General features: G+C 68.8%; 45 protein-coding genes, 1 tRNA gene and 2 pseudogenes (1 of these 48 running past the window's edge). 19 read left to right on the top strand and 29 right to left on the bottom strand.

What is annotated here, in order from left to right; all coding sequences use genetic code 11:
- The 4 genes from atpA to ABB55_RS10085 form a co-directional block, all read right to left on the bottom strand.
- Window positions 1–1,265: the 5' portion of a F0F1 ATP synthase subunit alpha gene (gene atpA, locus ABB55_RS10100; RefSeq protein WP_054358695.1), read on the bottom strand. 265 nt of this gene lie to the left of the window's left edge; the window shows 1,265 of its 1,530 coding nt (coding positions 1–1,265); the start codon lies at window positions 1,263–1,265; the stop codon falls past the left edge of the window.
- On the bottom strand, window positions 1,265–1,825 hold the full coding sequence (locus ABB55_RS10095) for a F0F1 ATP synthase subunit delta (RefSeq protein WP_054358694.1): 561 nt from the start codon (window positions 1,823–1,825) through the stop codon (window positions 1,265–1,267). The genes atpA and ABB55_RS10095 overlap by 1 nt, the downstream gene beginning before the upstream one ends.
- 325 nt (window positions 1,826–2,150) lie before the next feature.
- Complete coding sequence (locus ABB55_RS10090; RefSeq protein ID WP_054358693.1) at window positions 2,151–2,606, bottom strand: hypothetical protein; 456 nt, start codon at window positions 2,604–2,606, stop codon at window positions 2,151–2,153.
- A gap of 81 nt (window positions 2,607–2,687) precedes the next feature.
- Window positions 2,688–4,901, bottom strand: a complete 2,214-nt coding sequence (locus ABB55_RS10085) for a primosomal protein N' (RefSeq protein WP_054358692.1) — start codon at window positions 4,899–4,901, stop codon at window positions 2,688–2,690.
- Window positions 4,902–5,061: 160 nt separating this feature from the next.
- Between ABB55_RS10085 and ABB55_RS10080 the strand changes: the two genes are divergently transcribed.
- The 3 genes from ABB55_RS10080 to ABB55_RS10070 all read left to right on the top strand — a co-directional run bounded on the left by ABB55_RS10080 (window position 5,062) and on the right by ABB55_RS10070 (window position 7,741).
- A complete protein-coding gene (locus ABB55_RS10080) occupies window positions 5,062–6,003 on the top strand; it encodes a tyrosine recombinase XerC (protein ID WP_054358691.1) in 942 nt (313 codons plus the stop codon).
- 107 nt (window positions 6,004–6,110) lie between these two features.
- Window positions 6,111–7,130, top strand: coding sequence for a TraB/GumN family protein (locus tag ABB55_RS10075; protein WP_054358690.1), 1,020 nt, complete (start codon window positions 6,111–6,113; stop codon window positions 7,128–7,130).
- A 137-nt stretch (window positions 7,131–7,267) separates the two neighbouring features.
- A complete protein-coding gene (locus tag ABB55_RS10070; RefSeq protein ID WP_054358689.1) occupies window positions 7,268–7,741 on the top strand; it encodes a hypothetical protein in 474 nt (157 codons plus the stop codon).
- 621 nt (window positions 7,742–8,362) lie between these two features.
- On the opposite strand, the gene lpdA is transcribed toward ABB55_RS10070, so the two are convergent.
- The 9 genes from lpdA to zapE all read right to left on the bottom strand — a co-directional run bounded on the left by lpdA (window position 8,363) and on the right by zapE (window position 20,217).
- Entirely contained in the window at window positions 8,363–9,760 is a 1,398-nt protein-coding gene (gene lpdA / locus ABB55_RS10065; protein WP_054358688.1) for a dihydrolipoyl dehydrogenase, read from the bottom strand.
- A 198-nt stretch (window positions 9,761–9,958) separates the two neighbouring features.
- Window positions 9,959–10,705 carry an SDR family oxidoreductase gene (locus ABB55_RS10060; protein ID WP_054358687.1) on the bottom strand — a complete coding sequence of 249 codons (747 nt, stop codon included), beginning with the start codon at window positions 10,703–10,705 and terminating at the stop codon, window positions 9,959–9,961.
- A complete protein-coding gene (locus ABB55_RS10055) occupies window positions 10,702–10,932 on the bottom strand; it encodes a hypothetical protein (RefSeq protein ID WP_054358686.1) in 231 nt (76 codons plus the stop codon). The genes ABB55_RS10060 and ABB55_RS10055 overlap by 4 nt, the downstream gene beginning before the upstream one ends.
- 201 nt (window positions 10,933–11,133) lie before the next feature.
- Window positions 11,134–12,357: a 2-oxoglutarate dehydrogenase complex dihydrolipoyllysine-residue succinyltransferase gene (odhB, locus tag ABB55_RS10050; RefSeq protein WP_054358685.1), complete on the bottom strand. Its 1,224-nt coding sequence runs from the start codon at window positions 12,355–12,357 to the stop codon at window positions 11,134–11,136.
- A gap of 64 nt (window positions 12,358–12,421) precedes the next feature.
- A complete protein-coding gene (locus ABB55_RS10045) occupies window positions 12,422–15,391 on the bottom strand; it encodes a 2-oxoglutarate dehydrogenase E1 component (protein ID WP_054358684.1) in 2,970 nt (989 codons plus the stop codon).
- Between the two features lie 210 nt (window positions 15,392–15,601).
- Window positions 15,602–16,480 (bottom strand): succinate--CoA ligase subunit alpha, encoded by an 879-nt coding sequence (sucD, locus tag ABB55_RS10040; protein ID WP_054358683.1) that lies wholly within the window; start codon window positions 16,478–16,480, stop codon window positions 15,602–15,604.
- A 120-nt stretch (window positions 16,481–16,600) separates the two neighbouring features.
- Window positions 16,601–17,794: an ADP-forming succinate--CoA ligase subunit beta gene (gene sucC / locus ABB55_RS10035; RefSeq protein ID WP_054358682.1), complete on the bottom strand. Its 1,194-nt coding sequence runs from the start codon at window positions 17,792–17,794 to the stop codon at window positions 16,601–16,603.
- Between the two features lie 136 nt (window positions 17,795–17,930).
- Window positions 17,931–18,893 (bottom strand): malate dehydrogenase, encoded by a 963-nt coding sequence (mdh, locus tag ABB55_RS10030; protein ID WP_054358681.1) that lies wholly within the window; start codon window positions 18,891–18,893, stop codon window positions 17,931–17,933.
- 154 nt (window positions 18,894–19,047) lie between these two features.
- Complete coding sequence (gene zapE / locus ABB55_RS10025; protein WP_083463509.1) at window positions 19,048–20,217, bottom strand: cell division protein ZapE; 1,170 nt, start codon at window positions 20,215–20,217, stop codon at window positions 19,048–19,050.
- Window positions 20,218–20,469: 252 nt separating this feature from the next.
- Between zapE and ABB55_RS10020 the strand changes: the two genes are divergently transcribed.
- The gene (locus ABB55_RS10020) at window positions 20,470–21,417 is read left to right on the top strand and encodes a threonine/serine dehydratase (RefSeq protein WP_054358680.1); all 948 of its coding nucleotides are present in this window, start codon (window positions 20,470–20,472) and stop codon (window positions 21,415–21,417) included.
- 1,260 nt (window positions 21,418–22,677) lie between these two features.
- Here ABB55_RS10020 and ABB55_RS10015 read toward each other — a convergent pair.
- The 3 genes from ABB55_RS10015 to ABB55_RS10005 all read right to left on the bottom strand — a co-directional run bounded on the left by ABB55_RS10015 (window position 22,678) and on the right by ABB55_RS10005 (window position 25,014).
- Window positions 22,678–23,055, bottom strand: coding sequence for a hypothetical protein (locus ABB55_RS10015; RefSeq protein WP_054358679.1), 378 nt, complete (start codon window positions 23,053–23,055; stop codon window positions 22,678–22,680).
- Between the two features lie 69 nt (window positions 23,056–23,124).
- On the bottom strand, window positions 23,125–24,393 hold the full coding sequence (locus tag ABB55_RS10010; protein WP_054358678.1) for a CmpA/NrtA family ABC transporter substrate-binding protein: 1,269 nt from the start codon (window positions 24,391–24,393) through the stop codon (window positions 23,125–23,127).
- Window positions 24,394–24,426: 33 nt separating this feature from the next.
- Entirely contained in the window at window positions 24,427–25,014 is a 588-nt protein-coding gene (locus ABB55_RS10005; RefSeq protein WP_054358677.1) for an ANTAR domain-containing response regulator, read from the bottom strand.
- A gap of 432 nt (window positions 25,015–25,446) precedes the next feature.
- Here ABB55_RS10005 and ABB55_RS10000 point away from each other — a divergent pair, with 432 nt between their 5' ends.
- Window positions 25,447–27,579 carry a methyl-accepting chemotaxis protein gene (locus tag ABB55_RS10000; RefSeq protein ID WP_160321203.1) on the top strand — a complete coding sequence of 711 codons (2,133 nt, stop codon included), beginning with the start codon at window positions 25,447–25,449 and terminating at the stop codon, window positions 27,577–27,579.
- A gap of 148 nt (window positions 27,580–27,727) precedes the next feature.
- Here the strand turns inward: ABB55_RS10000 and ABB55_RS09995 are convergent, their stop codons facing one another.
- Together ABB55_RS09995 and ppk2 are read right to left on the bottom strand one after the other, a co-directional pair.
- A complete protein-coding gene (locus ABB55_RS09995) occupies window positions 27,728–29,035 on the bottom strand; it encodes a glycosyltransferase family 4 protein (RefSeq protein ID WP_054358675.1) in 1,308 nt (435 codons plus the stop codon).
- A complete protein-coding gene (gene ppk2, locus ABB55_RS09990) occupies window positions 29,032–29,955 on the bottom strand; it encodes a polyphosphate kinase 2 (RefSeq protein ID WP_420848247.1) in 924 nt (307 codons plus the stop codon). Before ppk2 ends, ABB55_RS09995 begins: the two co-directional genes overlap by 4 nt.
- A gap of 190 nt (window positions 29,956–30,145) precedes the next feature.
- Between ppk2 and ABB55_RS09985 the strand changes: the two genes are divergently transcribed.
- The 8 genes and pseudogenes from ABB55_RS09985 (at window position 30,146) to phoB (ending at window position 38,683) form a co-directional block, all read left to right on the top strand.
- Window positions 30,146–31,435 (top strand): ATP-binding protein, encoded by a 1,290-nt coding sequence (locus ABB55_RS09985; RefSeq protein ID WP_200912016.1) that lies wholly within the window; start codon window positions 30,146–30,148, stop codon window positions 31,433–31,435.
- Window positions 31,436–31,614: 179 nt separating this feature from the next.
- Window positions 31,615–32,673: a PstS family phosphate ABC transporter substrate-binding protein gene (locus ABB55_RS09980; RefSeq protein ID WP_244472014.1), complete on the top strand. Its 1,059-nt coding sequence runs from the start codon at window positions 31,615–31,617 to the stop codon at window positions 32,671–32,673.
- A 128-nt stretch (window positions 32,674–32,801) separates the two neighbouring features.
- Complete coding sequence (gene pstC, locus ABB55_RS09975; RefSeq protein ID WP_054358673.1) at window positions 32,802–34,178, top strand: phosphate ABC transporter permease subunit PstC; 1,377 nt, start codon at window positions 32,802–32,804, stop codon at window positions 34,176–34,178.
- Window positions 34,171–34,671 (top strand): annotated as a pseudogene (locus ABB55_RS31225) (DUF3333 domain-containing protein); the annotation flags it as partial. The gene pstC and the pseudogene ABB55_RS31225, both read left to right, overlap by 8 nt.
- Window positions 34,672–35,205: 534 nt before the next feature.
- Window positions 35,206–36,021: pseudogene (gene pstA / locus ABB55_RS31220) on the top strand (phosphate ABC transporter permease PstA); the annotation flags it as partial.
- A gap of 51 nt (window positions 36,022–36,072) precedes the next feature.
- Window positions 36,073–36,864, top strand: coding sequence for a phosphate ABC transporter ATP-binding protein PstB (gene pstB / locus ABB55_RS09965; protein ID WP_152982247.1), 792 nt, complete (start codon window positions 36,073–36,075; stop codon window positions 36,862–36,864).
- 22 nt (window positions 36,865–36,886) lie between these two features.
- Window positions 36,887–37,600, top strand: coding sequence for a phosphate signaling complex protein PhoU (gene phoU, locus ABB55_RS09960; protein WP_054358670.1), 714 nt, complete (start codon window positions 36,887–36,889; stop codon window positions 37,598–37,600).
- 384 nt (window positions 37,601–37,984) lie between these two features.
- Complete coding sequence (phoB, locus tag ABB55_RS09955) at window positions 37,985–38,683, top strand: phosphate regulon transcriptional regulator PhoB (RefSeq protein ID WP_054358669.1); 699 nt, start codon at window positions 37,985–37,987, stop codon at window positions 38,681–38,683.
- Window positions 38,684–39,349: 666 nt separating this feature from the next.
- Here the strand turns inward: phoB and ABB55_RS09950 are convergent.
- Window positions 39,350–40,360, bottom strand: coding sequence for an AraC family transcriptional regulator (locus tag ABB55_RS09950; protein ID WP_054358668.1), 1,011 nt, complete (start codon window positions 40,358–40,360; stop codon window positions 39,350–39,352).
- Between the two features lie 139 nt (window positions 40,361–40,499).
- On the opposite strand from ABB55_RS09950, the gene ABB55_RS09945 reads away from it, so the two are divergent.
- Window positions 40,500–41,717 carry a DUF3047 domain-containing protein gene (locus ABB55_RS09945; RefSeq protein ID WP_054358667.1) on the top strand — a complete coding sequence of 406 codons (1,218 nt, stop codon included), beginning with the start codon at window positions 40,500–40,502 and terminating at the stop codon, window positions 41,715–41,717.
- A 445-nt stretch (window positions 41,718–42,162) separates the two neighbouring features.
- On the opposite strand, the gene ABB55_RS09940 is transcribed toward ABB55_RS09945, so the two are convergent.
- Window positions 42,163–42,699, bottom strand: a complete 537-nt coding sequence (locus ABB55_RS09940; protein WP_054361956.1) for a GcrA family cell cycle regulator — start codon at window positions 42,697–42,699, stop codon at window positions 42,163–42,165.
- A gap of 565 nt (window positions 42,700–43,264) precedes the next feature.
- Between ABB55_RS09940 and ABB55_RS09935 the strand changes: the two genes are divergently transcribed.
- The 3 genes from ABB55_RS09935 to ABB55_RS09925 all read left to right on the top strand — a co-directional run bounded on the left by ABB55_RS09935 (window position 43,265) and on the right by ABB55_RS09925 (window position 46,651).
- Window positions 43,265–44,464: an aspartate aminotransferase family protein gene (locus tag ABB55_RS09935; protein WP_054358666.1), complete on the top strand. Its 1,200-nt coding sequence runs from the start codon at window positions 43,265–43,267 to the stop codon at window positions 44,462–44,464.
- Window positions 44,461–45,396, top strand: a complete 936-nt coding sequence (gene argF, locus ABB55_RS09930) for an ornithine carbamoyltransferase (protein WP_054358665.1) — start codon at window positions 44,461–44,463, stop codon at window positions 45,394–45,396. Before ABB55_RS09935 ends, argF begins: the two co-directional genes overlap by 4 nt.
- A 241-nt stretch (window positions 45,397–45,637) precedes the next feature.
- Complete coding sequence (locus ABB55_RS09925) at window positions 45,638–46,651, top strand: Hsp33 family molecular chaperone (protein WP_054358664.1); 1,014 nt, start codon at window positions 45,638–45,640, stop codon at window positions 46,649–46,651.
- 46 nt (window positions 46,652–46,697) lie between these two features.
- On the opposite strand, the gene ABB55_RS09920 is transcribed toward ABB55_RS09925, so the two are convergent.
- The 4 genes from ABB55_RS09920 to ABB55_RS09905 form a co-directional block, all read right to left on the bottom strand.
- Window positions 46,698–47,486 (bottom strand): sulfite exporter TauE/SafE family protein, encoded by a 789-nt coding sequence (locus ABB55_RS09920; RefSeq protein WP_054358663.1) that lies wholly within the window; start codon window positions 47,484–47,486, stop codon window positions 46,698–46,700.
- A 211-nt stretch (window positions 47,487–47,697) separates the two neighbouring features.
- Window positions 47,698–48,309, bottom strand: coding sequence for a CAP domain-containing protein (locus ABB55_RS09915; RefSeq protein WP_054358662.1), 612 nt, complete (start codon window positions 48,307–48,309; stop codon window positions 47,698–47,700).
- The gene (locus ABB55_RS09910; RefSeq protein WP_083464090.1) at window positions 48,306–49,052 is read right to left on the bottom strand and encodes an alpha/beta family hydrolase; all 747 of its coding nucleotides are present in this window, start codon (window positions 49,050–49,052) and stop codon (window positions 48,306–48,308) included. Before ABB55_RS09910 ends, ABB55_RS09915 begins: the two co-directional genes overlap by 4 nt.
- Window positions 49,053–49,183: 131 nt before the next feature.
- Window positions 49,184–50,047, bottom strand: coding sequence for a transporter substrate-binding domain-containing protein (locus ABB55_RS09905; RefSeq protein ID WP_054358661.1), 864 nt, complete (start codon window positions 50,045–50,047; stop codon window positions 49,184–49,186).
- 436 nt (window positions 50,048–50,483) lie between these two features.
- Here ABB55_RS09905 and ABB55_RS28860 point away from each other — a divergent pair, with 436 nt between their 5' ends.
- Both ABB55_RS28860 and ABB55_RS09895 read left to right on the top strand, forming a co-directional pair.
- Complete coding sequence (locus ABB55_RS28860) at window positions 50,484–52,370, top strand: glycosyltransferase family 2 protein (RefSeq protein ID WP_083463504.1); 1,887 nt, start codon at window positions 50,484–50,486, stop codon at window positions 52,368–52,370.
- Window positions 52,350–52,424 (top strand) — tRNA-Gly (locus tag ABB55_RS09895). Before ABB55_RS28860 ends, ABB55_RS09895 begins: the two co-directional genes overlap by 21 nt.
- A gap of 185 nt (window positions 52,425–52,609) precedes the next feature.
- On the opposite strand, the gene ABB55_RS09890 is transcribed toward ABB55_RS09895, so the two are convergent.
- The 5 genes from ABB55_RS09890 to ABB55_RS09870 form a co-directional block, all read right to left on the bottom strand.
- The gene (locus ABB55_RS09890; RefSeq protein ID WP_054358659.1) at window positions 52,610–53,332 is read right to left on the bottom strand and encodes a GntR family transcriptional regulator; all 723 of its coding nucleotides are present in this window, start codon (window positions 53,330–53,332) and stop codon (window positions 52,610–52,612) included.
- A gap of 10 nt (window positions 53,333–53,342) precedes the next feature.
- Window positions 53,343–54,182 (bottom strand): ABC transporter permease, encoded by an 840-nt coding sequence (locus tag ABB55_RS09885; protein ID WP_054358658.1) that lies wholly within the window; start codon window positions 54,180–54,182, stop codon window positions 53,343–53,345.
- Window positions 54,183–54,185: 3 nt separating this feature from the next.
- The gene (locus tag ABB55_RS09880; RefSeq protein WP_054358657.1) at window positions 54,186–55,070 is read right to left on the bottom strand and encodes an ABC transporter permease; all 885 of its coding nucleotides are present in this window, start codon (window positions 55,068–55,070) and stop codon (window positions 54,186–54,188) included.
- Entirely contained in the window at window positions 55,067–56,131 is a 1,065-nt protein-coding gene (locus ABB55_RS09875) for an ABC transporter ATP-binding protein (RefSeq protein ID WP_054358656.1), read from the bottom strand. The genes ABB55_RS09880 and ABB55_RS09875 overlap by 4 nt, the downstream gene beginning before the upstream one ends.
- 162 nt (window positions 56,132–56,293) lie before the next feature.
- A complete protein-coding gene (locus ABB55_RS09870; RefSeq protein WP_054358655.1) occupies window positions 56,294–57,484 on the bottom strand; it encodes an ABC transporter substrate-binding protein in 1,191 nt (396 codons plus the stop codon).
- Between the last annotated feature and the right edge of the window lie 187 nt (window positions 57,485–57,671).

Raw genomic sequence — 57,671 nt, 5'->3', positions numbered from 1 at the left:
GCGCCGCGGTTCAGGAGCTTCTGCGTCACCGCATCGAGGTCCGAACCGAACTGCGCGAAGGCGGCCATCTCGCGATACTGGGCGAGCTCGCCCTTGATCTTGCCGGCGACCTGCTTCATCGCCTTGATCTGGGCCGAGGAGCCGACGCGCGAGACCGAGAGGCCGACGTTCACCGCCGGGCGGACGCCCTGGTAGAACAGGTCGGTCTCAAGGAAGATCTGGCCGTCGGTGATCGAGATGACGTTGGTCGGGATATAGGCCGACACGTCGTTCGCCTGGGTCTCGATGACCGGGAGAGCGGTCAGCGAGCCGAGGCCGTTCTCCTTGTTGAGCTTCGCGGCGCGCTCGAGCAGGCGCGAATGCAGGTAGAACACGTCGCCCGGATAGGCTTCGCGGCCCGGCGGGCGGCGCAGCAGCAGCGACATCTGGCGGTAGGCGACGGCCTGCTTGGACAGGTCGTCATAGATGATGACCGCATGCATGCCGTTGTCGCGGAAATACTCGCCCATCGCGCAGCCCGCGAAGGGGGCGATGAACTGCATCGGCGCCGGGTCCGAGGCGGTCGCAGCGACGACGATCGAATATTCGAGCGCGCCCTGCTCTTCGAGCACCTTGACGAACTGCGCGACGGTGGAGCGCTTCTGGCCCACGGCGACGTAGACGCAGTAGAGCTTGGCGCTCTCGTCCGTGCCCTGGTTGAGCGGCTTCTGGTTCAGGATCGTGTCGAGCGCGATCGCGGTCTTGCCGGTCTGGCGGTCGCCGATGATCAGCTCGCGCTGGCCGCGGCCGATCGGGATCAGCGCGTCGATGGCCTTCAGGCCGGTCGACATCGGCTCGTGCACCGACTTGCGCGGGATGATGCCCGGCGCCTTCACGTCGACGCGGCGGCGCTCGACGGACTCGATCGGGCCCTTGCCGTCGATCGGATTGCCGAGACCGTCGACCACGCGGCCGAGCAGGCCCTTGCCGACCGGAACGTCCACGATCGCGCCGGTGCGCTTGACCGTGTCGCCTTCCTTGATGTCACGGTCCGTGCCGAAGATGACGATGCCGACATTGTCGACTTCGAGGTTCAGCGCCATGCCGCGGACGCCGTTGGCGAACTCGACCATCTCGCCGGCCTGGACCTTGTCGAGGCCATAGACGCGCGCGATGCCGTCGCCGACGGAGAGAACCTGACCGACCTCAGAGACTTCGGCTTCCTGGCCGAAGTTCTTGATCTGCTCCTTCAGGATTGCGGAAATTTCCGCCGCCCGGATATCCATCAGCGGACCTCTTTCAGTGCGACCTTGAGGGAAGTGAGTTTCGTCTTGAGCGAGGTGTCGATCATCCGGCTGCCGACCTTCACGATCAGGCCACCGATGAGCGACGGATCCACAGACGATACGAGCTTGACCTGGCGACCGCCGGTGGCGCCCGCGAGGGCATCCTTCAGCGCGGCGACCTGATCGTCGGAGAGCGGCTCCGCCGACACGACGGAGGCGGTCGCCTCGCCACGATGGGCGGCGACCAGAGCGCGATAGCCGGCAATCATGTCGGGAATGGCGAACAGCCGGCGATTCTGCGCGGCCAGCCGAATCAGGTTGGCGGCGAGACCGCCGATGCCTGCCCGGGCGAGCACGGCCGAGATGGCGCGGATCTGCTCTTCGGCCGCGAAGACCGGGCTCATGACGAGCCGCTTCAGGTCGGCACTTTCCTTGACCAGACCCTCGAAGGCGTCGAGGTCGGCCGCGACCTGATCCACGGCGCCCGCATCGAGCGCCAGGTCGAACAGGGCGCCGGCATAACGCTGCGCGACGCCGGTAACGATCGTTGACTCAGTCAAGGGCGAAGACCCCCACGCCAATTCGGACGGGCAAAGGTTAACCGCCTCCGCACGCCCTTGATTCTGTTCGGCTTTTCGCTCGGGCGTCCTGCGCAGTAAGGATGCGCCACCCGAAGCCGGGGGTGTCCTAGCATATGGGTATGACCCACGCAACATGATGCGTTGCGACATTTCCGAAAGTCTAAGGTCAGTTTCGGTGGCCGGTTTCCGTCACGCACCGCTCCCGCCGGCCTCGATGTAGCGCAGGAAGCCGGCGTCGATCCGGCTGCCCGAGCCGACATAGGCGGCGGCACCCTGCCGCCGCCGCGCCTGCGCCGTCTGCGGATCAATTGAGTTGGCGCACCACGGAGGCCCTGAACGTGACGGTGCAGCCGGTGAGGCCGTCGAAATTGGTGATGGTGCCGGCCATGCTGATGAAGTCGGTTTTGGTCGTCAGCGTCGGAAGGTTGCTGGTCAGCTTGATCGTGCCCGAAGAGGTGCCCGAGTTCCCGCCGATCCAGGTCCCCGTATAATTCTTCGCGACCGACGACAGCGCGCTGTTGGTGACCTTGTGGGAGATCGACTGGATCCGGTCGAACAGGTTGAACGTCGTGTCCGCTCCGTTGTCGCCGATGCCGGCGGGCCGGAAGCGGAGGTCGAACATCATGCCCACGCTCGGATAGCCGCTACACTGAGACGTCACCGTGTCGACCAGGAAAGCGCCGAAATAGCGCGGGACCGCATTGGCAGTCGTCGCCGAGCAGGCCACCAGCCCCAGGGCCAGTCGAATTGCAATTTTCATCGCATTCATCCTTATGAATAAATAGAGGGAAGGATTACAAAAGCAAGAATTAGCGAAATCATTGGTGAAAGACAACAACGTTCAAAGAAAGCTCTGCGGATCGATGTCGATTTGGATCTTGACGCCGCCCTTGCCCCAGCGTCGTCCCAGCAGCCAAGAGGCCAGGTAGCCTTGTAGGTCGGCCTGACGGGATGCGATGACTAGGAATCGGAGCCGATGGCGGCCGCGCATGACGGCGATCGGGGCCTCGGCCGGGCCGAGCACGCGGATCGCGTCGGCGGGCGGGATCGCGCCGGCGAGGTCGCGGGCGGCGGCCAGCGCCGGGTCGCGCTCGTCGGCGGAGACGATCACGGCGGCGAGGCGGCTGAAGGGCGGCATGAAGGCGCGGCGGCGCTCGTCGATTTCGGCGGCATAGAATCGCTCGCGGTCACCGGCGATGATCGCCTTCATGACCGGATGGTCGGGGGCGTGGGTCTGCAGGAAGCCGCGCGCGTCGCCGCCGGCGCGGCCGGCCCGGCCGGTGACCTGCTGCAGGAGCTGGAACGTCTTCTCCGCCGCGCGCGGATCGCCATGGGCGAGGCCGAGATCGGCGTCGACCACGCCGACGACCGTCATCTTCGGGAAATTGTGCCCCTTGGCGACCAGTTGGGTGCCGATCACCAGATCGAACTCGCCCTTGGCGATGGCGCCCAGTTCGTCCTTCAGCCGCTTCGTGCCGCCGGGCATGTCGGAGGACAGCACCAGGCGGCGCGCCTCAGGAAACAGCACCGCCGCCTCCTCGGCGACGCGCTCGACGCCCGGCCCGCAGGCGGTCAGGCTGTCCACGTCGCCGCAGGACGGGCAGGCATCCGGCCGGCGCTCGGTGTGGCCGCAATGATGGCAGGCGAGCACGCCGCGAAACCGGTGCTCGACCAGCCAGGTCGAGCAGTTCGGGCATTCGAAGCGATGGCCGCAGCTGCGGCAGAGGGTCAGCGGCGCGTAGCCCCGCCGGTTGAGGAACAGGAGCGCCTGCTCGCCGCGCCCGATCGCCTCATCGATGGCGGTCTGCAGGCGCGGCGCGATCGCCCGGCCGCGCGGCAGGGTCTTCTGGCGCAGGTCGATGGCGGAAATCTCCGGCAGCCGGGCGCCGCCGACGCGGGCCGGCAGGACGAGCCGGCGGTAGCGGCCCTGGTCGGCATTGACCCGGCTCTCGATCGAGGGGGTCGCCGAGGCGAGCACGACGGGGAAGCCGCCGAGCCGGCCGCGCACCACCGCCATGTCGCGGGCGTGATAGACGACGCCCTCGTCCTGCTTGTAGGCGCCGTCATGCTCTTCGTCGACGACGACCAGGCCGAGGTCGCGGAAGGGCAGGAACAGCGCCGAGCGGGCGCCGATCACGCAGCGCACCTCGCCGGTGGCGACCCCGCGCCAGGTGCGCGCGCGTCCCTTGGCCGACACGTCGGAATGCCATTCCTCCGGCTTGGCGCCGAACCGGGCCGCGAATCGGTCGGTGAACTCCGCCGTCAGGGCGATCTCGGGCAGCAGCACCAGCGCCTGCCGGCCGGCCTTCACGGCCGCCGCGATGGCCTCGAAATAGACCTCCGTCTTGCCCGAGCCGGTGACGCCGTCGATCAGCACCACCTTGAAGCCGCCCGCGGCGACGGTCGCGGTCAGGTCCTCGGCGGCCGCCTGCTGGTCGTCGGTCAGGGCGAGGCGGCCATAGTCCGGTTCTGGGATGTCGGCCGGCCGGCCGGCGCGCAGTTCGACCGTCTCCAGCGTGCCGCAGTCGATCAGCCCGTCGACCACCGAGACCGAGACGCCCGCCTGGGCGGCGAGGCCGAGGCGCGACCAGGCGAGCCCGTCGACCAGCGCCTCCAGCACGCGCCGGCGGGCCGGCGTCAGGCGCTCCGGCGGGGCGCCGACGAGGCGGACGCCGCGGATCGGCGCTTCCGGCTCGAGCGCCTCCGGCGACCGCAGCACCATGCGCAGCACCATGCCGCGCGGCATCATGTAGTAGCGCGCGACCCAGTCGACGAAGCGGCGGATGGTCTCGCCGAGCGGCGGCGCGTCGTGGACGGCGGCGATCGGCTTCAGCCGGTTGTGGCCGACCGTCTCCCCGCCCGGCTCGTCGTCCCAGACCACGCCGGTGACCGCGCGGGTGCCGAGCGGTACCTCGACGATGGTGCCCGGCCGCACCGTGACCCCGCGCGGCACCCGGTACGAATAGGCCTGGTCGAGCGCCACCGGCACGACCACCGGCACAACGTCCCGGGGGGGCGCGGCGGGGCTCTCGAACAGGAGGTCGGTCTGGGCCATGGGGTGTTTCGGCGGGATGGTTCGATGGGACGGTTCGACGGGACGGATTGAACCGGGGGATGGTTCAATTCGGGCGGATGGTTCGATTCGCGCGGGCGGCGGCAGGTCGGGACGATAGTCGCTAATCGGCTGTTCATCACGCCTCGATCAGGATGGCGGCATGACGGCCGAATCGCCCCTTCAGATCGCGGCACCCGATCTTGCCGCCGCCGCCGCCGACTGGCAGCGCCATCTCGGCGCCGAACGGCGTGCCTCGCCGAAGACGCTGGAGGCCTATGATCGCGACCTAAGGCAGTTCCTGTCCTTCCTGACGCTGCATCTCGGCGAGCCGCCGCGCATCGCCTCCCTGTCCGAACTCCGGCCGGCCGACATCCGCGCCTTCCTGGCGCGCCGGCGCGGCGAGGGCATCGAGGCGCGCAGCCTCGGCCGGTCGCTGGCCGGCATCCGCTCGTTCATCCGCTTCCTGGAGCGCCGGGGCGAGGCCAATGCGGCCCCGTTCGCGGCCGTGCGGGCGCCCAAGGCGCGCAAGTCTCTGCCCAAGCCGGTCGAGGCGGGCCAGGCCCTGCGGCTGGTCGATGCCGGCGAGAGCCTCGCCGAGGAGCCTTGGGTGGCGGCGCGCGACGCCGCCGTGATGAGCCTCCTCTACGGCGCCGGCCTGCGCATCTCGGAGGCGCTGGGGCTGACCCGCGCCGAGGCGCCGCTCGCCGCGGACGTGCTGCGCGTCACCGGCAAGGGCGGCAAGACCCGGATCGTGCCGATCCTGCCGGCGATCCGGGCTGGCCTCGCCGCCTATCTCCGGCTCTGTCCCTTCGCGCTGCCGCCGGACGGGCCGCTCTTCGTCGGGGTGCGCGGCGGCCCGCTGTCGCCCCGGATCGTGCAACTGGCCATCGAGCGGCTGCGCGGTGCGCTCGGCCTGCCCGACAGCGCGACCCCGCATGCGCTGCGCCATTCCTTCGCGACCCATCTCCTGTCCGCCGGCGCCGATCTCCGGTCGATCCAGGAACTGCTCGGCCACGCCTCGCTTTCGACCACCCAGGTCTATACCGGTGTCGACGCGTCCCGCCTGATCGAGGTCTACCGCCGCACGCATCCGCGCGCCTGAGCGGTCGTTCGGAGGAGGCCCGGACGGTGCGGCGGCCGCGGGGGTGCCGATCGCATCAGGGGCATCCTCCCGCATCCGCGAGGCTTTCGAAAATTCAGAGGTCCGACATGTCCCGCAATGCCTTTCGCCTGGTCCCTGCCGTTTTCGCCGCTGCGCTGGCCTTTGGCAGCACGGCGGCCCGGGCCGAGACGCCGGTCTGTGCCGGAACCGATCTGCGTGCCGCCATCGTCGCCAAGGAGCCGGAGCGCTGGCGGGCGATCGAGGCCCGGGCGGCCGGGATCGAGAATGGCGATGCGGTCTTCTGGAAGATCGAGGGCAAGGCCGCCAAGACGCCGTCCTGGCTGCTCGGCACGATCCACCTGTCCGATCCGCGCGTGACCGACCTGAAGCCGCCCATCCGCAAGGCGCTGGATGGAGCGCGGACGGTGGCGCTGGAGAATACCTCGGTGCTCGATCCGAAAACCGCCGGCATCGCCTATGCGGAAGGCATCGACGCGATGCTCTTTACCGACGGGCGCAGCCTGCCGGGCGTGCTCGGGCCGGAAACCTGGGCGGCGACCGTCAAGGCCTTCGAAGCGCGCGGCCTGCCAGGCTGGGCGGTGGCGGGGTGGAAGCCCTGGGTGGTCGTCTTCGGGGCTCTGCTCTATCCGCCCTGCGAACTGAAGCGCTGGCAGGCGGGCCAGGACATGCTCGATATCGCCATCGGCAAGGCCGGCCGGGCGCGCAAGGTTCCGGTCGTCGACCTGGAGACCGTCAAGGATCAATTCTCGTCCATCGACCAGATGAGCGAGGCGGAGCAGATCGCCTTGCTGAAGTCGATCCTGTCGATCGATGCGCAGTCGACCGACTATCAGGAGACCTCGGTGCGCTTCTACGCGGCCGGCCGGATCGACCTGCTCTGGGCTTTTTCGATGGATGTCTTCGCCCGAGCCGGCGCCGACAAGACGGCGGCCAGCGTGATGGAAAACGCCTCCTTCCGCCGCAACGTCAAGATGCTGGACGCGGCCCGGCCGCTGATCGACCAGGGCGGCGCCTTCCTGGCGGTCGGCGCGCTACATCTGATCGGCGAGAAGGGTCTCGTCCGCCTCTTGCGCGAGGCCGGCTACACGGTCACGCCCGTCCGCTGACCCTCGCGCACCGGATGAATGCCGGCTGAACGGGCGTTTCCGGCCCGGTTCACCGGCCCCGCTCCAGTCTCGCCGCCATGGTGTCGGAACGGCCCGGACGTTTGTCCGGTTCGGACCGGCGAGAGCGGGAGAGACCGATGACGAGGCCTGCGACGAATGTCGTCGCGCTCTGGACCGCCGCATTCGTGCTGGCCGGTTCCGGCGGCGCGATACCGTCATGGGCGGCCGGGCCGGCCTGCGACGAGTGGGGTTATGCCGGGTCCTGGCTGAACAGCGAGGCCGTGGAGGGCAGCGACGTGATCGCGGCCGAGATCCGCGTCGACTGCCGCCGCCCCGTTCCGCGCGGCGAGGGGCCGAAGGTGCAGATCGCCCTGACGGTGCGCTGCCTGCACTATGAATGCGTCTGGCGCCCGGTGGCCGGCCAATGGGGCGAGGCGGCCGAGGGCGGCACGCCGACGCTCGCCGCCGTGATCGACGAGGAACGCGTCGAACGCCGCATCCTGGTCGAGGCGCCGGAGCGCGGCAGCCTGCGCATGACCGTCACCACCCGCTTCCGCACCGTCCCCCTCGAACCCCGCCAGGTCACCTACCGCCTCAAGCGGCAGAAGTGAGGGCTGCAGTCGCTCAAGGAAGCCATCTCAAGGCGTTCTCTCCGGCCTTCCTCCAGCGGGAGAGGCCGGGGGTATGGGGCGGCAGCGAAAGAAATTGCGGCGATTTCGCAACGGCTTATTCCCTTCTCCCCCCCAAGGGGGGAGAAGGTGGCCGAAGGCCGGATGAGGGGGGCGATGCCGCGGACGAGGGATGAACGCCCGGTCCGCCCCGACCGCCCTCGGACCGCCGCCACGTCGATCGCCGTCCGATCCAGGCCCCCTCATCCGCCCTTCGGGCACCTTCTCCCCCTTGCAGGGGGCGAAGGGGAAGGGGCCGGGGGTATGGGCGGCAGCGAAAGAAATTGCGGCGATTTCGCAACAGCTTATTCCCTTCTCCCCCTGAGGGGGGAGAAGGTGGCCGAAGGCCGGATGAGGGGGGCGATGCCGCGGACGCGGGATGAACGCCCGGTCCGCCCCGACCGCCCTCGGACCGCCGCCAAGTCGATCGCCGTCCGATCCAGGCCCCCTCAACCGCCCTTCGGGCACCTTCTCCCCCCTTCAGGGGGCGAAGGGGAAGGGCCGTGAGTCCGGGGGACGGCGGACGGCGAACTCGGCGTCCGGGCGGGGGGCGCCGGAGGACGGTCACATGTGGATGGCGCGCTTGTCGACCGCCATGGCGGCCTCCTTGACGGCTTCGGACATGGTCGGGTGGGCGTGGCAGGTGCGGGCGAGGTCCTCGGCCGAGCCGCCGAATTCCATCAGCACGGCGGCCTCGTGGATCATCTCGCCGGCGCCGGCGCCGAGGATGTGGACGCCGAGGACGCGATCGGTCGCCGCGTCGGCGAGGATCTTCACGAAGCCGTCGGTCTGGCGGTTGGCCTTGGCGCGGCCGTTGGCGGTGAAGGGGAACTTGCCGACCCGATAGGCGATGCCGGCGGCCTTCAAGTCGTCCTCTGACTTACCGACCGTCGCCACCTCCGGCATGGTGTAGACCACGCCCGGGATCACGTCGTAGTTCACATGCCCGGCCTGGCCGGCGAGCATCTCGGCCAGCGCGACGCCCTCGTCCTCGGCCTTGTGGGCCAGCATCGGCCCGCGCACCACGTCGCCGATGGCGTAGATGCCCGGCACGTTGGTGCGGAAATGGTCGTCGATCACCACGCGGCCGCGCGGGTCCTTGGCGACGCCGACCTCGTCCAGGCCGAGCCCGGCGGTGAACGGCACGCGGCCGATGGCCACCAGCACCACGTCGGCCTCGATCGTCTCCGCGGCCCCGCCGGCGGCCGGCTCGACCGTCGCCGTCAGGCCGGCCCCGGTCTTCTCGATGCCGGTCACCTTGGTGCCGAGCTTGAAGGCGAAGCCCTGCTTCTCCAGGATGCGCTGGAAGGCCTTGGCGACCTCGGTGTCCATGCCGGGCAGGATGCGGTCGAGATACTCGACCACCGTCACCTTGGAGCCGAGCCGGCGCCAGACCGAGCCGAGCTCGAGCCCGATCACGCCCGCGCCGACCACGATCAGCCGCGCCGGGACGGCGTCGAGTTCCAAGGCGCCCGTCGACGACACCACCTGGCGCTCGTCGATCTCGATGCCCGGCAGCCGGGCCACGTCCGAGCCGGTCGCGATCACGATCGCCTTGGTGTCGATCACCTGCACGGCGCCGTCGGCCGCGGTCACCTCGACCTGGGCCGGCGACAGGATGCGGCCGGTGCCGTGGATGGGCGTGATCTTGTTCTTCTTCATGAGGAAGTCGATGCCGGTGACGTTCGACGTCACGGTGTCGGCGCGGTGCTTCATCATGGTCGGCAGGTCGAGCTCGGCGGTCGCCTTGATGCCGAGGGCGGCGAAGCCGTGGCGGGCCTCGTCGAACATCTCGGAGGCGTGCAGCAGCGCCTTGGACGGGATGCAGCCGACATTCAGGCAGGTGCCGCCATGCGTCTTGCGCTTCTCGACCACCGCCACCTTCATGCCGAGCTGTGCGGCGCGGATGGCGCAGACATAGCCGCCGGGGCCGGTTCCGATGACGACGAGATCGTACAACATGGCGTTCGGTGCTTTCCTGGCTGCCGGCCGGGCCGGTCGACCGTGCCGACCGGTTCAGCCGATGATGCCGGCCCGGCCGGTGCCGGACCGCGATAGGGTTGCGGCCTTATAGCGCAGGAATGGGCCCGAAAGCACTCGGCTTTGGTATAGGTGCCGACCGCTTCCGGGTGGGGCCGCGCAAGGGCCGGCCGCGGCGGCTCAGCGTCCGCCCGAAACCGTGACCACCGAGGCGGTCGTGTAGCTCGACTCGTCCGAGATCAGCCACAGGATGGCGTTGGCGCATTCCTCGGCGGTGCCCTCGCGCTTCATCGGGATGGACTCGCGCAACTGTGCGACCCGGTCCGGGATGCCGCCGGAGGCGTGGATGTCGGTGTCGATCAGGCCGGGCCGGATGGCGTTGACTCGCACGCCCTCGGCGGCCACCTCGCGGCCGAGGCCGAGGGTGAACACGTCGATCGCGCCTTTGGCGGCGGCATAGTGGACATATTGGCCGGGCGAGCCGAGCGTGGCGGCGGCCGAGCTCAGATTGACGATCGCGCCGCCCTTGCCGCCATGCCGCGTCGACATGCGCTTCAGCGCCTCGCGGGCGGCGACGATCGAGCCGATCACGTTGATGCGCAGCATCCGCTCCAGGCGCTCGACGCTGATCTCGTCCATGCGCGCCGGCAGGTCGACCACGCCGGCATTGTTGACGAGGCCGACCAGCGTGCCGTGCCGATCGGCTTCGGCGAACAGCGCGAGCGTGTCGGCTTCCGAGCCGATGTCGCTCTTCACGGCGACGGCCTTGCCGCCGGCTGCCTCGACGGCGGCGACCAGCGAGCGGGCCGCGGCCTCGTCGCTGACATAGGAGAACACGACATCGTAGCCGCGCGCGGCGGCGAGCAGCACGGTGGCGCGGCCGATGCCGCGGCTGCCGCCGGTGACGATGAGGACGCCCTTGCTCATGGTGTGGTCTCCGATCCCTGGGCCGCGTCGCGGCGTTTCTTGGGCACGATGGCCTTGATGACGAAAGTGATGCCCGCCGTAAGCGCCGCCGCCGCCAGCCCGAAGGCGACCAGGCCGGTGTCGGCCGGAATGAGGCCGCGCCAGGCGAGCGACCCGGCCGCAGCGGCGACGCCGGACCCGGTCATGACCAGCACCAGGCCGACCAGGAACAGGGGACGAAGGCGCATCGGACGGATCTCCTGGCGGGTGGCGCGGCAGCAGACGAGTGGCGAGACGGTGGTGTGCGCGGCGGCAGCGCCCCCGCCGGTATGCAACGGGCCGGAACGCAAACGGCATCCGGCCCGACCGGACCGGATGCCGCCACAAGCTTTGTCACGACGCAAGCCCGGCGGAGCGCAAGGCTGCCCCGACCGCGCTCGCGCGTCGCGTTAGATGTCCATGACCAGACGCTGCGGGTCCTCGATCATCTCCTTGACGCGCACCAGGAAGGTGACGGCTTCCTTGCCGTCGATGATGCGGTGGTCGTAGGAGAGGGCGAGATACATCATCGGGCGGATGACGATCTGGCCGTTGCGCACCACCGGACGGTCCTCGATGCGATGCATGCCGAGGATCGCCGATTGCGGCGCGTTCAGGATCGGGGTCGACATCAGCGAGCCGTAGACGCCGCCGTTGGAGATGGTGAAGGTGCCGCCCATCATCTCGTCGATCTTGAGCTGGCCGTCGCGGGCGCGCCGGCCGAAATCGCCGATCGTCTTCTCGACGCCGGCGATCGAGAGCCGATCGGCATCGCGCACCACCGGCACGACGAGGCCCTTGTCGGAGCCGACCGCGACGCCGATGTGGTAGTAGTTCTTGTAGATGATGTCCTGGCCGTCGATCTCGCCGTTGACCGCCGGGATCTCCTTCAGCGCGGCCACGCAGGCCTTGACGAAGAAGCCCATGAAGCCGACGCGCACGCCGTGCTTCTTCTCGAACAGATCCTTGTACTGATTGCGGATCGCCATCAGGGCCGACATGTCGACGTCGTTGAACGTCGTCAGCATGGCGGCGGTGTTCTGGGCGTCCTTCAGGCGGCGCGCGATGGTCTGGCGCAGCTTGGTCATCTTGACGCGCTCTTCGCGCACCGAATCGTCGGCGGCCGGGGTCGGACGCGGCGGCGGCGGGGCGGCCGGAGCCGCAGCGACCGGGGCGGGCGCCGGCTTCGGCGCGGAAGCCGCGGCGATCACGTCCTCCTTGAGGACCTGGCCGCGCTTGCCGGAGCCTTCCGCGACGCTGACGCCGGTCTCGGCCATCATCTTGGCGGCGGACGGGGCGGGCGGCATGCCGACGGCCGGAGAGGCCGCAGCCGCCACGGGGGCGGGAGCCGCCGCAGGCGCCGGAGCCGCCGCGGGGGCAGAGGCTGCCGCAGCTGCGCCGGCCGCGATGGTGCCGAGCAGCGCGGCGACGCCGACCGTCTCGCCTTCCTTGGCGACGATCGATTCGAGCACGCCGGCGGCCGGAGCCGGGACCTCGACCGTGACCTTGTCGGTCTCCAGCTCGACCAGCGGCTCGTCCGCCTTCACGGCCTCGCCGGGCTTCTTGAACCACTTGGCGACGGTGGCCTCGGTGACGGATTCCCCGAGCGTCGGAACCTTGATTTCGGTGGCCATGGTGAGGGTCTCTTGCCTTCTTGGGTCATCGGGCGACCCGGGGTCGCCCGACGCTGGAGGAGGATCAATCGCCGAGGGCGTCGTTCATGAACGCCTGCAGCTGCGCGACGTGCTTGGACATCAGGCCGGTCGCCGTGGCGGCCGAGGCGGCGCGACCGGTATAGCGCGGCCGCCGGGTCTTGGCGTCGATCTGGGCCAGGATCCATTCGAGATAGGGCTCGATGAAGAACCACGAACCCATGTTCTTGGGCTCTTCCTGGCACCACACGATTTCGGCATGCCGGAAGCGGGTCAGCTCCTTGACCAGCGCCTTGAGCGGCACCGGATAGAGCTGCTCGACGCGCATCAGGTAGATGTCGTCGATGCCGCGCTTCTCGCGCTCCTCGAGCAGGTCGTAATAGACCTTGCCGGTGCAGAGCACGACGCGCCGGATCTGCTGATCGGGCTTCAGCCGGGTCGCGGTCAGTTCCGGATTGGTCTCGGCGTGATCGAACAGCACCCGGTGGAACGACGAACCGTCGGCCAGGTCGGACAGCTTGGAGACGCACTTCTTGTGACGCAGCAGGGACTTCGGCGTCATCAGGATGAGCGGCTTGCGGAATTCGCGATGCAGCTGGCGGCGCAGGACGTGGAAGTAGTTGGCCGGCGTCGAGGCGTAGACCACCTGCATGTTGTCTTCCGCGCACATCTGCAGGAAGCGTTCCAGGCGGGCGGAGGAATGCTCCGGGCCCTGACCTTCGTAGCCGTGCGGCAGCAGGCAGACGAGACCGGACATGCGCAGCCACTTGCGCTCGCCCGAGGACAGGAACTGGTCGAACACAACCTGGGCACCGTTGGCGAAGTCGCCGAACTGGGCTTCCCACAGGGTCAGCGCGTCGGGCTCGGCCAGGGTGTAGCCGTATTCGAAGCCGAGCACGGCCTCTTCCGAGAGCATCGAGTTGATGACCTCGTAGCGCGCCTGGCCGGGCGCCAGGTTGTTGAGCGGGATGTAGCGCGCCTCGGTCTCCTGGTCGTAGAGCACCGTGTGACGCTGGCTGAAGGTGCCGCGCTCGCAATCCTGGCCGGACAGGCGGATCGGATGGCCTTCGTCGATCAGCGTCGCGAAGGCCAACGCCTCGGCGGTCGCCCAGTCGATGCCCTCGCCGGTCTCCATCATGGTGCGGCGGTTGTCGAGGAAGCGGCCGATCGTCTTGTGGACGTTGAAGCCCTTCGGCACCTCGGTCAGCTTCAGGCCGAGCGACTTCAGCTTGTCGGCGGGCAGGCCGGTCTTGCCGCGGCGCGCCTCGTCCGGATCGCCGCCGGCCGACTTCAGGCCCGCCCAGCGGCCGTCGAGCCAGTCCGCCTTGTTGGGCTTGTAGCTCTGGCCGGCCTCATGCTCGTTGTTGAGGTGCTTGCGCCAGTCGGCGATCCACTCCTCGACCTCGCCGCGCGTGACGACGCCTTCCGCGACCAGCTTCTCGGAATAGATCTGCACCGATGTCGGATGGTTGCGGATCTTCCGATACATGATCGGCTGGGTGAAGCCGGGCTCGTCGCCTTCGTTGTGGCCGAAACGCCGGTAGCAGATCATGTCGATCACGACCGGCTTGTGGAACTTCTGCCGGAACTCGGTCGCCACCTTGGCGGCGAAGGTCACCGCCTCGGGGTCGTCGCCGTTCACGTGGAAGATCGGCGCCTCGATCATCTTCGCCACGTCGGACGGATAGGGCGAGGAGCGCGAGAAGCGCGGATTGGTGGTGAAGCCGATCTGGTTGTTGATGATGAAATGGATCGAGCCGGCGGTGCGGTGACCGCGCAGGCCGGACAGGCCGAGGCACTCCGCCACCACGCCCTGGCCCGCGAAGGCGGCGTCGCCGTGGATCAGCAGCGGCAGCACGCGGGCGCGCTGTTCGAGCGGCACGACCTCGCTGCGCGGCTTGTCGGCGAGCTGGTCCTGCTTGGCGCGCGCCTTGCCGAGCACGACCGGATCGACGATCTCCAGATGCGACGGGTTGGCGGTCAGCGACAGGTGGACCCGGTTGTTGTCGAACTCTCGGTCCGAGGAGGCGCCGAGGTGGTACTTGACGTCGCCGGAGCCTTCGACCTCGTCGGGAGCGGCCGAGCCGCCCTTGAACTCGTGGAAGATGATCCGGTGCGGCTTGCCCATCACCTGGGCGAGCACGTTCAGGCGACCGCGATGGGCCATGCCGAGCACGATCTCGCTGACGCCGAGATTGCCGCCGCGCTTGATGATCTGTTCGAGCGCCGGAACCAGCGCCTCGCCACCGTCGAGGCCGAAGCGCTTGGTGCCGGTATACTTCACGTCGATGAACTTCTCGAAGCCCTCGGCCTCGATCAGCTTCTTCAGGATGGCGCGCTTGCCCTCGCGGGTGAAGGCGATCTGCTTGTCCGGGCCTTCGATGCGCGCCTGGATCCAGCTCTTCTCGGCCGGATCGGAGATGTGCATGAACTCGATGCCGAGCGTCGAGCAATAGGTGCGGCGCAGGATCGTGATCATCTCGCGCACGGTCGCGAATTCGAGACCGAGCACGTTGTCGATGAAGATCTTGCGGTCGAGGTCGCGCTCGGTGAAGCCGTAGCTGGCCGGATGCAGCTCCTCGTGGTCCTTCTCGGGGGCGAGGCCGAGCGGGTCGAGATCGGCATGCAGGTGGCCGCGCATGCGGTAGGCGCGGATCATCATGATCGCGCGGACGGAATCGCGCGCGGCAGCCTGCAGCTGCTCCTGCGTGATCTCGGCGCCCTTGGCCTTCGCCTTGATCTTGTCGCCGGCCTGCTTTTCCAGCCAGCCCCAGTCGCTGTCGAGCGCGGAGACCAGTTCGCCGTTGGCCGGCCGCGGCCAGTCGCTGCGCTCCCAGCTGGCGCCGCGCGCATTCTTCAGGACGGTCTGCTTCTCGTCCTTGACCTCTTCGAAGAAGTCGCGCCAGCCGGCATCGACGGAGGCCGGATCCTGTTCGTAGCGGGCGTGCAGCTCCTCGATATAGGCGGCATTGCCGCCCGACAGGAACTGGAGCGCGGAATTGGCCGGTTCACCCATATCCGTCCCGGAGCCCTCGGCTCCGCCTCTCTTGGCTTGCCGGCCGCGGCCTGCCGCCGCGACCTCTTCGGACGGACCGTCGAAAACGCGGTTCCGACGGTCCATCCCCTTATCTAGTGGGCCGAAGCCCGGATTGCGCCTCACGGTGCCGCGAGGCCCGCCCCCCGGTGCCGCGAGGCCCGCCTCACGGTGCCGCGAGGCCGGCTCGTCTCACTTACCGGCGAGAACCGCCGCGAGCGTCTGGCCGAGCTTGGCCGGCGACGGCGACACGCGGATGCCGGCGGCCTCCATGGCCTTGATCTTGTCGTTGGCGCCGCCCTTGCCGCCCGAGATGATCGCGCCGGCATGGCCCATGCGGCGGCCGGGAGGGGCCGCGACGCCGGCGATGAAGCCGACCATCGGCTTCTTGATCGCATGGCCGGCGATGAACTCCGCCGCCTCTTCCTCGGCCGAGCCGCCGATCTCGCCGATCATGATGATCGACTGGGTCTCGGGATCGTTCAGGAACATGTCGAGCACGTCGATGAACTCGGTGCCCTTGACCGGGTCGCCGCCGATGCCGACCGCCGTCGTCTGGCCGAGGCCGACATCGGTCGTCTGCTTGACGGCCTCGTAGGTCAGCGTGCCGGAGCGCGAGACGATGCCGACCGAACCCTTCTGGAAGATGTGGCCCGGCATGATGCCGATCTTGCACTCGTTGGGCGTCAGGACGCCGGGGCAGTTCGGACCGATCAGGCGCGAGCGCGAGCCCTTCAGGGCCTTGCCGACGCGCACCATGTCGAGCACCGGGATGCCCTCGGTGATGCAGACGATCAGCTCGATCTCGGCGTCGATCGCCTCCAGGATCGCGTCGGCCGCAAACGGCGGCGGCACGTAGATGGCCGAGGCGGTCGCGCCGGTGGCGGCCTTGGCCTCGCCGACCGTGTCGTAGACCGGCAGGCCGATATGGGTCGAGCCGCCCTTGCCGGGGGTCACGCCGCCGACCACCTTGGTGCCGTAGGCGATCGCCTGCTCGCTATGGAAGGTCCCCTGGGCTCCCGTGAAGCCTTGGGTGATGACCTTGGTGTTCTTGTTGACCAGTACGGACATGGCTTCGAAGCTCCAGGCGAACCCGCCAGCTGTCAGGAAGGAATACGAAGGGGAAGGGACTGTCCGCCTGCCGGCGGCGGCCGTTCGGGGAGGCGGCGAGCGCCTCCCGCCCGAGCATGATCAGCCCTTCACCGCCGCGACGATCTTCTGCGCGGCGTCGTCGAGGTCGTCGGCGGCGATCACGTTGAGACCGGATTCGCGGATGATCTGCTTGCCGAGTTCGACATTGGTGCCTTCCAGGCGCACCACCAGCGGCACCTGCAGGCCGACCGCCTTCACCGCCGCCAGCACGCCGCGGGCGATGATGTCGCACTTCATGATGCCGCCGAAGATGTTGACCAGGATGCCCTTCACCTGCGGGTCGGCGGTGATGATCTTGAAGGCCGCGGTGACCTTTTCCTCCGAGGCGCCGCCGCCCACGTCGAGGAAGTTGGCCGGGCTCTCGCCGTAGAGCTGGATGATGTCGAGCGTCGCCATGGCGAGGCCGGCGCCGTTGACCATGCAGCCGATCGTGCCGTCGAGCGCGATGTAGGAGAGGTCGTACTTGGACGCCTCGATCTCCTTCGGGTCCTCTTCGGTCTCGTCGCGCAGGGCGACGATCTCGGGATGCCGGAAGAGGGCGTTGGAATCGAAGTTCACCTTGGCGTCGAGGACGCGCAGGTTGCCGTCCTTGGTGACGATCAGCGGGTTGATCTCGAGCAGGCTCATGTCCTTCTCGACGAAGGCCCGGTAGAGATCGCCGACCAGCTTGACGCACTGCTTGATCTGCGCGCCTTCGAGCTTCAGCGCATAGGCGACGTTGCGGCCGACATAGGGCTGGTAGCCGGCGGCGGGGTCGACCCGGAAGGTGTGGATCTTCTCGGGCGTGTCGTGGGCGACCGCCTCGATGTCCATGCCGCCCTCGGTGGAGACCACGAAGGCGACCTTGCCGGTCGCGCGGTCGACCAGGATCGACAGATAGAGCTCGCGGGCGATGTCGGAGCCGTCCTCGATATAGAGGCGGTTGACGACCTTGCCGGAAGCGCCGGTCTGCAGCGTCACCAGCGTGTTGCCGAGCATGTCCTTGGCGTGGGCCGCGACCTCCTCGACCGACTTCGCCAGCCGGACGCCGCCCTTGGCGTCGGCGGGCAGTTCCTTGAACTTGCCCTTGCCGCGGCCGCCGGCATGGATCTGGCTCTTCACGACATAGAGCGGACCCGGCAGCGCCTTCGCGCCCGCCACGGCCTCGTCGACCGTGAAGGCGGGAACGCCGGCCGAAACCGGAACCCCGTAGTCCTTGAGGACCGCCTTGGCTTGATACTCGTGGATATTCATGGGTCCCTGGCCTCGTCGGGTCGGCCGATGTCATGGCATCGGCGCGAAGGGTCGAAAGGATGCTGCGGGAAGAAACGGGTCTGGCCGCCCGGCGGCAGGGGAGCCGCCGCCGGATCGGCCTTGCGGCCGGGCTCGATCAGGCGAGCGCCGGCTGGATCTGCTTGCAGGCGTCGATCAGGCCGTTCACCGAGGCGAGCGACTTGGCGAACATCGCCTTCTCGGCATCGTTGAAGGCGACTTCGACGATCTTCTCGACGCCGTTGGCGCCGATCAGGCAGGGCACGCCGACATAGGTGCCGTCGACGCCATACTGGCCGGTCAGATAGGCGGCGCAGGGCAGAATGCGCTTCTGGTCCTTGAGATAGCTCTCGGCCATCGCGATGGCGGAGCTCGCGGGCGCATAGAAGGCCGAGCCGGTCTTCAGGAGCGCGACGATCTCGCCGCCGCCCTTGCGGGTGCGTTCCACGATCGCGTCGAGCTTCTCCTGGGTCAGCCAGCCCATCGTGACCAGATCGGGCAGCGGCACGCCGCCGACGGTCGAATGGCGCACCAGCGGCACCATGTCGTCGCCGTGGCCGCCGAGCGTCATGGCATGGACATCGCGCACCGACACGCCGAGCGCTTCGGCGAGGAAGTAGCGGAAGCGGGCCGAGTCGAGCACGCCGGCCATGCCGACGACCTTGCTGGCCGGCAGGCCCGAGAACTTCTGCAGCGCCCAGACCATCGCATCGAGCGGGTTGGTGATGCAGATCACGAAGGCATCGGGCGCGTGCTGCTTGATGCCGGCGCCGACCGCTTCCATGACCTTGAGGTTGATGCCGAGCAGGTCGTCGCGGCTCATGCCGGGCTTGCGCGGCACGCCGGCGGTGACGATCACCACGTCGGCCCCGGCGATCGCCTCGTAGGAGGAGGCGCCGGCCAGCTTGGCGTCGAAGCCCTCGACCGGCGAGGATTCTGCCAGGTCGAGCGCCTTGCCCTGCGGCACGCCGTCGACGATGTCGAACAGAACGATGTCGCCGAGCTCCTTCAGGCCGGCAAGATGAGCGAGCGTTCCGCCGATCTGGCCTGCGCCGATCAGGGCGATCTTGTTACGCGCCATGCGACTATCCTTTGCGTCGAGGGGTGGTGGCTGCGACATCCTGTCCGCGGGTCGCAATACTCCGAACCGCACCGGGGTGCAAGTCGAACGAACGAATGATGCGGCCGTGCAGCATGTCCGTAAAAGGACTGGCATGCCAATAGTTTGGGCAAGTTCATCGCGACGTCTGAGACGGATTTTGCGGCAGCGCAAGATATTCGGCCGACCTCATCTCCATGAGCCGCGAAACCGTGCGCCGGAACTCGAAGGCTTCGGTTCCCTCGCCGCCGCGATAGAGCCCCTGGGGCTCGGCCGCGGCGGTGAGGACGAGACGGATATGGTTGTCGTAAAGTGCGTCGACCAGATGAATGAAGCGTTTGGCCTCGTTGCGCTTCTCCGGCCCGAGCAGCGGCACGCCCTCGAGCATCACGGTATGGTACTGCCCGGCGATCTTCAGATAGTCGGCGGCGGCGAGCGGGCGCTCGCACAAGTCCGCGAAGGAGAAGCGGGCGATCCCGCCGACCGCGCGCGGGATGGCGATCTTGCGGCCGCGGAAATCGATCGAGGCCATCTCGCCGACCGCGCCGCCGGTCAGCCGGTTCCAGATCGCATCGATCGCCTGGACGGACTCAGGGCCGAGCGGCGCGAAGTAGACGCGGCCGATATCTTCCTTCTCGGAGCGGAAATCGGTGCGCGAATCCAGTTCGAGCACGTTCATGTTGGCCTTCAGGAGGTCGATGAAGGGCAGAAACAGCGGCCGGTTCAGTCCGTCCCAATAGAGCCGGTCGGGCTCGACATTGGAGGTCGCCACCACGCAGGTGCCGGCCTCCCAGAGCCGGGCGAACAGCCGGCCGAGGATCATGGCGTCGGCGATGTCGGTGACCACGAATTCGTCGAAGCAGAGGAGGCGGGCCTCCTTGGCGATGTCGGCGGCAACCGGCGCGATCGGGTCGTCGCCCTTGATCGTGCCCTTCAGGATCGCCTGCCGGGCGGCATGGATGCGGTCCTGGACCTCGCTCATGAAGGCGTGGAAATGCGCGCGGCGCTTGCGGCTGACCTGGGCGCGCTCGAAGAACAGGTCCATCAGCATGGTCTTGCCGCGCCCGACCTTGCCCCAGACATAGAGCCCGCGCACCGAGCTGTGCGTCGCCTGCATCCGGCGGCCGAAGATCCAGCCGAGCGCCGAGCCCTTGGCGGCCGGGGCCGCGGTGCCGAGTTCGTCGGCCAGGCGATCGAGCCGGTTGACGAGATCGACCTGGGCGGGATCGCGGCCGATCGCGCCCGTCGCCACGAGATGCTCGTAGCGTTCGGTCACGGTGCGCATGGCCGGCATGGCTTCGCCCATCTGAGCCCGTCCCCTGTTGCGGCGCAGCAACGCCATACCGTGCCGCCGCCGGGGCGACAAGTCGGCCGTCGGGATGACGGGCCTGCGGCGACTAGGCAGGCATGCGTTGGCAGGCCAACGCAGGCCTGCTTCGATCCTTTTGTTTCAGCGGAGTTTTTATCCCAAAACCGGGGGCCACTTTTGGGAAACTCCGCTTGGCCTTGGCGCGCGCGGCGCTCTCCTGTAGGACCGTGGGGACAGCGGGGAGACCTCATGGCCGAAGTTCTGAATGCCGCCGCGATCGAGACCGCCTACCGGCGCATCGCACCGCATGTCCGCCACACGCCGGTGATGACCGTGGAGGGCGCGGCCTTCGGGGTCGCCGAGCCGATCCACCTGAAGCTCGAACTGTTCCAGCATGCCGGCTCGTTCAAGCCGCGCGGCGCGTTCAACAATCTGCTCTCGCGCACGATCCCGGCCTCCGGCGTGACCGCCGCCTCGGGCGGCAATCACGGCGCCGCGGTTGCCTATGCGGCGGCCTGCCTGGGCGTGAAGGCGCGCATCTTCGTGCCGGTCATCTCCAGCCCCGTGAAGGTCGCCCGCATCCGCGACTACGGCGCCGACGTGGTCGTCGAGGGCGAGCGCTATGCGGATGCGCAGGTGCTGTCGGAGGCCTATGCGGCTGAGAGCGGCGCGCTGATGGTGCATCCCTTCGACAGTCCGTTCACGGTCGCCGGACAGGGCACGGTCGGGCTCGAATGGGAGCGCGACATGCCGGAGCTCGACACCGTGCTGGTCGCGGCCGGCGGCGGCGGCCTCGTTGCCGGCATCGCGCTCTGGTACGGCGGCCGGGTCAAGGTGGTGGCGGTCGAGCCGCAGGGATCGCGCGCGCTCCACGCCGCGCTGGCCGCCGGCGCCCCCGTAGACGTGCCGGTCGATTCCATCGCCGCCGACAGTCTCGGCGCGCGCCGGGTCGGCGAGATCGTGCACATGATCGCGCGCGAGCATGTCGCCGACGCGGTCCTGGTCGGCGACAACGCCATCGAGGAGACGCAGCGCCGTCTGTGGCGCCGGCTCGGCGTCGCGGCGGAACCGGGCGGCGCCGCGGCCCTCTCCGCGATCGTCTCCGGCGCCTATCGCCCCGCCTCGGGCGAACGCGTCGGCGTCCTGGTCTGCGGCGCCAATGTCGACCTCGCCAAGCTGGCCGTCACCGCGGGGTAGCGGGGGCGCCCGGTGCGCGGTCACTCGGATCTCCCAGCGCATCCCCGATCTCCCGGCGGATCCCCGATCTCCCGGCGCATCCCCGATCTCCCGGCGGATCCCCGATCTCCCGGCCGCATCCCCGGACAAGGCCCGCAGGGCCGCCGATCCGGGGCCTACTCGCCCCGCGATGGCATCAAGATTATCAATCGAAACAAAATCTTGCGGCACGTCGCGGGCAGAGTGGGGCCCGGCTCTCCGCTGGCGCTCCGGCCGGGAATGCGTTGCGAGATGGTGCGTCCATCTCTGGATCTCTGTGCGCGGACCGCCCGCGGCTCCGGGCGGGAATGCGATGCGAGATGGTGCGTCGCCTGGCAGATCCATGGGCACGTCAAGATCTCTCCGCGGATCCCCGGACAAGGCCCGAAGGGCCGCCGATCCGGGGCCTACTCGCCCCGCGGCGGCATCAAGATCGTCAATCGAAACAAAATCTTGCGGCACGTCGCGAGCAGAGTGGGTCCCGGCTCTCCGCTGGCGCTCCGGCCGGGAATACGTTGAGAGATTAGCCTTCCATCTCTGGAACTCTGTGCGCGGAACGCCGGCGGCTCCGGGCGGTGAGTGCGGTGCGAGATGGTGAGTCGCCTGCCAGATCCCTGGGCACGTCAAGATCTCTCCGCGGATCCCCGGACAAGGCCCGAAGGGCCGCCGATCCGGGGCCTACTCGCCTCGGGACGGCATCAAGATCGTCAATCGAAACAAAATCTTGCGGCACGTTGACAGCAGAGTGGGTCCCGGCTCTCCGCTGGCGCTCCGGCCGGGAATGCGGTGCGAGATGGTGCGTCTATCTCTGGATCTCGGTGCGCGGACCGCCTGCGGCTCCGGCCGGGAAAGCGGCGCGCGATGGTGCGTCCCCTGGCAGATCCATGGGCACGTCAAGATCTCTCCGCGGATCCCCGGACAAGGCCCGAAGGGCCGCCGATCCGGGGCCTACTCGCCCCGCGGCTGCATCAAGACTATCAATCGAAACAAAATCTTGCGGTGCGTTGCCAGTTGAGTGGGTCCCGGCTCTCCGCTGGCGCTCCGGCCGGGAATGCGTTGCGAGATTGGGCGTCCATCTTTGGATCTCGGTGCGCGGACCGCCTGCGGCTCCGGCCGGGAATGCGGTGCGAGATTGGGCGTCGATTCGCCAAATCCCGGCGCGTCGATGGCCGGCGGCTCGGCGCGGGGGCACGGCACCGCGCGATCGCGCGGCGCTCCCGCTCGCGGGCTTCGGACCGGGCGCTACTTGCCGAACTTGCGGATCTGCTCGGCGTAGGTCTTTGCCCAGGCGCCGGATTTGGCGCAGAGCTTGTCCCAGTCCTCGGCGGCCATATCGGCTTCGATCTTCTTGTAGAGCGCGTCGGCGTCGTCGTCGGAGAGGTTCAGCCGGCGGATGTGCCGGTCCATGTCCTTGCCGATCCCTTCGGCCTGCTTGGGCGAGACGGTGAAGCCGCACATCTCCGCGGACAGGGCCAGACGGTAGAGCAGCGTCAGGTCCGGATCGTTGGCCTCGGCGGCCCGGGCGGGCCCGGCGATCGCAGAGATCGCGGCGAGTGCGACCAGGACGGCGGCAACGGCGCGCCGAAGCGGCCTGCGGGGCGGAGTGAGGGCGAGCGACATGGCCAGCGCATAGCATGTCCGTCGCCTCCGGCCCATGGCGCGGCCGCCACGGTCGGGCGCCAAATCCCATCAGTCGGCCGGTTCGGCACCCGGTGCGGCGGCACGGACGGCGTGGCGGGCGAGATAGCCGAGCGGATCGGCCGGATCGAAGGGAATGCCGTCGAAGAGCGCAAAGCCGCCCTTCGCCGCGACCGAACCGGCCGCCCGCGCCGTGCCGCCACGTCCGAGCGCAGCATCGTAGAGATCCGGCCGGACGCTGCGACGCGCCGCGGCGAACACGGCTTCGGGGTCGTCGGTGACCTGGCCCCAGCGCAGCATCTGCGAGGCAAACCAGAGCGCGTCGGCCGTCTCGGGGCGGTTGGCGCCATGGCCGTGGAACAGGATGTAGTCGGGCACCGGCACGGCGGGCGCACCGGTATCGGTGACCAGCGCATGGGTCAGGCTGCGCGCGATCACATCGGCGGCCACGTCGAGATAATGCGCCCGGCCGAGCATTTCGGCGAGTTCGGCCGCGTTGTCGCGATCGTCGCACCAGGCCGCCGCCCGATCGAGCGCCCGGATCAGAGCGGCGAGCTCGGACGGATGGCGCTCCGCCCAGGCTTCGCGCATGCCGACCACCTTCTCGGGCGCATAGGGCCAGATCTCGGATTTCACGCCGACGATGGCGCCGAGGCCGGTATCGACGGCGAGGCTCGGCCAGGGCGCGCCGACGCAGATGCCGTCGACCTGCCCGGTCTTCATGGCGTCGACCATGAACGGTGGCGGCACGACGACCATGCGCACGTCGCGGTCGGGGTCGAGGCCGCCGGCGGCGAGCCAGTAGCGCAGCTCGTAGTTCTGGCCCGAGAAGGGATAGACCATGGCGAGGGCCGGTGCGGCCGCGCCGGCCTTTGCGCGCGTGCGGACCGCCTGGGCGAAGGCGCGGGCGGCGGCGAGCGGGTCATGCAGCGGCCGTTCGCCCGGCCCGCCGGGAATCGCGTCGGCGAGCGCGGTCGTGATCGCGATGGCGTTGCCGCCGAGATTGAGCACGAAGGGCGTCACCATCGGCGCCTTCAGGTGGCCGAGGCCGAGCGTGGCCGCGATCGTCATCGGTGCCAGCATGTGGGCGGCATCGAAATGGCCGAGCGCGACCCGGTCGCGGATATTGGCCCAGGAGGTCTCGCGCACCAGATCGAGCCGCAATCCTTCCGCGGCCGCAAAGCCCTTCTCGTGGGCGACGATCAGGGGCGCGCAGTCGACCAGCGGGATGAAGCCGATGCGCAGAAGCGTCCCCGACAGCGTCGCCGGAGCGACCAGGGCGGCGGCGGCCGCGCTCGCGTGATCCTCGCTCTCCTGCACCCCTTCGTCTCCCTTCGGCCCCATCGTCGCCCCTCAGCCGAGCAGCGAGGCGGCGGTGACCACGCTCTGCGCGATTTCCACCAGCTTCTTCTTCTCGTTCATCGCCGTCTTGCGCAGCAGCGCATAGGCCTCCTCCTCGGGGATGCCGCGCGTCTTCATCAGGATGCCCTTGGCGCGCTCGATCACCTTGCGCTCGGCCAGTTCGGTGCGTGCCTGCTCGAGTTCGCGCGCCAGCCGGTCGAAGGCATTGAAGCGCGACACGGTCATGTCCAGGATCGGCTTGACGCGCTCCTTGCGCAGACCGTCGACGATATAGGCCGAGACGCCGGCATCGACAGAGGCCTCGATCATCGCCGTGTCCGACTGGTCGACGAACATCGCCACCGGCCGCTTCACCGTGCGGCTGACCTGGAACATCTGCTCCAGCACGTCGCGGCTCGGATTGGCGAGGTCGATCAGGATCACGTCCGGATCGATCGCGAACACCCGCCGGAGCAGTTCCTGCGTCGTGTCCAGCCGCACGATATTCTCGTAGCCGGCCTCGCGCAGGCCATCCTCCAGGATGGCGCTGCGGACCGGATTCTCGTCGATGACCAGGATGGTGAGATGGGTGTCGACCACGCGGCGCAAATCTCCTTCGCGCTAGTATCGCCAGGAGTTGTTGCAGTGCAAGGCCGCCGGCCGGCTCCGATGCCCGCAGGCAGCCGCGGTCGCGGCCCGCGCGGCCACCGTCGCCTCCATCCCTGGGGAGGATTTTCGAGGTTTCGGCGGTCCATGCGATCCGTCGTGTGCCTCGTCCGCGCCGCCTGCATAGGTTGTCGCTCAAGGGGAATGTGCTGCCTGCCTGAAGTCTATGTATGAATGCCTACTTGTTCAAAAGTACGAGACGCCAAGACGTTTCGGTCGTGCTGGATAAATTTTCGATTATCATTTGATTTACTGAGGACTGTTCATCTTTTCTTGTGAAACGATCGGGTGATATCGAGGCGTGCCATGAAGTTGTATTCGATCAAGGCCAGAATCATCATTCTGTCGACGGTGTGTTTGTTGGCGATGACGGGAGTTCTTGTCGGCGCCAATGTCTATTCGTCGACGACCAGCAACCGCGCCGTCTCCGGCAGGATCGACAGCCTTCTCGATGCCAGCGCCAAGGAGGGATTGCGCACGCTCGCATCCACCCAGGCCGGGAATATTCGCCAGGAAGTCGACGCCGCCTTCCAGGCCGCGCGCGGCATGGCAAAGTCGATCGAGGTCTTCGCCGCGGCGGGGGCGGATGCGAACCCCAGCCTATCGCGCCGCACCCAGCTGAATGCGATCCTGCTGTCCGTCCTGAAGGACAATCCGCTCTTCAACGGCACCTATTCGGCGATCGAACCGAACGCCATCGACGGCCAGGACGCGGCGCATGTCGGGCGCGCCGATGTCGGCTCCGACAAGACCGGCCGGGCTCTGCCCTACTGGACTCGCGACAGCGAAGGCAACATCGCGGTCCAGCCGCTCGTCGAGTATGACAGCGCGGCCCAGCACCCGAACGGCCTCGTCAAGGGCGGCTGGTATATCGGGCCGCACGATACCGGCAAGGAGAGCGTGCTCGCGCCGCTGCCCTATATCGTCCAGGGCAAGTCCGTGTACCTCGCCACCATGTCCGTCCCGATCGTCATCGGTGGTCGTTTCGCGGGCGTCGCAGGCGCGGACTTCAACCTGGCCTTCGTGCAGAAGCTCGCCGAATCGGTCAACGGGCACACCTATGACGGCAAGGGATCGGTGACCATCGTCACCGAGGACGGGCTCGTGGTCGCCTCCAGCAGCGCCCGGCAGTCGATCGGCGGGGCGGTGTCCACGCTCGGGCAGGATTGGGCCGAGGACATGCCGACCATCCGGCAGGCCAAGGAAAGCGTGAAGTACCAGGCCGCCACCGACACGCTGCGTGTCTTCTCGCCGATCACCCTCGGCCGCACCGGCAAGAGCTGGGCGGTGGTCTTCTCGGTGCCGCGCAGTGTCGTGATGGCCGAAGCGAACGCGCTCGGCCGCTCGATGTCCGAACGTCTCGCCTCCGATACCTGGATCTCGATCATGGTCGGGCTGGCCGTGATCGCCGCCGCCGTCACCGCCATGGGCTTCGTCGCCGGCGGCATCGCCAAGCCGATCAAGAAGCTCACCACCACCCTGCAGGCGATGGCCCAGGGCGTCGCGGTCGCCGAGATCGAGGGCGCGCGCCGCAAGGACGAGATCGGCGACATCGCCCGGGCGGTGGACGCCATTCGCCAACTGGCGCTGCGTTCGGCAGAGCAGAAGGCGCGCGACGACGAGGCGGCGCGAATCCGCCAGGAGGAAGCCCGCAAGGCGATGACGCAGCGCATCGCCGAAACCTTCGAGACCAAGATGGGCGGCCTGGTCGGGCGCGTCGGCGCGGGAACCGATCAGCTGCGCCAGTCCGCCGACGAGATGGCCACGCTCGCACAGCAATCGGCCCGCCAGACCGAAACGGCGCGCGCCGGGGCCACCGATGCCAGCCAGAGCGTGCAGGTGGTCGCGGCGGCCTCGGAGGAACTCTTTGCCTCGATCCGCGAGATCAACGCCCTGATCCAGCGCTCCGGACAAATCTCGACCGATGCCGACCGGCACGCCGGCGCCACGCAAGGCATCGTCGGATCCCTCTCGGAGACGGCCAACAAGATCGGGTCGGTGATCGACATCATCCGCTCGATCGCCTCGCAGACCAATCTCCTGGCCCTCAACGCCACGATCGAGGCGGCCCGCGCCGGCGAGGCGGGGCGGGGCTTCGCGGTCGTCGCCAGCGAGGTCAAGGCGCTCGCCAACCAGACCGCCCAGGCGACCGACGAGATCAGCGCCCAGATCGCCGCCATGCGCAGTTCGGCCGAAGACGCGGTCGAGGCGATCACGTCGATCCGTGCCGTCGTCGGCGACATCCGCGAGGCGGTGACGGCGGTGGCCGGTGCGGTCGAGCAGCAGAGCACCGCAACGAGCGAAATCTCCCGGTCTGCGCAGGGCGCGGCCCAGGGCACCCATACGGTGTCGGACAACGTCTCCCTGGTCCAGGGGGCCATCACCCGGACCGATGGGGCAGCGCGCCAGGTTGCCGACCTGGCCCGCGAGATGTCGTCCCATGCGGCGGAATTGCGGGACGGCGTGCAGGCCTTCGTGGCCGAGCTGCGCGCCGCCTGACCGGACGGAGCCCGGATCGGCCGTCTCATACCAACGGCCCAGGATGCTGACGCATCGGGCCGTTGAGGTAACGCGAATTTCTCATTTGCGTCAGAGGCATGAGAAATTCGCGTATCGAATACCGACGATCATTCCATGACCGTCGGTATCAGAGGCCGATCCGGGCGAAATGCCCCGGCCAGTCCGGCGCCCGGTAGCCGGCCATGCGGGTCTTCTGCGCGGTGCGCCGGTCCGACGGGTCGGCGGCATAGTCCAGCACGGCGCGGATCCAGCCGGGACCGTCGAGCGGATCGAGGAATTCCGGGACGGTGCCGGCGATCTCGCGGTGGGCCGGAATGTCGGAGGCGATCACCGGCACGCCGGCGGCGAGCGCCTCGGCGACCGGCAGGCCGAACCCCTCGGTGAAGGACGGCATCAGCAGCGCGCGCGCGCCGGCCATCAGGCGGGCGAGCAGGCGGTCGTCGACCGGTCCGGTTTCCAGCACGCAGTCTTCGAGCGGCGGCGAGCGCTCCAGCATGTCGGCCACCGCCTCGATTTCCCAGCCGCGCCGGCCGATCACGACGAGGCACGGGGCGGCGGCGCCGAGCGTCTCCGCCAGGCGCCGCCAGATGTTCAGCAGCAGCAGGTGGTTCTTGCGCGCCTCGATGGTGCCGACCGTGACGAAATAGGGGCGTGCCGCCGGGAACGGCGCCGCGTCGGCCGGCGGCGGCCGGTCGACGCCGAGCGGGGCCACCGACACCGGCAGGTCCGCCCGGCCGCATGCGGCCGCGAAGGCCTGCAGGCGCTCGGCCGTGAAGGCGGAATTGACCAGCACGCGGTCGGCATGGGCGGCGACGTTGCGCATGCGGGCGCGATGCTTGGCGTCGTCGCCCGGCCGGCAATATTCCGGATGGTCGATCGGGATCAGGTCGTGGACGAAGACCACCTTCGCGACCGCGGGGCCGAGCGCGGCAAAGAGGGCGGGCTTCTCCAGATGGTGGTGCGAGACGTTGAGATAGGTGCCGCCCGGCGCCGCCGGCTGGAATTTCGGGCGGGGCTTGAAGCCGTCGCGCGTCAGGGTGCGGTCGGCGAGCCCGCCGGCCGTGCCGATGGCCTGCCGGACGAGGCGGCCGAAGGGCGAGGGCGGCGTCGGCGGCCGATAGCGCGCGACCGTCTCGCCGTCGAGGAAGCCGGCGACCCGCGCTTCGACGCCGGGATCGGCCGCGGCACCGCCGCCGGCCCAGTGCCGGGCGAGGCGCTGCAGATAGGCGGCCAGCGCGGCGGGATCGACGGTGCGCAGGGCGCCGCCGAGCCAGGCGACCGGCCGCAGGTCGGCACCGGCCTCCAGGAGATGGCGCGCATAGGCGAGATCGACCCGGTCGATCCCGGTCGGGCTGGACCGCACCCCGCGCGCGATCAGGCGCGAGGCGTCGAAATGGATCGGGCCGTCGAAGAGGGGCCCGGACGGACGGCTCATGGGCGGCCCGTCAGGAAGCCGGGCTCGCGGCCGAGGACCTTCGGGTCGATATCGCCGATCACGCTGCGGTCCTTGCCGGGATAGTCGAACAGGCCGAGCAGGTGCCGCAGGGCGTTCAGCCGCAGCCGCTTCTTGTCGTTGCCGAGCAGCAGCGTCCAAGGTGCGTGGTCGGTATGGGTCGTCTCCAGCATGCGATCGCGCGCCCGGGTATAGTCCGCATATTTCTCGATAGCGGCATAGTCGATCGGCGAGACCTTCCAAACTTTCAGCGGATTGTGCCGGCGCTCGTGGAAGCGCTTCAATTGCATCTCGTAGCCGACGTCGATGAAGAATTTGACGAGGTGCAGGCCTTCGTCGATCAGCATGTCCTCGAAGCGGGGGGCCTCCTTGAGGAACTGCTCGGTCTGCTCGGGCGTGCAGAAATTCATCACGCGTTCGACGCCGGCCCGGTTGTACCAGGAGCGATCGAACATCACGATCTCGCCGCGCGTCGGCATGTGCACCGCATAGCGCTGGAAATACCACTGCCCGGCCTCGGTCTCGGTCGGCTTGGGCAGGGCGACGACGCGGGTGCGGCGCGGGCTCATGTATTCCCGGAAGGCGCCGATCGTGCCGCCCTTGCCGGCGGCGTCGCGGCCTTCGAACACGATCACGATCCGCTCGCCGGCGGCGATGGTCCATTGCTGCAGCTTGACGAGCTCGATCTGCAGCGCCTCGATCGCGGTTTCGTAGTCGCCGTCCGGCATCGTCTTGTCGTAGGGGTAGCCGCCGGACCCGAGCGCCTTTTCGGAAACCGCCTTCGGCAGGATGGGATCGTCCAGCACGAAGGGCTTGCCGTTCTTGGCCGGTTTGCCGTTTCCGTTCGCCTTGGGCGCCGTCGCCGTGTCGGCCGCCGGGGGCGGAGCGGCCGGTGCGGCCACGGCCGCCGCCGGACCCTCGGAGGTTTCGGCGCCCTTCTTACGCTTGTCGCCTTTCTTGTCCTTCTTGTCCGTGCGGTCCTTGGCCATGCGCGATTCCCCGGTGTGATCCTTCGGGTTCATGCTACCAGTCGCGCGCCAGGATCGGAACGCGGGACCGGACAGCAACGATATGGAGCGGGAGCAGAAGGCAATGGCGCGGATGGAGGCGATCCGTCGGCGCATCGGTCAGATGCAGGGCCTGGCCGCGGCGCTCGTGATCGTCTTTGCCTTTCTGGCCGGCGCCTTCGCCGTGCCCGCATGGGCCGCCGCGCTGGCCGGCGGGGCGATCTTCCTGGCGGCCTACGCGACCGGCGACCGCGAGCCCGAACGCCGGCTGGGGGCCCGGCTCGGCCCCCGGCGCGACCGACGCGCCGTCGCCTGGCCGGATTCCGGCATGAAGGTGATCGCCGAGGGGTTGAATGATCCCTGCATCATCACCGACGGCAGCGGCATCGTCCGCTACGTCAACCAGGTCGCGGCAGCCCGGTTCGGGCCGATCCAGCCGGGCGACCCCCTGTCGTTCAAGCTGCGCGTCACCGCCCTGCACGATGCGCTCGATCGCGTCGTGTCGCTCGATCAGCCCGAGACGATCGGCTGGGCGGAGAAGATTCCGACCGAACGCTGGTTCGAGGCGCAGCTGGCGCCGATCCATTTCCCGCCCGATCCGAACGGCTCCGACCGCAAGCCAGATTTCGTCCTGGTTGTGATCGAGGACCAGACCGAGCAGCGCCGTTCCGAGCGCATGCGGGCCGATTTCGTCGCCAATGCCAGCCACGAATTGCGCACCCCGCTCGCCGCCCTGTCGGGCTTCATCGAGACCCTGCAGGGCCCGGCGCGCGAGGATCCGGTCGCACGCGAGCGCTTCCTCGGCATCATGGGCGCGCAGGCGGGCCGCATGAAACGCCTGATCGACGATCTCCTGTCGCTGTCGCGCATCGAGATGAAGGCCCATGTCCTGCCCGATACGATCGTCGATCTCGCCGAACTGGCCGGCCAGACCGTCGACATGCTCGCCCCGCTCGCCGCGGAGACCGGCGTGACCGTCCGCTTCGAGCGGCCGTCCGCCGAGATGCCGGTTCTGGGCGACCGGGACGAACTGATCCAGGTGCTGTCCAATCTGATCGAGAACGCGATCAAATACGGCGCATCCGGCAAGAGCGTCGAGGTCGCGGCACGGACCGACGGCGACGGCTACCTGGTCGCCGTCACCGATCACGGGCCGGGCATCGCCGAGGAACACCTGCCGCGCCTGACCGAGCGCTTCTATCGCGCGGACATCCAGTCGAGCCGCGAGAAACAGGGCACCGGCCTCGGCCTCGCCATCGTCAAGCATATCCTGACCCGTCACCGGGGCCGCCTCGGCGTGAGCAGCCGGATCGGGCAGGGGTCGGTCTTCACCATTCGCATGCCGTCTGCACGATCCGTGTCATTGAAACCGTGATATCAATAATTTCAATGACTTGAGTTGTCATAAATACTTCGCGCCAATTTCATAGAAGGGTTGCGTCGGAGCCCTAGCGTGGCTTCGTCGGGAGAGGGTGGCCGGCAGGAAGCCAACCCTCGATGAAGGGCGGATCGTCCGCCCGCCCGAGTCCCTGCTCTGGCAAGGAGTTTTGCCCCGTGAAGATCAACAGTGTCCTGGGCGCCGTGGCCGCTTTCGGTCTGGCCGCTTCCGCGCTTGCCGGCACCGCTCTGGCGCAGAGCCGCGAGCAGATCCGTTTCGTCGGTTCCTCGACCGTCTATCCGTTCACCACGGCCGTTGCCGAGCAGTTCGGCAAGGGCGGCAAGTTCAAGACCCCGGTGGTCGAATCGACCGGCACCGGCGGCGGTCTCAAGCTGTTCTGCGCCGGCGTCGGCGTGGCCCATCCGGATGGTGCCAACGCGTCGCGCCGCATCAAGGCCTCCGAGTTCGATGACTGCCAGAAGAACGGCGTCAAGGACATCGTCGAGCTGAAGGTCGGCTTCGACGGCATCGTCGTCGCCAATTCGAAGAAGGGTCCGGATCTCAGCATCAACCAGACCCAGCTGTTCCTGGCGCTCGCCAAGCAGGTTCCGGGTCCGGACGGCAAGCTGATCGCCAATCCCTACAAGAGCTGGAACCAGATCGACGCCTCGCTGCCCAACGAGCCGATCGAAGTGCTCGGCCCGCCGCCCACCTCCGGCACCCGCGACGCGTTCCTGGAACTGGTCATGGAGCCGGGTGCGCTCAAGGTTCCGGCGCTGGCCGAGCTGCGCAAGGCCGACAGCAAGGCTTTCGACGTGGTGTGGAAGTCGCTGCGCGAAGACGGCGGCTATATCGACGCCGGCGAGAACGACAACCTGATCGTCCAGAAGCTCGAGTCCAACCCGAAGGCCTTCGGCATCTTCGGCTACTCGTTCCTCGAAGAGAACACCGCGAAGATCAAGGGCGCCACGGTGGCCGGCCAGCAGCCGACCTTCGAGCTGATCGCTTCGGGCAAGTATCCGGTCTCCCGTCCGCTCTTCGTCTACCTGAAGAAGCAGCATGTCGGCGTGATCCCGGGCCTGAAGGAATTCGCGGCCGAGTACACCTCCGACAAGGCGATGGGCGAGGACGGCTATCTGGCCGACAAGGGCCTGATCCCGCTGCCGAAGGACCAGCGCGCGACGGCCGGGAAGGTCGCCGCCGAGATGAGCGTGATCGGCAAGGAAGGCCTCTGATCCGCACAGTCCCGACCCGGCAGTCCTGATCGACTGCCGGGTCGCTTCTTTTCCAGGACGTCCGCCCGATCCCATTTCCGCCGCCGGTGCGGGTCCGCTTCCGGACGAGACCGGCAACCGGGGGGTTCATGAGTACCGTCTATCTTGCCATTCTGGCCGCCGCCGCGCTGGTCGCCTTCCTGGCCGGGCGCGGCCGGGTCGTGGCCATGCAGGTGGCCGGCGGGCCGAAGTTCCACTCGCTGCCCGGCTATCATGGCTGGTGGGTCGCGATCGCAGTCGCCGCGCCGATGATCGGCCTCTTCGCGCTCTGGTCGCCGCTGGCGCCGATCGCGATCGAGCATTCCGTTCTGGCGTCCCTTCCGCCGTCCCTGCAGCCGGCCGACGACCTCGCGCGTGCCACCCTGCTGCGCGAGATCCACAACGTTGCCGCCGGCAGCTTCGCGGGCGAGCCGCGGCCCGAGATCGCCGCCGCCGCCGGCCATCTGACGACCTGGACGACCCTGGCCGACTGGAGCCGGCTGATCGTCGGCCTCCTGCTCGGCGCGCTCGGCGCGCGCTATGCGCTGCAGCAGATTCAGCCCGGCTTCCGGTCCCGGACCCTGGTCGAGCGGGTCGTCCTGTGGATCATGATCGGCTGCTCGACCGTGGCGATCCTGACCACGGTCGGCATCGTCTCGTCGGTCCTGTTCGAATCCCTGCGCTTCTTCGCCCGCTATTCCTGGTTCGACTTCCTGTTCGGCCTGCAATGGTCGCCGCAGACCGCGATCCGGGCCGATCAGGTCGGCCAGTCCGGCGCTTTCGGGGCGGTGCCGCTCTTCGCCGGCACGGCGCTGATCATGCTCATCGCCATGTGCGTGGCGGTCCCGATCGGGCTGTTCTCGGCCATCTACATGGCCGAATACGCCTCGCCGCGGGTGCGTGCCGTGGCCAAGCCGGTGCTCGAGGTGCTGGCCGGCGTTCCGACCGTGGTCTACGGCTTCTTCGCCGCCCTGACCATGGCGCCGCTGATCCGCGAGGCCGGGCATGCCGTCGGCCTCCAGGTCGCCTCCGAATCCGCGCTCGCCGCCGGTCTGGTGATGGGCGTGATGATCATCCCCTTCGTGTCGTCGCTGTCCGACGACATCATCAACGCGGTGCCGCAGGCCCTGCGCGACGGCTCCTATGCGATGGGCGCGACCAAGTCGGAAACCATCCGCAAGGTCGTGCTGCCGGCGGCGCTGCCGGGCATCGTTTCGGCGGTCATGCTGGCGGTCAGCCGCGCCGTCGGCGAGACCATGATCGTGGTCATGGCCGCGGGCCTCTCCGCCAACCTGACCTTCAATCCGCTCGAAGCCGTGACCACCGTCACGGTGCAGATCAAGACGCTGCTGGTCGGCGACCAGGAATTCGACAGTGCCAAGACGCTGTCGGCCTTCGCGCTCGGCTTCGTCCTCTTCTTCTTCACGCTGGCGCTGAACGTCATCGCGCTCCGGGTCGTCCAGAAGTACAGGGAACAGTATGACTGACGTTCTCGCCAATTCGGCCGGCTCGCGCGTGATCGATGTCACGTCCGATGCCGCCCGCGCCCGCATCAAGGCGCGGTATCGTGCGGAAGGCCGCTTCCGTGCCTACGGACTCGTCGCCGTCGGCTTCGCCGCCCTGTTCCTGGTCTTCCTGCTCACCGACATCGTCCTCAAGGCCTTGCCGGCCTTCACCAGCTACAACCTGGTGCTCGATGTGCCGGTGACGGCCGAGACGATCGATCCGAAGGGCACCCGCGATCCGGCCGAATTCGGCCAGTCGGGCGACTTCACCAAGGCGGTGCGCGATGCCCTGTCGCTGGTCGTGCCGAGCATGTCGGACCGCAATGCGCGCCGCCTTCTGAACGGCGCGATCTCCTCCGGCGGCTCCGACGAACTGCGCCGGCGCGTCATGGCCGATCCCAGCCTGATCGGCAAGACCGTCTCGGTTCCGGTCCTGGTGACCGACGAGGCCGACCTCTACTACAAGGGGCTGGTCACGTCGAAGACGGCCCATTCGGGCGCCGGCATCGCCACGCCGTCGGCCACCACCGGCGCCGTGACCATCTTCTCCACGTCCAATGCCTTCGCGGAGGACGTGCAGATCCTGAAGCAGACATTGCGCCGGATGGGCGACGAGGCGCTGCGCGATGCCGGGCGGGCCAGCCTCGCCCTGAAATCCTCGGAAGCCGACCGGCGTCATGCGATCGAGCAGGCCGCGGCCGCCAAGGCGAGCGGCGATGCCGGGCGCATCGCCACCACCGAGGGGCAGCTGGCCAAGATCGAGGCCGACGTAGCCACGCTCGGCCGCCGCGTTGCCGAACTGACGGCCACCGGCAACGGCCTGATCAAGCGCTTCGAGCAGACCGGCGCGCTGGAGACGCTGGACACCTCGATGCCCTCGCTGCTGATCGGCATCAACGGCGGCATGGTCCGGGTCAACCGGATCGGCAACGATCGGATCGAAGGCGAGGTGCTGGTGCCGCTCGCCTCCACCGCCGATGCTGCGGCCGGCACCTGGACGCGCGAGATTCTGGCCACCCCGGAATCGAACCGCAAGCTTCAGGACAAGCAGGTCGCGGTGCTCGAAGTGCTGCGCGACAAGGGCGTGGTGCAGAGCAGCTTCAACACCCGCTTCTTCACCGGCGGCGACAGCCGCGAGCCCGAACTGGCCGGCATTCTCGGTGCCCTGGTCGGCTCGGCGCTGACCATGCTGGTAACCCTGGTCATCTGCCTGCCGCTCGGCGTCGGCGCGGCCGTCTATCTCGAGGAATTCGCGCCGAAGAACAAGATGACGGAGATCATCGAGGTCAACATCAACAACCTCGCCGCGGTCCCGTCGATCGTGTTCGGCCTGCTCGGCCTGGCGGTGTTCCTGAATGCCTTCGCGCTGCCGCGTTCGGCGCCGCTGGTCGGCGGCCTGGTTCTCGCCCTCCTGGTCCTGCCGACCATCATCATCGCCAGCCGTGCGGCCCTGAAGGCCGTGCCGCCGTCGATCCGCGAAGCCGCTCTCGGGGTCGGCGCCTCGAAGCAGCAGGCCGTGTTCCACCACGTGCTGCCGCTGGCCATGCCGGGCATCATGACGGGCACGATCATCGGCATGGCGCATGCCCTGGGCGAAACCGCGCCGCTCTTGATGATCGGCATGATCGCCTTCATCGTCGACGTGCCGACCAGCGTGGTCGAGGCCGCCACCGTCCTGCCGGTTCAGGTCTTCCTCTGGGCCGACCTGCCCGAAATCGCCTTCCAGGCAAAGACTGCCGCCGCCATCCTGGTCCTGCTCGGCTTCCTGTTCGTGATGAACGGCCTGGCGATCGTGGTGCGCAAGAGGTTCGAACGCCGCTGGTGAGTGACCGCCCGCAAACGGCACTGCCGACCGGAGACTGAAGTGATGGACATCATGGCCGACAACGTGACGAGTGCGACGATCGAGCGAAAGCCGAAGGTCGTGGCCCGCGACGTCAATGTCTACTACGGCGAGAAGCACGCCCTGAAAGGCGTCTCGATCGACATCCCCGAAAAGAGCGTGACGGCCTTCATCGGACCGTCGGGCTGCGGCAAGTCGACCTTTCTGCGCTGCATCAACCGCATGAACGATACCATCTCGACGGCCCGCATCGAGGGCAAGATCGAGATCGACGGCAAGGACATCTACGATCCCGCGCTCGACGTGGTCCAGTTGCGCGCCCGCGTCGGCATGGTGTTCCAGAAGCCGAACCCGTTCCCGAAGTCGATCTACGAGAATGTCGTCTACGGACCGCGCATCCACGGCATCGCCCGGTCTAAGTCGGACCTCGACGAGATCGTGGTGTCCAGCCTGCAGAAGGCCGGGCTCTACGAAGAGGTCAAGGATCGTCTCGACGATTCCGGCACCAGCCTCTCCGGCGGCCAGCAGCAGCGCCTGTGCATCGCCCGGGCGATCGCGGTCGGCCCCGAAGTGATCCTGATGGACGAGCCCTGCTCGGCGCTCGACCCGATCGCCACCGCGCGCATCGAGGAACTGATCGACGAGCTGCGCTCGAACTTCACGATCATCATCGTGACCCACTCGATGCAGCAGGCCGCGCGCGTCTCGCAGAAGACCGCCTTCTTCCATCTCGGCGTGCTGGTCGAGGAAGGCCCGACCGACCAGATCTTCACCAAGCCGCGCGACAAGCGCACCCAAGATTACATCACCGGCCGGTTCGGCTGAGACCATTCGAGGATCTGCCCCCATGGCCGAACATACCGTTCGCTCCTACGACCAGGAATTGAAGATGCTGGCCGGCAAGATCGCCGAGATGGGCGGCCTTGCCGAAGGGCTGGTCGCCGACAGCGTCACCGCCCTGGTCCGCATGGACACCGCCCTCGCCCAGAAGGTCATCCTGACCGATGTGCGGCTCGACCGGCTGCAGCGCGAGGTCGAGGAGAAGGCGATCCTGATCATCGCCAAGCGCCAGCCGATGGCGATGGACCTGCGCGAGATCGTGGCCGCCCTGCGCATTTCGAACGACCTGGAACGGGTCGGCGACATGGCCAAGAATATCGGCAAGCGCGTCATCGCCATCAACACCAACTTCGGCGCCAAGAAGCTGGTCATCGGCGTCGAGCACCTGGCCGACATCGCGCTCGAGCAGTTGAAGGACGTGCTCGACGCCTTCACGGCGCGAGACGACGAGCGGGCCCTGCAGGTGCGCAAGCGCGACGACGAGATCGATGCGCTCTACACGTCGCTGTTCCGCGAACTCCTCACCTACATGATGGAGGATCCGCGCAACATCACCATCTGCACGCATCTTCTGTTCTGCGCCAAGAATATCGAGCGGATCGGCGATCACGCGACCAATATCGCCGAAACCGTCCACTATGTGGTCACCGGCGAACAGCTGATCGAGGACCGTCCGAAGGGCGACACCTCGCATCTGGTCAGCGTCGAACCGGCCGACTGACGGTCCAGGCGCGCCGGGATGGCGGACGGCCTCAGGCGGCCCGTCATCCCGGCGACCCGACAGCCCGGCGGCGGGTTCCGGAAGCGAGGCTGCCGGCGCGCGGCCGGACCCACCGGCCGCCGCGTGTTCGGCCGCGCCGGGCCGCGCGCGGAACGCCATGGGCGCGCGCCGGTCGAACGGCGGGCGGTCGGACGCGGACGGGTCGGCAGGAGCGCCGCATTTCTTTGGAGAGACTTGCGGCGTCCGAGCGGTCTGGCAGACCGCGGCGCAGCCGGCCTCGAACGGCATCCGCGGATGCCGTCTTGACAATTCTTGACTGCGCAAGGCCGCAAAGGACCGATGCTGCTCGCTCGGGGGCCGCCTTGCCTTGGGAGACCCTTTCGCATGGCCCGCGTTCTGATCGTCGAGGACGAAGAACCCCTGAGCATGCTGCTGCGCTACAATCTCGAAGCCGAAGGCTATTCGGTCGAGACCTGCGCGCGGGGTGATGAGGCCGATACCCGCCTGAAGGAGACGACGCCGGACCTGCTCCTGCTCGACTGGATGCTGCCGGGCCTGTCCGGGATCGAACTGTGCCGCCGCCTGCGCAATCGGCCGGAGACCGAGCGGCTGCCGATCATCATGCTGACGGCGCGCGGCGAGGAATCCGAACGGGTGCGCGGTCTCGCGACCGGGGCCGACGACTATGTCGTGAAACCCTTCTCGGTGCCGGAACTGATGGCGCGCGTCCGCGCGATGCTGCGCCGTTCCAAGCCGGAACTGATCTCGACCCTGCTCAAGGCCGGCGATCTGGAGCTCGACAAGGAGACCCACCGCGTCCGCCGCGGCGGTCGCGAGATCCATCTCGGCCCGACCGAGTTCCGCCTGCTCGAATTCCTGATGTCGTCGCCCGGCCGCGTCTTCTCGCGCGAGCAACTGCTCGACGGCGTCTGGGGCCGGGACGTCTATGTCGACGAGCGCACCGTCGACGTCCATGTCGGCCGCCTGCGCAAGGCCATCAATCGCGGCCGCGAGAAGGACCCGATCCGCACCGTCCGCGGCGCCGGCTACGCCTTCGACGACCAGTTCACCGCCGCGGCGTAGGAACTGTCAGCAAATGGCCGCGGGCATAGGCGGACGGCCGCGATATGTGCGAATCCGTGGCCGCTGCCGACGGTCTTGTCAAAGCGGCTGGCGGGACGGCGCCCCTTTTTCAGCCTGTTGAAGCATCCCTCGATCTGGTTCCCCCGCACGTAGATGCCGTCGTCGATCCCAGACGAGCAGCCTCCGCTCCGGCGCTTGGAACCGGATGGTATGTACCTGGCGGGCGATAGGGCTGGTGATGTCCGGGATCAGTCTCCGGGGGAATTCGTCCATGAAAATGATCCGGTCGAGACAGACTTCCGGGAAGGACCGGCAGAATCCGTCAAGGAGCGCCAAGCTGGGTTGCCTCGCTGGTCCAGGTTCCCACGGCGCGGTTCGAATGCAGAAGCGGACGCCAATCTTGGCGAATTCTTTGCCGGCTTACAAATACATGGATCAGGGTGCGACCGGCCAGCCGCAGCAGTCAATCCGCGGATTTTTAACCGGCCACGCGGGGATCTTCGAACGAAAAAGGGGGGCGCCTTCCGCTTTCGGGAACGGAATGGCCTTGTGAGCCTGAACTTGCCGTCCGCCAGCACTGTAATAAAGGTCCTCTGCGACGCGCCCTCCCGGGGGAATGGCGGAATGGCCGGCACGGATTGAACCGAGGGGCATCGGCAGGCGCGATCATGCGCTCGCCAGTTCTCGCCATCGGCTCGGCGCCATGCCACTCCAGCGCTCGAATGCCCTTGAGAAATGGGCGGGGTCGCCATAGCCGAGCCGGGCGGCGATTTCTGTAATCGTGCACTCGGTCCCCCGCAGCAGCGCGATGGCGCGGCGTTGGCGTGTGTCGCGCAGCAGGTCCGCGAAGCTTAGCCCGAGGCCGCTGAGTTGTCGTTGCAGCGTCCGCCGCGACAGGCCGACCTTGCGCACCACGTCGCCGAGGTTGATGCTCCCCCCGAGCAGGCCGAGCTCGATCAGGACGCCGATCTGGCCGGCGAGGTCGTGCGGGGCCGGAATGTCGAAGATGCGCGCCAATTCCTCTGCGCCGAGCCCGGCCGATGCGCCAAGCTTCGGATTGACCGCCATCAGCAGCTGCTCGCCAAACACGATCGCGCCCGGCGCGTCGCCGGTCACCGTTTCCGTGCCCATCTGCTCGCCGACGCCGAATCTCGGACCCGAGGGCAGGCCGCCGATCAACACCCGGCTGGGAAGCCAGCGCGGCCCGGCGAAATGCCGCGCGACGGCAATCATATACCAGAGCGCCAGCATCTCGTTCTGCGGCCGGCCCTCGGTGGCCGCATCCGCAGGCTCATAGGACCAGTACACCTCGCTGCCGACCCGGCGCATCGTCAACGCGGTCGCGCTTTGCAGCATGTGCGGCAGGCTCAGTCGCGCCCGATCCATCGCCTCCAGCAAGGTCGGCGCCTGTGTGACCCAGCGCCCGTAGATGCCGAGGCCGGCGATAGTGGTCTGCCGCCCGAGCCGCGCACCGAAAGCATGGTCGCCGAGTTCGCGTGCCGCCTGGGCGAGCAGGCCGAAGTGATCGCGCAACGGCAGCAGGGTGTCCGGCGCGCCGAGGAGGGCGAGCGGGAGTTCGGCCCGGCGGAAGACGCGCGTGATCGACCCGCCGCTCGCGGCCACCACGTCCGCGATCGGCCCGAGTGTACTTGCGCGGGTGTAGGCGGTCGGTCGCATCTGCCCTCGCGCGCCAAAAGGCGGTCGATTTCGGCACGTTACGGCAAGCGGACGCTGCGCAGCAATCCTAGCATCGATCCCGTGGTCCACGAAGTCCACCGAGGATGCGGCCGGCGCGGGACCCGGGAAGGGAAAACCCATGTGCCTCAATTGCATGAACGGATCATTCTGGTCGTGGCCGATCGACGCTGCAGGATTGTCACGGCGCGGACTTCTGCGGGCCGGGGCCCTGGGCGTCGCACTGCCTCTATTTGCCGCCACCGTGGGACGGGCGTCGGAGACGCCCGCGTCGGCAGTGGGCGACTTCGCCGCTGCGGTCGAGGACCTCGTGGCGCGCGCGCACTCATCGGAACTGGCGGCCCACCGGGTCTTCGCGATCGATGGGCGCGACCTGCCGTGGATGGATCTTGGCTTTACGGCGCACAAGGGCCAGCAGGTCACCTTCCTGGTCACAGGCCGGCTCTGGGTGGCCCGGCCGTTCGACCTCTGGTTTCCGGCCGGCCTCGTCTTCCATGCCCGCAGTCGCGGACGCGCGCCCATCCACAGCCCCGGCCTCGACACGGGGACCATGACCGCCATGTATGACGGCCCGGTCGAGGTCGCGCGCTCTGCGGGCGAGTTCGCGGACGACTCGGGCCGGCTCTGGACGCCCGAGGCGGCGTATCGTGGGCAAGAGGTCCGAATTGACGGAGTGGCCCTGGTATGGAATGGCGACGCGATCGCCGGGCTTGAAAGCCTGTTGCGCCACGGCGATGTCGGGGGCCTCGTTGCCGCAGAGATCGCGCGCCTGAAGCGGGGCCGGAGGCTGCCCGACGGGTGGCAGGATCGCCTCGGCTTCGGCGCCGGCGCCGAGAGCTTCGAGCGGACAGCCGAGGGCGAGATCGCCTGCGACTGCACTGGCCGTGCCTCGATCATCGAACGTCCGCTTTCCGCCGCCTTCGCGGCTCACCCAAAGCTCTCCTGGCGCTGGCGGATGGACGTGCTGCCGTCGGCGGTGGCGGAGGATCAGGCGCCGTTTCACGACTACCTGTCGATCGGCGTGAAGTTCGAAGACGGCCAGGATCTGACCTATCTCTGGAGCGCCGCGCTGCCGGCCGGCAAGGTGTTCCGCTGCCCGCTTCCCGGCTGGAGTGCGATCGAGACGCATATGGTGCTCGAAACCGGCACCGGGGCCGCGGGGTGGCGATCCTTTGAGCGCGACCTCGCTGCCGACTATGCCGAACATATTGGCGGTACGGCTCGCGGGATCAGCCATGTCTGGCTCCTGGCCATCACACCGTTCCAGCGCCGCCGCGGTGCCTGCCGCTATGCCGACATCCGACTTGTGACGACGGACGGAACGGACGTGCGGCTCTAGCAAGCTGTCCGAGACATCGGGGCGCCGCTCGGCCCCGTCGGGAGCCATGCTTCCTTCCGGCGAGGGAGGCGGGGCGGGGATTGGCCGAAGAGACGGGAGTGCTGTTCGGCTGTGCGGAACTTGAGGCCCGGGGGCGTCGCGATCCTCCGCCGAGGATGATCCCGCAGCTCGCGAACGGTGCGCCGCCGGATCTGCAGGCGGGCTTCTCCGCGGGGTAGGCCGGTATCCATCAAGGCCGTGATGTCTCGGGGTCCCTCATGCAGAGCCGATCCCGCATCGGCTGGCCGCGACGATATCCCTGTCGTGCGAAGGCGCCTTCCGGGTGCCTGGAAAAAGCGGCCGCCTTCGCAGGAAGGCGGCCGCAAGGCGCGCAGTCTGGGAGGGAGTACGCAGCACAGGCGGTGTGCGGCCGGGCCCTTCGGGTCCCCGGCCGCCGATCGGGAACTCACGCGGCGCCGGCGATCCGGCGGTCGGTCCGGCGGCGGTCGGCGACCGGCTGATAGGCCATCCGGGCATGGTAGCCGCAATAGGGAATGCCGGCTTCGGAGCGGCGGGCGCAGAAGTGGAAGCCGTCGCTGCCCGGATCGCCGACCGGCCATTTGCAGGTCTGCTCGGTCAGCTGCAGGATCGAGGCGTTGTTGATCAGGGGCGCGTCGGACAGGGAATAGACCTTCGGCTGGGTGGACGGCTGCGGCCGGGCTGCCGGCACGATGTCGGCTTTCAGGGCGGTGGCTCCGATGGTGATCGGCGTCGGGGCGGTCGGCCGGTGCGGCCGGGGCGGCGGCGCCGCGACGGGCTTCTTCGGACGCTGGGCGGTCTGCGGGGCGGGTGCCTTGGCGCGACCCGACAGGCCGAGACGGTGAACCTTGCCGATCACCGCATTGCGGGTGACGCCGCCCAGTTCCGCCGCGATCTGGCTGGCGCTCAGACCGTCGGACCAGAGCTTCTTGAGAAGTTCGACCCGTTCGTCTGTCCAGGAAATCATCGTCGCTCCTCGTTCTTTCTGTTTTCGGACGTCAGAATCCGGCACCATCCGGGCGCAAACCCGCCGATGGTCGACTTGACGCTTTGACTGGGAACAACTCGCAGACCGCTCGGTCGCCGCACGAGATGTCGTGTTTAATGACCGTTAACCTACACCACCCCTAGACTCTGCATCAACCGGTCCCAGGCAGTGAGTTGGGGATCGTTTGGGCGTTTTCCCCAGGTGAGTCCGAATTGCCACAGATTCTCGGCGGCAAATACGCGTTAGTACCGGGATTTCTCGTGTGAAATCAGAGTTGCCGGCGAATTGACGCTGCTCTGTGACTGCCGAACCTGTCATCTTCAGGTCGTCGGTGCCGCGCCGTTGACAGAACTGCTCGAAAAACCGCATAATTCCCGAATATCCGACGTGCCGCCGAAGAGGCGGCACGTTTCGTTTCAGGCCTTGCCCGGCACTGATGCGCCCTTGCTGCGCAGCCGGTGGCGGGCGGCGAGCGGAGCCGGATGCGACCGTGCCGCAGGACCGAGGGTCGCGGCGCCCCGAATGCTGAAAGGAACATACCATGAGCCAGTCCGCACTCTACGCCACCTTCGCTCGGGCGGACGTGGCGTTCGAGCGAGGCGAGGGCTCGTGGCTCTATACGGCCGACGGCGATGCCTATCTCGACATGATGGGCGGCGTGGCGGTCAACGCGCTCGGCCATGCCCATCCGCGTCTCGTCGCCGCGCTCAAGGCCCAGGCGGAAAAGCTCTGGCATGTCTCCAACGTGTTCCGGATTCCGGAGCAGGAGGCGGTCGCCGAGAAACTCGCCGACCTGACCTTCGCCGACCGCGTCTTCTTCTGCAATTCGGGCGCCGAGGCGCTCGAATGCGCCATCAAGACGGCCCGGCGCTATCATTTCGTCAACGGCCGCCCGGAACGGGTCCGGATCGTCACCTTCGAAGGAGCCTTCCACGGCCGCACGCTGGCCACCCTCGCGGCCGGCGGCCAGGAGAAGTATCTGGAGGGCTTCGGTCCGAAGGCCGGCGGCTTCGATCAGGTTCCGTTCGGCGATCCTGAGGCGCTCGACGCCATCATCGGGCCGGAAACGGCGGCGATCCTGGTCGAGCCGATCCAGGGCGAGAGCGGCGTGCGCCCGGTCGAGCCGCAGATGCTGCGCCATCTGCGCGAGCTGTGCGACCGGCACGGCCTGCTCCTGGTGTTCGACGAGGTCCAGACCGGCATGGGGCGGACCGGCAAGCTGTTCGCCCACGAATGGGCCGGCGTGACGCCTGACGTGATGGCGGTCGCCAAGGGCATCGGCGGCGGGTTCCCGCTCGGCGCCTGCCTGGCGACCGAGGCGGCGGCGGCCGGCATGACGGCCGGCACGCATGGCTCGACCTTCGGCGGCAACCTGCTCGCCATGGCGGCGGCCGGCACGGTGATCGACGTGGTCGCCGAGCCCGAATTCCTCGAGGCGGTGCGTGCCAAGGGCCTGCGCCTGAAGCAGAAGCTCGCCGGCCTGGTCGATACCCATCCGGAGGTGTTCGAGACCGTGCGTGGCGAGGGGCTGATGATCGGCCTGAAATGCCGCAAGCCGGCCGGCGAGGTCGTCGCGGCCATGCGGGCGCGCAAGCTGCTCTGCGTCGGCGCCGGCGACAACGTGATCCGTTTCCTGCCGCCGCTCACGATCAGCGAGGCAGAGATCGACGAAGCCGTCCATCGGGCCGATGCGGCCGCGACGGACATCGAGGCGGCCAGCCGGAAGGGAGCCGCGGCGTGACGGCGAAGCACCCCAAGCGGGATTTTATCGATCTCACCGATATCGGCGCGGCCGATCTGCGGGTCATCATCGACGAGAGCAAGCGGCTCAAGGCGGAGCGCCGCGGCGCGCGGCGCGGCGAGGGGCCGCTCGCCGGCAAGGTGCTGGCGATGATCTTCGAGCGGCCGTCGACCCGCACCCGCGTCTCCTTCGACGTGGGCATGCGCGAGCTCGGCGGCGAGACGCTGATGCTGACCGGCGAGGAGATGCAGCTCGGTCGCGGCGAGTCCATCGCCGACACCGCGCGCGTCCTGTCGCGCTATGTCGATGCGATCATGATCCGCATCCTCGACCACAATGCGTTGGTCGAACTGGCCAGCAACGCGACCGTGCCGGTCGTCAACGGCCTGACCAAGTTCTCGCATCCCTGCCAGATCATGGCCGATGTGCTGACCTTCGAGGAGCATCGCGGGCCGATCGCCGGGCGCACCGTCGCCTGGACGGGCGACACCAACAACGTGCTCACCTCCTGGATCCATGCGGCCGCGCGCTTCGATTTCAAGCTGCGCGTGGCGACGCCGCCGGAACTGGCGCCGCGCATGGATATCGTCGGCTGGGCGCGCAAGAACGGCGCCAGCGTCCATCTGACCGCCGACCCCTACGAGGCGGTCGAGGGGTCGGATTGCGTGATCACCGACACCTGGGTGTCGATGGGCGACGACGAGAGCGAGCGCCGGCACAATCTCCTGAAGCCCTATCAGGTCGACGGGCGGTTGATGCGCGCGGCCAACAAGGACGCCATCTTCATGCATTGCCTGCCGGCGCATCGCGACGAGGAGGTCACCGAGGAGGTGATCGACGGGCCGCAGTCGGTGGTGTTCGACGAGGCCGAGAACCGCCTCCATGCCCAGAAAGGCATTCTGGCCTGGGTCATGGGTACGGCCGGCGCGTGAACCGAGGCCGCCGGCCGCGGCGGTCCGGTATCGGCGGGGCCGGGCCTCGGCGATCCGCGATGCCGGCGCAAGGCATGGCCGACGCTCCGCGACCGGTGGGCTTCCGATCCGCCGGCAAGCCCCCATATAGGGGCGAATACGGCCCCGGGACGGGATCCGCGTCGGCTTCGACGCCTCCTGTTCCGGCGGCGCCCCCAGGCCGCAGTGTCCCGCTGCCGACCGCCCTTCCGGACCTGTTCGCATGACCGACACAACCTTCGCCAGCCGCCCCCCGCAGGAGGGCGCAGACGACACCGTGCAGCCCTTCGCGGTTTCCGCCCTCGACGTGCGCGGCCGCGTGGTCCGGCTCGGCCCGGCCCTCGACGCGATCCTCGATCGTCATGCCTATCCGAAGCCGGTCTCCCAACTGCTCGGCGAGGCCGTGGCGCTGACCTGCCTGCTCGGCTCGTCGTTGAAGTTCGACGGCCGCTTCATCCTGCAGACCCGCACCGACGGCCCGGTCTCGATGCTGGTCGTCGACTACCAGACGCCCGACCGCATCCGCGCCTGCGCGACCTTCGATCGCGCGGCGGTGGAGACGATGACGGCGGAGGGCCGGGCGAGCACGGTGGCCCTGCTCGGTCGCGGTCATCTGGCCATGACGGTCGACCAGGGCGCGGAGATGAACCGCTACCAGGGTGTCGTCGCGCTCGACGGCGCGACCCTGGAGGAGGTCGCGCATGCCTATTTCGCCCAGTCGGAACAGATCCCGACGCGGGTGCGCCTCGCCGTCGCCGAGATGCTGACGCGCGAGCCGGGCCAGCCGCCGCGGCATGCCTGGCGGGCCGGCGGCATCCTCGTCCAGTTCCTGCCGGAAAGTCAGGATCGCATCCGCCAGCGCGACCTTGCGCCCGGCGATGCGCCCGAGCCCGGCCGTCCGGAGGAGTTCTCCGACGACGACGCCTGGGTCGAGGCGCGCTCGCTGGTCGAGACGGTCGAGGATCTCGAACTGATCGATCCGGCCCTGTCGTCCGAGCGGCTGCTGTTCCGCCTGTTCCACGAGCGCGGCGTGCGCGTGTTCGAGACCCAGACGGTGCAGGACCGCTGCCGCTGCACGCGCGACGCGGTCACCGGCATGCTCGATCAGTTCTCCGCCGAGGAAATCGCCGACATGACCGTCGACGGCGCGATCGTCGTCACCTGCGAGTTCTGCAACACGCGCTACCACTACGACCCGGCGAGCCTGAAGAACTACGCCGGGACCGCGGAGGCGTGACAGCCGGGAGAGCGGTTCGGGCGGATCGAAGACGCCCGGGCCGCCGTTACCCGAAGGCCAGCTTGCCGCCGACGATGGTCAGCACGCCGGCGAGCAGGCCGCGCAGGAGGGCTTCCGGCATGCGCGGCGCGAAGTGGCTGCCGATCAGGATGCCGGGGATCGAGCCGAGCAGCAGCGAGACCAGCATGGCCCAGTCGACCGAGCCCATGGCCCAATGGCCGAGGCCGGCGGCGAGCGTCAGCGGCACCGCATGGGCGATGTCCGAGCCGACGATGCGGGCGATCGGCAGCAGCGGGTAGAGCAGCATCAGGGCCGTGATGCCGAGGGCGCCGGCGCCGACCGACGACAGCGTCACGATGGCGCCGAGCACGAGGCCGGTGAAGACGGTCAGGATCGCGGTGCGGCGCAGATCCGGCGTCTCCTTGCGCAGGCGGCTGGCGATGCTGAGCACATAGCGGCGCAGCACGAAGCTCACGGCGGTTGCGAGCAGCGCATAGCCGAGCGCCACCGAGATCAGCTTCGCGGTATCGTGGCTGTGGCCGATCCGGTGCAGAAGGAGCAGCGTCACGAGCGCGGCCGGCACGCTGCCGATCGCCAGCAGGCCGGTCACGCGCCAGTCGACGGTGCGGTTGAAGCCGTGCATCGCCGCGCCGGCCGACTTGGTGATCGCCGCATAGAGCAGGTCCGTGCCGACCGCGGTGGCCGGATGCACGCCGAACATCAGGACCAGAAGCGGCGTCATCAGCGAGCCGCCGCCGACGCCCGTGAAACCGACGAGGAGGCCGACCGCGAAGCCGGAAATCGAATAGAGCGGTTCGATCGACGACAGGTCCACGTCTGCTCCCGTTCGACCGCCGGAACCCGGCGCCGGATGGCTGGAAGGGGGCCCGTCCCGGGCCTCCGCATGACCCCCGTCCGAGGACCGGGACGGGCCGACCGGAATTCCGATCGGTCCGATCGGCTTTGTGTCCCGAGACGGGCCGAAGTTCAAGTCGGCTTCATGACGGGTCCACCGGAGTCCGGCCGCGACAAGGGTGCCGGCCGTGTCAGAAGCGCATCCCGAACGGGCCGCCGCCGCCTGCGGTCATCGACGGCGTGCCGCGCGGACGGGCCAGGATCATGCACCAGAAGGTCTTCCAGCCGGTATCGGGCTTGAACACCGAGGCGATGCCCATCTGGGTCACGTCCGCCTTGCGCAGGTTGGCATCGTGGCCGGACGAGGTCCGCCAGCCCTCGAAGGCATCCTCCAGCGTCCGATAGCCGACGCCGAGATTTTCGGCGCCGGTCGCGTAGAGATAGCCACCGTCCTTCAGCCGCTTGTCCAGGGCGCCGTAGGGCGGCAGTGCATGCGACATCTTGTCGACCGCCGCCATGGCGTTGGCATAGCGGCTGCAGATCGAGGTCAGCGTGCCGTCGAGCGAGACCGGCTGCAGGCCGCTCTTGGCCCGGTAGGCATTGGTCATGGCGACCGCCTTGGCCGGATCGACCGGCACATAGGGCCGCTTCGGATCGATCTTGATGTTGGCCCCGAAGGTGTCGCCGGCCAGGTAGTTCAGGTTGCCGCCGCAGGCGGCCAGCGGCAGCGCCGCGCCGGCGAGGCCGAAGACGCGGATCAGGCCGCGCCGGGAGAGGGCGAGTTCGAGGGTGCGGTCGGTCATGGGCACGGTTCCGTGGGGGGCGGAGCGGCGGGGGGCGGAGTGGTGGCGGCGGCGTCAGCCGGCCGGGCCGCAGAGTCGGCGGCGCCGGCCCGCGGGGCGCCGGCCAGCCGGGCCGCGAAGGCGGCGGTCTCGGCGGCGGCGAAGCGGATATTGCCCTTCAGCGTCGCCGGCGAGGATCCGCGCGGGCCGAAATCGTGGCTGCCATCCTCGACGAAGGTCACCGTGACGGCGTCGCCGAGCGCGTAGCTTTCCACTTCGGCGCGGTCGCCGAATTCGTCGCGCTCGCCCTGCAGAACGAGCGTCGGCCGGCCGACCGCGGCGAGCGGTGCGACCCGCGGATTCGTCTCGTCGGCGGGCGGATGGAACGGATAGCCGAACACGACCACGCCGGCGACCGCGTCCGTCACATCCGGGCCGGCCGCCATGACGGCGACGCGGCCGCCCATCGACTTGCCGCCGATCAGGAGCGGGGCGGCCGAACCGGCCTCCGCGCGCACGGCCTCGATCGCGGCCCGGTAGGCGTCGACCAGCGTCTCCGCCTTGGGCGGCGGGCGGCGGCGGCCGGTGCTGCGCCGCTCGGCCATGTAGGGGAACTCGAAGCGGGCGACCGCGATCGCCTCGGCGGCGAGCGCCTCGGCGAGCCGGGTCATGAAGGCGGAGTCCATCGCCGCACCCGCGCCGTGGGCCAGCAGCAGCGTCGCGCGCGGCGCGGTCTCGGGGCGGGTCCAGAGCAAGTCGGTCAAACGGAACTCCGAGGTGCCGCGCGTCATGCGCGGAAGGCCGATCGTCCGAGCCATGGCGGCGAAAGACGGCCCGGTCAAGGCCTGATCGCATCCGGGGCGGCCCGGCGCGGCTGCACGCCCGGCATGGCGGGTCAGTAATAGCCGAGCGGGAAATAGCGGAAATAGAGCTCGGCGATGGTGCCGTCCTCGGAAAGCCGGTGCAGGGCGTAGTCGAAGGCCTGCTTCAGGCGCTTGTTGCCCTTGGTCACCGAGATCCTGAGACCGTCGCCGAAATAGTTGCTCTCCAGATAGGGAGCACCGCGGAATTCGCAGCAATTGTGGCTCGCCTCGCCGAGCAGCCAGAAGCTCAGGCCGACTGCATCGCCGAAATGCACGTCGACGGTCCCGTCGCGCAAGGCATCGCGCGCCGCCGCCTCGTTCGGATAGGCGACCACGCGCGACTTCGGAAAGCTGTCGAGCACGAAGGCCTCGTGGGCCGATCCCGACACGACCGAGATCCAGCGCAGTTCGAGGCCTTCCGGCGTCGTCGTCAGGGCGGTGCCCTTCGGCGCCACGAAACGCCCTGGCATGGTCAGATAGGCGTCCGTGGTCTCCAGTTTCGTCCGCAGATCCGCCCCGATGTTCAGGCCCGCCACGATGGCGTCGCCGCGCCGCTCGCCGATCGCCGTCACCAGGTCGTCGAAGGGACGCATCTGGATGGTGCAGGCGGCCGTCAGTTCGGCGCAGATGGCGCGGGCGAGGTCGATGTTGAAGCCGGTCAGGCGGCCGCCCGAATCCAGATAGTTGAAGGGCGGAAAGTCGCCGGAGGTCAGGAATCGGATCGTGCCGAGATCGCCGGTCGGCTTCTCCGGGCGGCGCTTCGGGTCCCACAGGTTCGGCAACTGCGCCGACCCGGCCGGACGCGACGGCTTCAGCGTCGGGGCGAGCGGCTTGACATCGGCGGGCGGCGTGACAGCCGGACGCACCGGCTGGCCGGGCGCCTGCGCACCGGCCACGCCCCCAAGGCCCAGCGCGACGCTGAGGAAAAGAGCGACCTTTCGTCGAAAAATTCTGCCTTTACGGGTCATTTTCGACAAGGCAACTTCCCTGAGAAGTAGCATGATCGGTTGTATGGCACGGACAGTTCGCTCGTCCGCGACGGCGCCCTGCGGCGCTGCGAACCGGCCGATGCGGAGCCAGGGCGAAACTTAGAGAAGCGCTGCGCGGAGGGGAAGGGTGTTCGTCGGAGAGGAGCGGTTTGCGCTTTCGCAACGCCCGCCCGCCGGCTCGGGCAAGCCTGGTGGCTGGCCGGAGACCAGTGGCCGGTCTGAGCCCGGTGGCCGGTCTGAGCCCGGTGGCCGGTCTGAGCCCGGTGGCCGGTCTGAGCCCGGTGGCTGGCCGGAGACCGGAGAGCCGGAGGCTGGGCGCAGCTGGGCCGAGGCGCTGGCCGCCGTGCCGGAGCGGACAGCCTTCGAACATGACCTCCTGGTCGAACTCGGCTACGCGTCCGGCTTGGTCGCCCGCGCCGCCGCCGACGGTCGTGCCGACGGCCGGGGCGCGGCGGGCCAATTGATCGCGGTCGGCCGGCTCGATGCCGAACGCTGGTGCCGTGCCGTGTCGGTGCGGCTGGACCTGCCCTGGGCAGGCGACATTGCGCCGGACTGGCTGACCGCCGGCGCGGTGCCCCCCTCGGCCGACATCCTCCGCCTGGCCCGCGCCGCCTGGATCGAGGCGGACGGGGAGGGCCGCCTCCTGCTCGCGCCGGTCGGCCCCGACCTCGACCGGCTGGTCTGGCTGGTCCGGTCCGACCCGGACCATCGCGCCCGTCTCTTGCTGACCACGCCGGACCGGCTGCGACAGGCGCTGATCGTCCGCCACGGCCCGGCCTTGCTGCGCCGCGCGGTCGACGGACTGGCGTCCGGCCGACCGGATTGCTCGGCCCGCCGGATCGGGCCCGGCGCCCTTGCGGCGGTGCTCGCGCTGACCGGCCTGATCGTCGCATTGCCGGTCGCGGCGGCGTTCGGGGCCGGCGTGCCGATGCTGGCCGGGGCGGAACTCGCCTTCATGGCCCTCGGGCTGCTGCGCCTGACGGCGGCGCTGGCGCCCGGTCCTGTCCCGTCGCCGGCGCCGCCGAGCGAGGATCGGCTGCCGCGCTATGCCGTCCTGGTGCCGCTCTATCGCGAGGCCGGCGAGGTGCCACGGCTGTTCGCCGCCCTCGCGGCGCTGCGCTACCCGCGCCATCTGCTGCAGGTGCTGGTGCTGGTCGAGGCCGACGACGGGCCGACCGCGGCAGCGGTCGCCGCGCATCTGCCCGGCACCGGCTTCGCTATGGTGACCGTGCCGCCCGTCGCACCGCGGACCAAGCCGAAGGCGCTCGGCTACGGTCTCGCGCTGGCGGATGCCGACCTCGTCACCGTCTACGATGCCGAGGACCGGCCCGACCCGGACCAGTTGCGGATCGCGGCGGCCGCCTTCGCGGCCGGACCGCCGGATCTGGTCTGCGTCCAGGCGGCGCTGGCGATCGATCATGCGCCGGCCTCCCGGCCCTGGATCGCGCGCCAGTTCGCGCTCGAATATGCCGCCCTGTTCGACGGGCTGCTGCCGCATCTCGCCGCCGGCGGACGCTTCTTCCCGCTCGGCGGCACCTCCAACCATTTCCGGCGCGCGGCGCTGGAAGCGGCCGGCGGCTGGGACCCGCACAACGTGACCGAGGATGCCGACATCGCCGTCCGGCTTGTCCGCGACGGCGGCCGCCTCGGCGTGATCGCCTCGTCGACGCGCGAGGAGGCGCCACTGACGATTGCCGCCTGGCACGGCCAGCGCAGCCGTTGGCTGAAGGGCTGGCTGCAGACGCTGGCGGTGCACAACCGGCATCCGCTGCGCCTCTTGGCCGAACTCGGGCCGCTCGACTTCCTGCTGTTCCAACTGACCATGGCCGGGCAGTTCCTGTCCGCGCTGGTCTATCCGTTGAGCCTCGGAACCCTGGCGTTCGATGCCCTGTTCCGCGGCCAGCTTCTGGCGGATCGCGGCTTCGGCGGCGATCTGGTGCTGTCCGCCTGCCTCATCGCGCTCGCCCTCGGCATGATCGGCCCGGTCGCGCTGGCGGCGCGGGTCTCGCGCGGCGCCTGGTCGGCCGCGCGCCTGTTCGATTTCGCCACCATGCCGGTCTACTGGCTGCTGCTCTGGCCGGCGGCCGTGACCGCCCTGTTCGAACTGGTCGTCGCACCGTCGCGGTGGACCAAGACCTGCCACGGGCTCGCGGAACGCGACTTGCCTCTTGCGGAGCAGCCGGCCCGGGGGTTATCTCTGAGCTCAAGGGCGGGTGTAGCTCAGGGGTAGAGCATCGGCTTCCCAAGCCGTGGGTCGAGGGTTCGAATCCCTTCGCCCGCTCCAATTCTGCCAGAACGCGACGATTTTCGGCGGGCATGCGCGGATCCAGCCCGGCACCCCGACTATGCGCGCGCGTCGAACGGCGGCCGAGCGCCCGGTCGGCCGCGGCGGGACCGGCCAAGATTAGGGATCGGTCTGGCTGACAGGGTCCGCGACTCGTGGGATCCGTCTGGTGGGGTCCGTCGGGCTCAAATCTCGGACGGTGCGATCAGGGCCGTGTGGCGCGGCAGGTCGGTATCCTCGAACAGATCCGGATGGCGCTCGGCGAGGCGGGCAGTGGCGACCAGGATCTCGCGCAGGTGCCGGCGCATGGTCGCCTCGGCGGCTTCCGGCCGGCCGGCCGCGATGGCGTCGAGGATCGCCTGATGCTGCTCGACGAGCAGGCCCATCGGGGTGGCGTCGGGCAGGCTGAGGATGCGCATCCGGTCGGTCTGCGCGCGCGCGCCCTCCACGATCCGCCAGGCGTAATCGCAGCCGACGATATCCGAGATGGCGCGGTGGAAGGCGATGTCGGCCAGCTTGAAGCCGGCGATGTCCTCCCGGCCGGCGGTGTCGCGCTGCTCGGCCATGATCCGCTCGAGCCCGGCGATGTCGGCCGGTGCGGCCATCTCGGCGGCGCTGCGGGCGATGGCGACCTCGACGGCCTCGCGCACGAAGCGCGCATTGGCGACCTCGCGCACCGAGATCTTGACCACGAAGGTGCCGCGGTTGGGCAGGATCTGCAGGAGCCCGGCCTCCGAGAGCTTGATGAAGGCCTCGCGCACCGGCTGGCGGCTGACCCCGAAGCGGCTGGCGATGTCCTTCTCGGACAGCGCCTCGCCGGGCCGCAGCGTCATCTCGACGATGGCGTGGCGCAGCTTGGCGACCAGTTGCGGGGCGATCGGCTCGCGCAGGCTGAGGGTCGGGTCCATGGCGGCGCCCTCAATGTGCGTCGCGCTTGGCCCGCGCGACGATCTGGGTCGGGTTGACGAAGCGCAGCGCGATCAGGAGCCAGACCAGGGTGGTCAGCATGTAGATCACCGCCATCGCGTCGATCGACTGCACGGCGCGAACGCCGGCGGCGAAAACCGAATAGTAGAGCGCCACGACCAGCGTCTGGCTGCCCGGCCCGGCGGTCAGGAAGGTCAGTTCGAACATCGCGATGGTGCGCACCAGCACGAGCAGCAGCGCCGCCAGGATGCCGGGCGTCAGGATCGGCACCAGGACGTGCCTGAACACCCCGAAGGTGCCGGCGCCGAAGACCCGGGCGGCCGCCTCCAGGCGCGGATCGATCTGCTCGATGAACGGGATCATGACCAGGATCACGAACGGCACGGTCGGCACCAGGTTGGCGAGGATCACGCCGGTCAGCGTGCCGCCGAGCCCGACCTGATAGAGCACGGTCGCGAGCGGGATGCCGAAGGTCACCGGCGGCACCAGGATCGGCAGCAGGAACAGCACCATGACCAGCCGTTTGCCCGGGAATTCGCGCCGCGCCATCGCGTAGGCGGTCGGCACGCCGATCAGGCCGGACAGGAACACGACCGCGAACACGACCTGGAAGGTGACGGTCAGCACGTCGCCGAGCTGGAATTCGTCCCAGGCGGAGAAATACCACTTGGTGGTGAAGCCGGCCGGCAGCCAGGTGCCGAGCCAGCGCGTCGCGAAGGAACTGGTCACCACCGACCCGATCAGGCCGGCGAGGTTGATCAGGAACAGGATCACCACCGACCAGACCGCGAAGGCCCAGATCCGTGCCGTGAGCGAGGTGTCCTTCGGCATGGGTCAGCCCTTGGCGGCGGCGACGGGGCCGCGATAGAGGAGCGATCGGAGGCCGAGCACCAGCGCGACCACGCCGAGCTGGGTCAGGCCCATGATCATCGCGATGGCCGACGCCATGGCGTAGTCGTATTCCTCGGTCGCCGCCTGGTAGGCCGCGATCGAGATCACGCGCGTCGCGCTCGACGGGTCGCCGACCAGCACCGCCGAGGGCAGCACCGAATAGGCCTGCACGAAGGACAGGCAGAAGGTGATGGCGAGCCCGGGCAGCAGCAGCGGCAGGAACACTTCGCGGAAGCGGTTGCGCGCATTGGCGCCGAGCGTCGCCGCGGCCTGCTCCAGCGACGGGTCGATGCCGGTCACGTAGGAGAGCGTCAGCAGGAAGGTGAACGGGAAGCCGGTGATCACCAGGCTGATGAACACGCCCCAGTAGTTGTTGACCAGCTTGACCGGACTGGAGATCAGGCCGGCCAGCATCAGCACGCGGTTGAACCAGCCCTGCGGGCCCAGATAGAAGATCATGCCTTCGGCGACCAGCACCGTGCCGAGCGTGATCGGCAGGATCAGCAGCGTGGTCAGGAGCCGCTGCCGGCGCAGCAGGCGGACCCGGAAGGCGATCGGCAGCGCGATCAGGAGGTTGATCAGCGTCACCGGCAGGGCGAGCTTCATGGTCGTCCAGATCGTCCCGTAGAGGAACGGATCGGAGAAGAACTTCGTATAGTTGGCCAGCGCCGGGCCGGCCTTCGGGTGGAACGACAGCCACAGCCCGTACAGGAACGGGTAGATGAACAGCGCGACCACGAAGATCACGCCGGGCAGGACCAGGAGCGTGGTGCCGTCGAGGCCGCGGGCGGAGAGCCGGGCGCCGAGCGAGGGCGACTCTGTGCTCATGCGGCGGTCTCCGCGAAGACGAGCGTGCGCTCGCGCGCGCCCGACAGGCGCACCGGCGCGCCGGCCGCGAGGCGTTCGTCGGCGCTGAAATGCAGCTCCGCGCCGGAGGCCACGGCGGCGAGACCGACGAATTCATGGCCGCGATACTCGATCGCCGTGACCTTGGCGTCGACCGAGCCGGCGGCGCCGGCCCGCAGATCCTCGGGCCGCAGCGCGACCACGACGCGGCCGTCCTTCGGCGCCGGCCCCTGCAGCAGACCTTCCAGTTCGCCGCCGTCGATGGCGACCCGGACGAAGCCGCCGGCTTCGCCGACGAGACGGCCGGCGACGCGGTTGCGGTAGCCCATGAAGTCGGCCACGCCCAGATCGGTCGGACGGGCGTAGAGCTCCTCCGGCGTGCCGACCTGCCGGATCTCGCCCTCGCGCAGCACCACGATCCGGTCGGCGAGCGAAAGCGCCTCCTCCTGGTCGTGGGTCACGTAGATGGTGGTCGAGCCGAGGCTCGAATGGATGCGGCGGATTTCCTGGCGCATCTCCAGGCGCAGCTTGGCGTCGAGATTGGACAGCGGCTCGTCCATCAGCACCAGGGGCGGCTCGATCACGATGGCGCGCGCGATGGCGACGCGCTGCTGCTGGCCGCCGGACAGCTGGCCGGGCAGCTTCGCCTCCTGGCCCTGCAGGCGGACGAGCTGTACGGCGGCGGCGATGCGCCGCGCCATCTCGTCGGCGGGCGTGCCGCGCATCCTCAGGCCGAAGCCGATATTCTTGGCGATCGTCATATGCGGGAACAGCGCATAGTTCTGGAACACCATGCCGAAGCCGCGCTGTTCGGGCCTCAGCGTGTCGATGCGCCGGTCGTCGAGCATGATGCGGCCGCCCGACAGGGCGAGCAGGCCGGCGATGCAGTTGAGCGCCGTCGTCTTGCCGCAGCCGGACGGACCGAGCAGCGCGATGAACTCGCCGCGCCGGATGGTGAGCGACACGCCCTTGAGGGCGTTGAAGCCGCCGAACTCGCGCCGGATGGCTTCGAGCCGGAGTTCCTGGAAGACGGGCGTGGTCATGGAGCGTTTCGGGATCCGGAGGGAGGCGCCCCGCCGGTGCCGGCGGGATCACGGGGACGGGTCATGCGCACCGCGGCGAGCCCGCCGGCCTCGGGCCGGCGGGGCGGGTATCCAGGTCGAACGGGCGGCTGCGGCGCCGTCGCGACGCCGCAGCCGCGCCGGTCACTTCTTGCGGGAGCCGATTTCCTCGTCCCAGCGGCGGAAGGCCAGGACCATCTTGTCGGGCATCAGCGGCAGCTCGATCGGGTTGTTGGCGATCAGGTCCGCATAGGAGGCGCGGCCGAATTCCTTGATCGCCGCCTGACTGTCGGCCGGCGCCATGTCGAGGGTCACGCCGGCCACAGCCGGGCCGGGATAGAAGTAGCCCTCGTCGTAGGTATAGGCCTGCTGCTCCTTGGTGAGCAGGAAGTTCATCAGGTCGAGCAGCACGTTGAGCTTCTCGGGCGAGACGCCCTTCGGCACGCACATGTAGTGCGCGTCGGCGACCCAGCGGAAGCCCTTCAGCGCGGCGATCTCGGCATTCTTCGGTACCACGCCGAGCACGCGCGGATTGATGTCCCAGCCGGTCGTCGACACGATCATGTCGACCGAACCCTCGCCGAGCGCCTTCATGGTCGGCGTCGTGCCGGCCGGATAGGTCTCGATGGTCTCGCCGAGTTCCTTCAGATAGGCCCAGGTCTTGTCCCAGCCGCCGACCGGATCCTTCGGGTCCTTGTCGCCGAGCAGGTAGGGCAGACCCATCAGGAAGGTGCGGCCCGGGCCGGAATTGGCCGGGCGGGCATACATGAAGCGGCCCTTGTTGGCCTTGGCCCAGGCGAGCAGCTCCTCGGCCGTCTTCGGCACGGCCTTGATGCGCTCGGGCATGTATTCGAGCAGCGGGCCGGACGGATAGTAGGTGACGACCACGCCCTGGCCCTGCGCCAGGCTCTGCATCCGGAAGGCAGGCTCCAGATAGATCGCCTTCAGGTCGGGCAGATTGGCCTGCTGGGCCGGGACCAGATCGATCCAGAGCTTCTGGTCGATGCCGGCCGAGAGCACGTCGGTGCCGGTCAGGACGAGGTCGATGTCGACCCGGTTGGCGTCCTGCTGGGCCTTGATCTTGCCGGGCAGTTCGGGCGCCGGCGCCTTGCCGAAGACCACGCGCGAGACCCAGTCGGGCTTGGCCTTGCGGTAGTTCTCGATCGACTTCTGGGTCAGCGCCAGGTTGCCGGCCACGTCCATGACGTTGAGCACGACCGGCGCGGCCGGCTTGGTCGGGGCCGCGAAGGCCGGGCGGATGCCGGCGGCCGCAAATGCGGCAAGACCGGCCGACGCCTTCAGGATCTGGCGCCGGTCCATACGATCGGAATTCATTGTCGTTTCCTCCCACGGCAAAGCCGGGCATCCGTCAGGCCGCCATGGGGATATCTCCCGTCCCCCGGGGCGCCGATGCCTCTATACCACCATACAGGCTCGCCTCGACCCGTCAAGAGTGGCGGCGCAGGGCGCCATCCGGCCCCTGCGCTCCTGTCTCCCAGCCGTCCCGCACGGGCACGGCGGC

The sequence above is a fragment of the Prosthecodimorpha hirschii genome, from assembly GCF_001305515.1.
Taxonomy (GTDB): domain Bacteria; phylum Pseudomonadota; class Alphaproteobacteria; order Rhizobiales; family Ancalomicrobiaceae; genus Prosthecodimorpha; species Prosthecodimorpha hirschii.
The sequence above is the reverse complement of the archived record's forward strand: the minus strand, read 5'-3'. Positions and strand labels throughout refer to the sequence as shown.

Bases quoted from the DNA above. Each gene is read 5' to 3' on its own strand.
- phoB (WP_054358669.1), top strand. From the start codon at position 37,985: ATGGCCCGCGTTCTGATCGTCGAGGACGAAGAACCCCTGAGCATGCTG.
- lpdA (WP_054358688.1), bottom strand. From the start codon at position 9,760: ATGTTGTACGATCTCGTCGTCATCGGAACCGGCCCCGGCGGCTATGTC.
- ABB55_RS10015 (WP_054358679.1), bottom strand. From the start codon at position 23,055: ATGTCGCTCGCCCTCACTCCGCCCCGCAGGCCGCTTCGGCGCGCCGTT.
- ABB55_RS10085 (WP_054358692.1), bottom strand. From the start codon at position 4,901: ATGGCCCAGACCGACCTCCTGTTCGAGAGCCCCGCCGCGCCCCCCCGG.
- ABB55_RS09875 (WP_054358656.1), bottom strand. From the start codon at position 56,131: ATGACCACGCCCGTCTTCCAGGAACTCCGGCTCGAAGCCATCCGGCGC.
- ABB55_RS10080 (WP_054358691.1), top strand. From the start codon at position 5,062: ATGACGGCCGAATCGCCCCTTCAGATCGCGGCACCCGATCTTGCCGCC.
- ABB55_RS09995 (WP_054358675.1), bottom strand. From the start codon at position 29,035: ATGAGCCGTCCGTCCGGGCCCCTCTTCGACGGCCCGATCCATTTCGAC.
- ABB55_RS09950 (WP_054358668.1), bottom strand. From the start codon at position 40,360: ATGCGACCGACCGCCTACACCCGCGCAAGTACACTCGGGCCGATCGCG.
- ABB55_RS09945 (WP_054358667.1), top strand. From the start codon at position 40,500: ATGTGCCTCAATTGCATGAACGGATCATTCTGGTCGTGGCCGATCGAC.
- mdh (WP_054358681.1), bottom strand. From the start codon at position 18,893: ATGGCGCGTAACAAGATCGCCCTGATCGGCGCAGGCCAGATCGGCGGA.
- ABB55_RS09890 (WP_054358659.1), bottom strand. From the start codon at position 53,332: ATGGACCCGACCCTCAGCCTGCGCGAGCCGATCGCCCCGCAACTGGTC.
- pstC (WP_054358673.1), top strand. From the start codon at position 32,802: ATGAGTACCGTCTATCTTGCCATTCTGGCCGCCGCCGCGCTGGTCGCC.
- ABB55_RS10060 (WP_054358687.1), bottom strand. From the start codon at position 10,705: ATGAGCAAGGGCGTCCTCATCGTCACCGGCGGCAGCCGCGGCATCGGC.
- ABB55_RS09885 (WP_054358658.1), bottom strand. From the start codon at position 54,182: ATGCCGAAGGACACCTCGCTCACGGCACGGATCTGGGCCTTCGCGGTC.
- ABB55_RS10000 (WP_160321203.1), top strand. From the start codon at position 25,447: ATGACGGGAGTTCTTGTCGGCGCCAATGTCTATTCGTCGACGACCAGC.
- ABB55_RS09925 (WP_054358664.1), top strand. From the start codon at position 45,638: ATGACCGACACAACCTTCGCCAGCCGCCCCCCGCAGGAGGGCGCAGAC.
- ABB55_RS10070 (WP_054358689.1), top strand. From the start codon at position 7,268: ATGACGAGGCCTGCGACGAATGTCGTCGCGCTCTGGACCGCCGCATTC.
- ABB55_RS09985 (WP_200912016.1), top strand. From the start codon at position 30,146: ATGGCGCGGATGGAGGCGATCCGTCGGCGCATCGGTCAGATGCAGGGC.
- phoU (WP_054358670.1), top strand. From the start codon at position 36,887: ATGGCCGAACATACCGTTCGCTCCTACGACCAGGAATTGAAGATGCTG.
- ABB55_RS10020 (WP_054358680.1), top strand. From the start codon at position 20,470: ATGGCCGAAGTTCTGAATGCCGCCGCGATCGAGACCGCCTACCGGCGC.
- sucD (WP_054358683.1), bottom strand. From the start codon at position 16,480: ATGTCCGTACTGGTCAACAAGAACACCAAGGTCATCACCCAAGGCTTC.
- ABB55_RS09870 (WP_054358655.1), bottom strand. From the start codon at position 57,484: ATGAATTCCGATCGTATGGACCGGCGCCAGATCCTGAAGGCGTCGGCC.
- ABB55_RS10045 (WP_054358684.1), bottom strand. From the start codon at position 15,391: ATGGGTGAACCGGCCAATTCCGCGCTCCAGTTCCTGTCGGGCGGCAAT.
- pstB (WP_152982247.1), top strand. From the start codon at position 36,073: ATGGCCGACAACGTGACGAGTGCGACGATCGAGCGAAAGCCGAAGGTC.
- ABB55_RS09915 (WP_054358662.1), bottom strand. From the start codon at position 48,309: ATGACCGACCGCACCCTCGAACTCGCCCTCTCCCGGCGCGGCCTGATC.
- ABB55_RS10090 (WP_054358693.1), bottom strand. From the start codon at position 2,606: ATGAAAATTGCAATTCGACTGGCCCTGGGGCTGGTGGCCTGCTCGGCG.
- sucC (WP_054358682.1), bottom strand. From the start codon at position 17,794: ATGAATATCCACGAGTATCAAGCCAAGGCGGTCCTCAAGGACTACGGG.
- zapE (WP_083463509.1), bottom strand. From the start codon at position 20,217: ATGGGCGAAGCCATGCCGGCCATGCGCACCGTGACCGAACGCTACGAG.
- ABB55_RS10055 (WP_054358686.1), bottom strand. From the start codon at position 10,932: ATGCGCCTTCGTCCCCTGTTCCTGGTCGGCCTGGTGCTGGTCATGACC.
- ABB55_RS10075 (WP_054358690.1), top strand. From the start codon at position 6,111: ATGTCCCGCAATGCCTTTCGCCTGGTCCCTGCCGTTTTCGCCGCTGCG.
- ABB55_RS09880 (WP_054358657.1), bottom strand. From the start codon at position 55,070: ATGAGCACAGAGTCGCCCTCGCTCGGCGCCCGGCTCTCCGCCCGCGGC.
- ABB55_RS09935 (WP_054358666.1), top strand. From the start codon at position 43,265: ATGAGCCAGTCCGCACTCTACGCCACCTTCGCTCGGGCGGACGTGGCG.
- odhB (WP_054358685.1), bottom strand. From the start codon at position 12,357: ATGGCCACCGAAATCAAGGTTCCGACGCTCGGGGAATCCGTCACCGAG.